Genomic DNA, 53,120 nt, shown 5'->3' on the forward strand with positions numbered 1-53,120 from the left:
ACCCGCGACCTCCGCCGTGACAGGGCGGCGCGCTAACCAACTGCGCCACAGGGCCTTGCTTGTCCTGCTGTGCTTTACAAGTGTAAAGCGTTACTGCGTGTCACTTTTACTGCCGTCGAACCATACCGCATGCTCGACACCGGTCAAACGTACCCCCTACGGGATTCGAACCCGCGCTACCGCCTTGAAAGGGCGGCGTCCTAGGCCGCTAGACGAAGGGGGCCCGCCGGATTTCTCCGAACCAGTACCTCAACGGCGTTCCGTTGGGAGCTTGGATAGCTTAGGACACGGATCGAGAATTTCCCAAATCGCCAGGTCAGACTACGAATCGGGCAGTTCCGAACCGGAATCCGGCCATCCTTCCCTCGCGAACTTCTCCCACCATTCGGGTGAAGCCATCGCTTCGAGGATCACTTCGAGCGATTCCGCGAACCGCTCGCCGAGGTCACCCTCCAGTGCCGTCATGTCGGACATGTACCGCTGGCCGGCGAGAGACGCCGCCAGGACCCGGGTGAACTTCTCGGGGTCGGCGTCGGCGCGCAGCAGACCGTCGCGCTGAGCGCGGATCGCGAACTCGTGCGCGGCGCGCCCCCACACCTGCGAGCCGCCGGACTGCACGTCCGGATAGAACTCGGGTTCGACGATCAGCCGGAACTCGGCCCGCACGATGACGCTGGAATGGAAGAGCTTCGCCAGGTCGATCACGAAACCGTGGAGGGCTTCGAACGGCCCGATGTCCGTGCGACTCGTCCACCTGTCGGTCAGGGCGGTGAATTGCTCCACTCCGGATTGAAGGACGGCACGGGCGAGTTCCTCCTTCGATTGGAAGTGGAAGTACATCGCCCCCTTGGTGGCGTTCGAGCCCTCGAGGATCGTGTTGACCGACGCCGCCGCATAGCCGCGCTTCGCGAACTCGATCGCGGCCGACTCCACCAGCGCAGCGCGAGTGCGTCGCGCACGCTCCTGCTGACGTGCCATGACGGTGAATCCCTCTCCCAGATGTAGTAACCCCGCTTTTCGCCCTTCCGGGACGAGCGTGGAGCCATACATAACAGTATCCCCGTTTTGAAAGAACCGACAGAGCAGTCTGTAGATCATGGAAACTTCTCAGAAACCAACCCGAAGACCTTTATGGAGTTCAAACCGGACCGCTGCCGAAAACACACCAAGTGGTATAATTTGGGTCGGCTCGGGTGCGCTGCAGGGGGTGCGCACCCGAGCCGACGCATTTCACCCCCGCGCGGCGCGCCGTGCCGGGGGCCCTGTTTTCTCGGTCACCGTCTGCGCACTAGACTCTGGCCCCGCGCCCCTATAGCTCAGTTGGTAGAGCTACGGACTTTTAATCCGCAGGTCGTAGGTTCGAGCCCTACTGGGGGCACTCTCCCCTTACCCGGCACATGCCGGGTAAGGGGCACGAGCACTCACCCACGTCTCGGCGCTTCCGATGTCGGAGGCGCCCCGATCAGACGACGAACCGCCTCGACAGCGCTTTGCCGCCGCTGTGCCACCGTGCGCTCCCCCGACTTCCCCTCCGGCTTGCGTCCACCACGCGCGGTGGCCAGCGACAGGGCGATGTCAGTGATCACGAGCAGCAGCTCGCCCGCGTTCCACGACGGATCGACGAACCCCTCCTGCTGCCCTCGCCGGATCTCGGCGATCTTGGGCCGCAGCGCGAGGGTCCGCGCATCGCTGTCGGCGATCTGCTCGCGCATCTCCAGGTCGGCCCACTTCTGCAGCCTCGCGTTCTCGGGGTGCGCCACGTAGTCGTCGAACAACCGGCCCGCGTAGCCCGGCAGATCGTCTCCCCGCAGCGCCGTCTGCTCGGTCGTCTCGGCGATCCACTGCGCGATGACGGCGTCGAACAGCGCTTCCTTGCTGTCGAAGTAGGCGTACAGACGGTCCTTGCTCGCTCGGGCCGTCTCTGCGATGCGGTTGATCCGGGCCCCGGCGACTCCGTGGTGAGCGAACTCCTCCTTGGCCGCGGCGAGGATCCGTTCTCGCGTGGCTTCTCCCGCTGTTCGCATTCCGACATCCTAAATTGCCCGTTGCCGAACCATCTGGTTCGGCGTAGCGTGCGCGGTTGACGAACAGTTTGGTTCGTAAACCTCGCACCCCTCACCCCAAGGAACTCTTCATGGACATCGATCAGGCCCGCAGCACGTTCCACGAGCTCCGGGGGCGCGAGAGCGGCGTCTCCCCCGACGAACTCGACACCGTGTGGGCGGCGCTCGACACCGTCAGGGCCGAAGACATCCTCGGCAGCTGGAAGGGCGACGACTTCGCCACCGGCCACCGCCTCCACGAGAAGCTGTTCGCGAGCCGCTGGCACGGAAAGACGTTCCACTCCCTCGAGGATGCGAAGCCGTTGATCTGCCGTGACGCGGACGGCAACCTCTATTCCGACGTCAAGGCCGGCAACGGCGAAGCCAGCCTGTGGAACATCGAGTTCCGAGGCGAGGTCACCGCGACCATGGTGTACGACGGCGCACCCATCTTCGATCACTTCAAGAAGGTGGACGACTCCACTCTGATGGGCATCATGAACGGCAAGTCCGCACTGGTCCTCGACGACGGCAGGCACTACTACTTCCTGCTCGAAAGAGACTGAGTTCCAATGCAGGTCACAGCAGCGCTCTCACGCGGACCCGATTCCCCGTTCACGCTGGAGACGGTCGAACTCGACGAACCCCGCGCGGACGAGGTACTGGTGCGCATCGTCGCCACCGGCCTGTGCCACACGGACCTCTTCACCAAGGCGGCCCTCCCCCACACCCTCGGCCCCGCCGTCCTCGGGCACGAAGGTGCCGGAATCGTCGTGCACGTCGGGTCACGTGTGAATGGGGTGACGCCCGGTGATCACGTGATTCTCAGCTACCGCCACTGCGGTAACTGCGACCAATGCCGAAGCGCTGGTCCGGCATACTGCGTCGATGCGCACCGGCTGAACAGTTCGGGCAGGCGCGCGGACGGTTCGGCCACCGTCACCCAGAACGGCGAACCCGTGCGCGCCGCCTTCTTCGGCCAGTCCAGCTTCGCAGAGCACGTCCTCGCGACCGTCGACAACGTCATCGTCGTCGACAAGTCCGTCGACCTGACCGCCGCGGCGCCGCTCGGCTGCGGTTTCCAGACGGGTGCCGGCGCGGTACTGAACGTGCTCCGGCCGGTCAGCGAATCGAGTGTGGTCGTCTTCGGCGCGGGCAGCGTCGGGTTCGCCGCCCTGCTCGCGGCCCGATCAGCCGGCGTCGCAACGCTTCTCGCAGTCGATCCGGTCCCCGCACGCCGTGCGCTCGCGGAAGAGTTCGGCGCGGTTGCGATCGATCCCGGATCACAGGACGTGGTCGCCGCGATCCGTGCGGCGACCGGTGGGGGCTCCACCCACACCCTGGACACGACGGGGATCCCCGCCGTCATCGGCCAGGCGTTGTCGTCCCTGCGGGCGCGCGGCAGCGCGGTGGTCGTCGGTCTCGGCGCACCCGAAGTGGCGGTGAACATTCAGGATCTGATGCTGAGCGGCAAGACCCTCCGCGGCTGCGTCGAGGGCGATTCTTCGGTGCAGCAGTTCATTCCGCAGTTGCTGGCGCTGCACGCGGACGGGAAGTTCCCGTATGACCGTCTCGTCACCGAGTATCGATTCGACGACATCAACCGCGCCGTCGCCGATCAGGCCGCGGGCACGGTGATCAAGCCCGTGCTCGTGTGGTGAATTCGCTAGGGCGTGGCAGGTGACGGTCCGGCCGGCGGCCCGTCGCCCACCTGTCCGTCCTTCGCTTTCGTTTCTCTCCGCATCTCGGCGAGATCCTCGCCGCGCTTGCGGTACGTGAAGCTGACTCCGGCGACGCCGAGGAACAGCACCACTCCGATGATGGCGCCGGCGAGCGACGCGCCGCGGAATCCGGGCGCGTCGACGTCCATGATCCGTTCGCCCGCGTGCGCTGCGCTGTTGCCGCCGAGCACCACACTGAGCGTCAACAGGTTGGGCAGCACCACCAGGACACCGAGGATCAGCAACACGATCTGCACCGGCTTGAACCGGCGCCGGCGGAACAGCCGCCACGCTCCGCGGACCAGCAGCAGCGGCAGCAGGGTGCACAGGGTGCCGAACAACAGTCCCCACAGGATGCCGCCGCCGAAGCTGCCGCCCGCCAGTCCACCCACGTTCTGAGCCCACGCCCGCGGCAGGTAGGCCGCGAGGATGAAGTAGGCGATGACCAGTATCACCAGCAGGACTGCGATGCCGATGGCCTTCTTGGCCCACGCCGGCAGGCCCGATTTCGCCGGTGTGGAAGTGGATGCGCTGTCCTCGGTCGTCATGACTGGTCTCCCTGCGTCGGCAACAGTTCTTCGTCCAGCACCTGCTCGGCCAGTCGCTTCGGGGCGACGAGCGTGTACGACGTTCTGATCCACTCACGGAGCTGTTTCCAGCGGGGCTCGTCCGCGTCCGCGACGTCCACTGCGATCCAGCCGTGTCTACCGAGACCGTATCCCGCGGGCTCGGCCCCTGGTTCCGTTGCGATGACCGCTTCGGCCTCGTCGACGCTGAGCTTCACCGTCAACCGGGTGGCCTCCACGTCACTGAACACGAAATTCTTCCCCCGCACCCGGAACGTCGGGTGTCCGTCCCATTGGGCGACGTCCACCCGCACGGCTTCGGGCAACTCGGCGACGATCTGTTCCAGGCGGCTCATGTTGTTGCCCATGTGACGATTGTCGGCAGCGCCCCGACCCACCGCAACCGGCATAACGGACACGCGGGGTTCCGGCGGGCTCGGCGGGGTCCTGGGTGGCCTGCTCGGAAAGGGTGCGGGCGGCGGACTGGGCCCGGGTGGCGATATTCACACCTGGGGTGGATCGAATCCCAGGAGACCGACAGCTCGGACGAACAGGCTCCCACGCAACCGCCGACACGGCTCGAGTTACGGCGGGGAATCTGTGGAGACCGACAAATCTGTGATCGTCCACAACTGCCCGCGCGTCGCTGTGATGATCTCTCCCTGCGATGATTACGCTGGTCACCGCACACGCACGCTCATCAGTACACTGTCATGTAACGGTTCGCCGCGTGGCGGCGACACATCCCGGAAGATCCATTACGGATCGGTAACTTGGACGGTTCCCGGGCCGCCGACGGCGTTTACCAACCTACTTACGGTGCCGTAGGCTGAACAAAGTCAAATTGAGCTACTGGAGGCATTACACATGGCGAGGGATCTGACCCAACTCGAACTGCTGCAGGAGTTGTCGCCGGTTGCAGAAGAGAACGTCAACCGCCACATCTCCATGGCCAAGGAATGGCATCCCCACGACTACGTTCCGTGGGACGAAGGACGCAACTTCGCCGCGATGGGCGGCATCGACTGGGATCCCGAGCAGTCGCAGCTCGACGAGGTCGCCAAGGCCGCGATGATCACGAACCTCCTCACCGAGGACAACCTGCCGTCGTATCACCGCGAGATCGCCGAGAACTTCTCGCAGGACGGCGCGTGGGGAACGTGGGTCGGTCGCTGGACCGCGGAGGAGAACCGTCACGGCATCGTGATGCGCGATTACCTCGTCGTGACCCGCGCCGTCGACCCCGTCCAGCTCGAGCGTTTCCGCATGGAGCACATGACGAACGGCTTCGCCTCCCCCGCCGACGTCGACGCCGGCTTCCTCCACTCCGTCGCGTACGTGACGTTCCAGGAACTCGCCACCCGCGTCAGCCACCGCAACACCGGTAAGGCGTGCAAGGACCCGATCGCCGACAAGATGCTGCAGCGCATCGCCGCCGACGAGAACCTGCACATGATCTTCTACCGCAACATGTGCGGCGCAGCCCTCGACCTCGCGCCCGATCAGGCGCTCGAGGCCATCAACATGATCGTCCAGAACTTCCAGATGCCGGGCGCAGGCATGCCGAACTTCCGGCGCAACGGTGTGCTCATGGCCAAGCACGGCATCTACGACCTGCGTCAGCACCTCGAAGAGGTCGTGATGCCCGTCCTGCGCAAGTGGAACATCTTCGAGCGGACCGATTTCACCGCCCGCGGCGAAGAGGTCCGCGAGAGCCTCGGCAAGTTCCTCGAGAACCTCGAGGGCCAGGCCACCAAGTTCGAGGAGCAGCGCGACCGCATGCTGGCCCGCGAGGCCAAGAAGCGCGAGCAGAAGGCTTCGTGACGTAAACAGTTATCCTGTGCCCGGTACCGGATTCGGTACCGGGCACAGTTTTTGTTCCAGCACTTTCGCAGAGGTCGTCAATGTCATCGCTTCGTATCGGATCGCTCGAGCTGCGCAGTCCGGTGGTTCTGGCCCCCATGGCCGGCATCACCAATGTCGCGTTCCGCACGCTGTGCCGTGAGCTCGAGACGGAACGCGCGGGCAGCACGTCCGGCCTGTACGTCTGTGAGATGGTGACCGCGCGCGCTCTGGTGGAGCGGCAGCCCGCGACCCTGCACATGACGACGTTCGGACCGACCGAGACACCACGGTCGCTGCAGCTGTACACCGTCGACCCCGACACCACGTACGCCGCGGCCAAGATGATCGTGGACGAGAACATGGCCGACCACATCGACATGAACTTCGGCTGCCCGGTTCCCAAGGTGACCCGCAAGGGTGGCGGCGCGGCGCTGCCGTACAAGCGCACCCTGTTCGGCCGGATCGTCGCCGCCGCCGTGAAGGCGACCGAGGGCACCGATGTCCCGGTGACCGTCAAGTTCCGCGTCGGTATCGACGCCGAACACCACACGCATCTCGACGCAGGCCGGATCGCCGCCGGCGAGGGTGCGGCCGCGGTCGCACTGCACGCGCGTACCGCGTCGCAGCGGTACTCCGGCACAGCCGACTGGAACGAGATCGCCCGGCTCAAGGAGCACGTCACCGACGTGCCCGTTCTCGGGAACGGCGACATCTTCGCCGCCGAGGACGCTGCCCGCATGATGGAGCAGACCGGTTGTGACGGCGTCGTCGTCGGCCGCGGATGCCTGGGCCGGCCGTGGCTGTTCGCGGAGCTGAGCGCGGCGCTGAACGGAAAACCGCAGCCCACTCCGCCGAATCTCGGCGAGGTGGCCACGATCATCCGCCGGCACGCGGAACTCCTCGCCGATCATCACGGCGAGGACAAGGGCCTGCGTGAACTGCGCAAGCACGTGTCCTGGTACCTGCGCGGCTTCCCCGCCGGGTCCGAGCTGCGGGTCGCGATGGCCCTCGTGAGCACCCTGACCGAACTCGACGACCTCCTCGTCCAGCTCGATCCGACCATCCCGTTCCCCAAGGACGCCGAGGGACCGCGCGGACGACAGGGGTCACCCGGCACGGTCGCTCTCCCCGAGGGGTGGCTCGACGACCCCGACGACTGCCTGGTGCCCGCCGGCGCCGACCTCATGCATTCTGGTGGTTAGCACCACGAACGCGCGTCACCTCGCTACATGTGTGGAGCCTCGACGTTCGATAAGTACTATGGCTGGAATCCGTCGAGGCCGACGGAGGTCCGAGTCGGCGGAGAGGTCAGGTTGCATCGGTGGGTGATGATCACAGCTCGGACTCACCGACTCCCGAATCCCGTGCCCCCTGGGAGCGTCCTCTCGCGGATCCCAGCTACCGAGAAGCCCAGTCCGGACGGCCGCGGCGACTCCCGCCGCGTCAGCCACCGCCCGAACGGCGGCCTCCCGAGCAGACCGCGCCACCCGAACGGACCGCGCCGCCCGAGCACCGGGCGCAGGTAGAACGCGCCGAACCGTCCCGCCACGACAGCGGCCGGATCGGCCGCCGGGCCGCGGGTGGGCCCACCGAAGCGCTCTCCGTCGCAGACCTGGTGAAGAAGGTCTCCGGGGAGGAACCGAGCGCGCCGGACGATCCGGACAAGACCGAGATCATTCCCCCGATCGACGAGCGGCAGCCGCCGCCTCCCGGGGTTCCGCCGCGGGAGACCCCTCCGGCGCCGTCGCCCCCGGAGCCGCCGCAGAGCACGCCCGAGCCCGAATGGGTCGCGGATTCCGCCGAGACCACCGCGGTACCGCAGGTGGTCGGCAACCCGGGTACCACCCGCCTGGCTCTCAGCAAGACCCGCAAACGCAAGCGTCTCCGTGCAGCAGGACGCGCCGTCGTCGCACTCGTGGCGGTGGTCGCACTCGCCGGAACCGGCATCGTCTGGGGTTACCTCCGCTCCACCGAGGGCAAGTTCGACCAGATCGCGGCACTCGACACGGAGTCGACCGACATCGTCGACGCCGTCGGGCAGACCGGTGACGAGACCTATCTCATCGTCGGCAGCGACACCCGCGCCGGCGCGAGCGGCGAAGTGGGTGCCGGAACCATCGACGATGCCGAGGGATCCCGCGCCGACACGGTGATGCTCGTCAACATCCCCGCCGACCGGAGCCGGGTGGTCGCGGTGTCGTTCCCCCGCGACCTCGACGTCGAGCGGCCCGTCTGTGAGGGCTGGGACAACGCCAGCGGCACCTACACCGAGGAGACGTTTCCCGCCGCCGACGGCGACAAACTCAACGCCACCTACGCACTCGGTGGACCGAAGTGCCTGGTGAAGGTGATCCAGAAGATGTCAGGTCTCAAGATCGGCCACTTCGTCGGCATGGACTTCGCCGGCTTCGAGTCGATGGTCAACGAGATCGGCGGGGTCAAGGTCTGTACCACCCAGCCGCTCGAGGACGGCGTCCTCGGCACCGTGCTGCCGCAGGCCGGCACCCAGATGCTCGACGGCAAGACCGCACTGAACTTCGTCCGCGCCAGACATGTCGAGGCAGAAGGCAACGGCGACTACGGCCGCATCAACCGTCAGCAGAGATTCCTGTCCGCCCTGCTGCGGGGCGCCCTGTCCAGTCAGGTGCTGCTCAATCCCGGCAAGCTGAACGGCTTCATCAACGCATTCACCCGCGACACGTTCGTCGAGAACATCGACACGAAGTCGCTGGTCACGCTCGGGCGTTCACTCCAGAACGTCGACGCGGGCGCGGTCACGTTCCTGACGGTGCCCACCGCGGGCACCACCGAGTGGGGCAACGAGATTCCGCGCACCGACGACATCAAGGCCATCTTCCGCGCCATCATCGACGACGAGGCGCTGCCCGGCGAGAAGCGTGCGGAACCCCTGCCCTCCGCCCCCGAACCGCAGGCAGCGCCGGCGCCGTTGTCGGTCCAGGCCGTCGACCCGTCCAGCGTGACCGTGCAGGTGTCGAACGCATCGGGTGAGTCGGGACTGGCCGCGACCGTGGCCGACTCGCTGGCCGCCGAGGGGTTCCAGATCTACAACGTCGGCAACTACACCGGAACCAGCGGCGAGACCGTCGTCCGGTTCTCGCCGGGCCACGAAGCCGAGGCGGCGACCCTGGCGTCGTCGTTCCCCGGTGCGGTGCTCGAATCGACCACCGGACTCGGGACGGTCGTCGAGGTCGCACTCGGTTCGAACTTCTCCGGGACCGTCCAGACGCCCAGCCCGATCGACACACCGCTCAGTATGTCGGGCGTGCGAGAGGGTCAGCCCGAGGACGTGGAAATCCCCGCGGACCTGGCGGTTGTGAACGCGGGCGACACGTCCTGCGAATGAGCGCCCGCCCGGTCGCTCGTTCACCCCGCGTTCACCGTGTGATCGTGACTTGGTTTCCCGTGCACCGTAGGCTGTGACCTCATGCGCGTGGCTTACAACGAACAGATGACCGAGCTTGCCGACTTGCTCGGTGAGATGGCGGGGCTTGCGGGGGTCGCCATGGAGCGAGCCACCCAGTCGCTGCTCCAGGCAGATCTCTCCCTCGCCGAGCAGGTGATCGGCGAGCACGACAAGATCACCGAGCTCAGCACCATCTGCGAGGAGCGGGCGTTCGCCCTCCTCGCCCTGCAGGCGCCGGTCGCCGGCGACCTCCGCTCGGTCGTCAGCGGAATCCAGATCGTCGCCGACATCGATCGCATGGGTGCGCTGGCTCTCCACGTCGCCAAGATCGCGCGCCGCCGACATCCCAACCACGTGCTTCCCGAAGAGGTCAACGGCTACTTCGCCGAGATGGGGCGCATCGCCGTGTCCATCGGCGCCGCTGCCCGCGAGGTTCTCGAGACGCGCGATCCCGAACGGGCCGCGCGCCTGCGTGAAGAGGACGAGGCGATGGACGACCTCCACCGTCACCTGTTCACCGTCCTCATGGACCGGGAGTGGAAGCACGGCGTGGCCGCGGCGGTCGACGTCACCCTGCTCGGCCGCTTCTACGAGCGTTTCGCCGACCACGCGGTCGAGGTGGGCCGCCGGGTGATCTTCCTCGTCACCGGCAAGCTGCCCGACGAGACCCAGACGCCCGCCGTCGACGCCGACACCCTCACCTCGTACCCCGAACTGTAGAACTCCCCCAACACTTTTCGCGCGAACGGGACGCTCGTACGGTCTGACCGTACGAGCGTCCCGTTCGTTCGGCCGAGGTTCGCCCGAGGTCGCCGTCCGCAGACGCGAGAACGCCCCGACCGCGGTACCGGCCGGGGCGTTCTCGTGTGTGTCGCTCTATCCGAAGCGGCCCGAGATGTAGTCCTCGGTGGCCTTCTGCGTCGGGTTGGAGAAGATCTTCTCGGTGTCGTCGATCTCGACGAGGCGACCCGGCTTGCCGGTGGCCTCGAGGTTGAAGAACGCCGTCTGGTCACTCACGCGCGCCGCCTGCTGCATGTTGTGGGTGACGATCACGATGGTGAAGTCCTTCTTCAGCTCCGTGATCAGGTCCTCGATCGCAAGGGTCGAGATCGGATCGAGCGCCGAGCAGGGTTCGTCCATCAGCAGGACGTCGGGCGAGACCGCGATGGCCCGGGCGATGCACAGACGCTGCTGCTGACCGCCGGAGAGTCCGCCGCCCGGCTTGTCGAGACGGTCCTTGACCTCGGTCCACAGGTTGGCGCCGCGCAGCGACCGCTCGGCCACCTCGTCGAGACGCTTCTTGCTGCGCTCGCCCTGCAGCTTCAGTCCGGCCACCACGTTGTCCTTGATGGACATCGTCGGGAACGGGTTGGGACGCTGGAACACCATGCCGATCGTCTTGCGGACGCCGACCGGGTCGATGCCGGAACCGTAGATGTCCTCACCGTCGAGCAGAATCGAACCCTCCACGCGCGCACCGGGAGTCACCTCGTGCATGCGGTTCAGCGAACGCAGCACCGTCGACTTGCCGCAGCCTGAGGGGCCGATGAAGGCGGTCACGTTCCGCGGGGGGACGGACAGCCCGACATCGGCGACGGCGTGGAATTTGCCGTAGTAGATGTTGACGTCCTTGAGATCCAGACGCTTGGCCATTACCGGCTCCCTACTGATTGGTGTTCGAAATCGAGTGTATGTGTCACTTGCTGCGGACCTGTGAGAAGTGGCCGATGACCTTGGCCAGGATGTTGAGGATGGCGATGAGGAGGATCAACGTCAGCGCCGCACCCCAGATGCGGTTGGTACCGGCATCGGTCGGGTTGTTCATCTCGGCGACCATGACGCCGGGCAGCGTGCCCATCTCGCCACCGAACAGGTTGAAGTTGATGAAGGGTGCGTAACCCACGAGGATCAGCAGCGGCGCAGTCTCACCCATCACCCGGGCCAGCGCCAGCATGACGCCCGTGATGATGCCGGGCAGTGCGGTGGGCAGCACGATCTTGGCGATCGTCTTCCACTTCGGAACGCCCAGCGCGTACGACGCCTCGCGCAAGTCCTGCGGAACGATGCGGAGCATCTCCTCCGTGCTGCGGACGACGACGGGAACCATCAGCAGCACCAGGGCGAGCGCAACGGCGAAGCCGGACTTGGGGAAACCGAACGTCGCGATCCACAAGGCGTAGATGAAGAGGGCGGCCACGATGGACGGGACACCGCTCAGGATGTCGACCATGAAGGTGGTCAGCTTCGCGAGCCGCGACTTCCGGTCGGCGTACTCGACGAGATAGATCGCAACGAACAGTCCGAGCGGAATGGACAGCACCGCGCAGACGATTCCCTGCAGAATCGTGCCGATCAGCGCGTGGTAGATGCCGCCGCCCGCCGCCGAGGAAGTCAGTCCGCTGAGCGAGTGGGTGAACCAGGTGGCCGACGTCAGGGCAGGGATTCCCTTGATGACAGCGGTGACCAGGACCCACACCAGTGGGACCAGCGCCACGAGCACTGCCAGCGTCACGAGGACGGTGGCGGTGAGGTCGGTGATGCGTCGGCGGACACCGACCCCCTGGAAGGTGGGGGCCTTGACCGGCTTGTCGAGTGTCGCGGTCATGGGTCAGTCCTTCTTTCCTGCGATCACGGCGCGGGCAGCGGCGTTCACGACGAAGGTGAGAACGAAGAGCACCAGACCTGCGGCGATGTAGGCGCCGGCCTGAATGTTGTTGTTGAACTCCGCGTAGCCGAGAGCGATCTTCGAGGCGATGGTGGCGCCGCCGTCGAACAGCGACCATCCGAAGGGCTGCGAGGTGGTGCGCAGGATCAGGTAGAGCGCCATGGTCTCGCCGAGGGCGCGACCCAGGCCGAGCATCGATCCGCTGATGTAGCCCGACTTGCCGAACGGAATGATCGTGGTTCGCACCACTTCCCACCGCGTGGCACCCAGCGCGAGTGCTGCCTCGATCTGGGGCGTCGGAGTCTGCACGAACACCTCGCGGGTCACCGCGGTGATGACGGGAAGGATCATGACGGCGAGGACGATACCTGCGGTGAAGATGGTGCCACCGCCGGTGATGGAACCGCTTCCGGTCGCGAACAGTGGGAACCAGCCGAGCTTTTCGTTGAGCCACACGGCAAGCGGCTTGATCGCCGGAGCGAACACCAGCAGACCCCAGAGGCCGTAGACGATCGACGGCACGGCGGCCAGCAGGTCGATCACGTACGCCAGCGGACGTTTGAGCCAGTTCGGCGAGTACTCGGTGAGGAAGATCGCGATGCCGAGGGCGACGGGCATCGCGAGGATCAGAGCGAACAGCGAGACGAGCACGGTCACCTGGAACAGGTCGAGAACACCGAACGCCATGGCGTTGATGTTCTGAGTGACCCACTCACGGCTGGTGAGGAAATTGACCTGGTTCCTGCTCAGTGCGGGAACTGCGCGCCAGATCAGGAAGATGCCGATCGCGGCGATGAGGATCGAGATGAAGATCGCCGAGGTGGTTGCGAGGGACTTGAAGATCCGGTCCCCCGGCCTCGCGACGGACTTGCTGCGCGGTGCACCTGTCGGAGTCGGGGCTTCGGCCTTGGTGGTACTCAACTCGGCCTCCGGGGTGCCGTTCGGACCGCCCACCCCGACTCCGCCAGAAGCGGAGCCGGAGGCGCGAGGTGCTGATTCGATGTGCGCTTCACTCATCTGCGCTCGCAATCTTTCCTGGTCAGAATATCGAGTCATGGGCGGGTCCGAACGACTAACGGTACGATCAGCCGATTGCGGCGACCGACGCGTTCAGCTTCTCCTTCATGGAGTCGGGCAGCGGCACGTAACCCTGCTCGGCCAGGTTGCCCTGACCCTCGTTCGCTGCGCTGGTCAGGAACGACTTGACCGCTGCGGAGGTGTCGGCGTCGTAGCCCTTCGAGCACACGATCTCGTAGGTGGCGAGCACCAACGGGTACGCACCCGCTTCCTTGGTGCCGAAGATCGAGCCGAGGTCGAGGGTCAGATCGCCCACACCCTCACCCTTGAACTGCGCACCCTCGATCGCCTTCGCCGCGGACTCGTCCGACAGCGCGACGGGGCCGGAGCCGGTGTCGATCTGTGCGGCAGACAGCTTGTTCTGGTCGGCGTAGGACTTCTCGACGTAGGTGATCGAGCCCGGAGCGGAGGCCACTGCCTGCGCGACACCGGCCGAACCCTTGGCGCCCTCACCGATTCCGCCGGTGAAGTCGGAGCCTGCACCGGTGGTCCAGGCGCCGTTGGAGGCGGCCGTGAGGTACTGCTGGAAGTTGTCGGTGGTTCCCGACGAATCCGAGCGGATGATCGCGGTGACGTCCTGGTCCGGCAGGGTGGCGCCCGGGTTGAGCGCGGCGATGGCCGGGTCGTTCCACTTCTTGATGGTGCCGTTGAAGATCTTGGCGGTCACCTCGCCGTTCAGCACCAGGTCCTCGACGCCGTCGAGGTTGTAGGCGACAGCGACGGGTCCGAAGACGAGCGGAAGGTTCCAGGCCTCGCCGCCGACGCAACGGGCCTTGGCCTGCTCGGCCTGCTCGGCCTTGATCGCCGAGTCGGAGCCGGCGAAGTCGATCTGGCCCGCGATGAACTGGGTACGTCCGTCGCCGGAACCGCTGGGGTTGTACGCCAGGTTGACGGTCTTGCCCTTTTCCTGGCAGACGGAGATGTAGGTGGAGACGAACTGGTCCATGGCGTTCTTCTGGGCCGAGGAACCGGCCGAGGAGAGGTTGGCCTTGCCCTCGCACGTCGCGTTGGACGCCGCTGCGTCGACGCCGCTCGACGCCGCGTTGTTGTCGCTGCCACACGCGGCCAAGGTCATGGCACCCAGGGCCACTGCACCGAGCAGGGCGCCATTGCGCTTGAGATTCACCTAGTCCTCCGGAAATACCGTCTCGCCCGCGATCGGGCGGCGACATGAGGTGCGTTTCTTTGAAATCTGCACCAGGCAACACGGCGCTGCCCACGGAGAAACCTAGGGGTAGCTAATGTCCAGTTGGACCACGATCGGTGAACGGAAGGTGAACAGACCGAGCATTTGTCCACATTTCCGAGACGAACAACAGGTGCGGAAGTAGAGAAGCGCCTCAGGCGCGCGCGTACGCGACGTCGGTGTGGAACCGCTCGAACCCCAGCCGGTCGTAGGTGTGCAGCGCCGACGCGTTGTCGCCTTCGACGTAGAGCAGCACCGCACCGAGCCCGCGGTCACGCAGGTAGTGCAGTCCGGCGAGCGTCAGCAACCGGCCGAGACCACGCCCCTGGGCGTCGGGGCCGATCGCCACCACGTAGACCTCACCGATGGCCGGCTCGTCGCCCTGCTTCGGGTGCACCTTGGTCCAGTGGAATCCGAGCAGTCTCTGCTCGTCCGAAGCGGCGAACGCCATGAACAGTCCGGACGGATCGAACCAGGCCTCCGAACGACGCTCGGCCATTTCACGTTCGGTCCACGACCCCTGCTCGGGATGCCAGGCAAAGGCGGCAGCGTTGACCCGCAGCACCTCGGGATCGTCCTCGACGCCGCGGTACTCGCGGAGTGAAACATCTTCCGGCACAACGAGTTCTGGGAGTTCCGCACCGGCGAGCGGACGCCGGAGCTGCAGAAGTTCGCGCGCACCGGTCAGCCCGAGGCGCTGCGCCACCGCCTGTGCCGCAGGCAGGTTTCCGTGCGCCCACACCCGGGCGTCCGGACCACCCTCGGACAGGACCTCGGTGACCAACCGGCCACCGATCCCCCGGCCACGGGCCTCGGGGTCGACGGCGAGTTCGGCCATCGCGGGATGATCCCCGTGACCCGGCTGCAGCTGCGCATACCCGACGATCCGATCGGCGTCGGTCTCCACGAGATGACGGACACCGGCGCTACCGGCGCCGGACACGGCGTGCACGCCCTGCTCCGACACCGGCGCGGTTCCGTCCGTTGCCGTCGCGCGTTCGAGCAGTGCGGACACGTCCGCAGCTTGCTTGCCGTCGAGTCGATCAGTCCAGGACTGAACCGAAGCACTCACTGGATCGCCGGCCCTTCCGCGGATTCGAAGTCCGCATCCTCGGCGTCGAGGTCGTCGATGGGCGGCACCGGCGCACCCGACTTGCTGCGGGTGGGACGGACGGCCTTGTAGCCGACGTTGCGAACTGTACCGATCAAGGATTCGTACTCGCTGCCCAGCTTGGCGCGCAGACGACGCACGTGGACGTCGACCGTGCGGGTACCGCCGAAGAAGTCGTATCCCCACACCTCCTGCAGCAACTGCGCGCGGGTGAAGACGCGACCCGCGTGCTGTGCCAGGTACTTGAGGAGTTCGAACTCCTTGTAGGTGAGGTCGAGGGGACGGCCGCGCAGACGGGCCGTGTACGTGCCCTCGTCGATGACCAGTTCACCCAGCGTGATCTTGCCGGAAGCCTCCGGGCTGGCGACGCCACCGGTGCGTCCGACCAGCAGTCGGAGGCGGGCGTCCACCTCGGCCGGTCCGGTGCCCGGTAGCAGGATGTCGTCGAGGCCCCAGTCGGAATTGACCGCCACCAGGCCACCCTCGGTAAGGACTGCCACCACGGGAACCGCGGAACCCGTGCTGCCCAGCAGCCGGCAGAGGCCGCGAGCCGCCGCGAGATCGGTGCGCGCATCCACCAGGGCGATGTCGGCGGAGCTCGCTTCCAGGAGAGAGGACACCTCCGTCGGGGCAGGCCGCACCGAATGCGCCAGCAGGGCTAGGGCAGGCAGCACTGCCTCGGGGTTGGGGTCGGAGGTAAGAAGCAGTAGCTCCACACAGCCTCCCATCTCGTCGCCGTCGTACCCGGCCGGCAGACGGAATCGTTCATCCGCCGGTCCAGGTAGATCGACACTGAAGGTATCGACACTTTTGTCGGTGACAGAGTAGCGCGCCGCCGTCGGCGTTCGTTGCACCGAACCCCCGGCCGACCGGCGCGGAGGTTGCACCGACACTCCCCCGACCGGTGTCCGTCACAATGGGGCCGTGCGGAAACTCATCATCGGAATCGTCTTCCTCGTGGCTCTCGGTCTCGTCGTCGACTTCGGTTCGGCGGCCTACGCGGAGTACCGGGTGTCGCGGGAACTGCGGGCAGGGGCGTCCCTCACAGCGGATCCCGAGGTGACGGTTCACGGCTTTCCGTTCCTCACCCAGGCGTGGGACGGAAAGTACGAGAACATCGAGATCCGCGCCCAGGGAGTACAGAGTGACGTGGTGGGTGAGGTGACTATCGAGTCCACCCTCCTGGGTGTCTCCGCGCCGCTGTCCGACCTCGTCGACGGCTCCGTGAAGGCCCTTCCGGTCGATCACCTCTCCGGCCGCATGCTCATCGACGCCACCGACCTGGGACGCTTCCTCGACATCCCTGACCTGCAGGTTTCGGCCCCGCCGGCCAGCAAGTCGGACGGCACCGGGGGCTCCGGCGGCTCGGGGATGCCGACCGCGGGCGGCGTCGTCCTCACCGGCACCGTCCCCGTCGGGCCCATCGAGACCACCGTCAGCGTCCAGGCCGACCTGGTTCTCGACGGCGGTCAGGTGAAGATCGTCGCCAGCGACTTCTACTTCGGGCCCGAAGGCCACGCCGACTTCACCATCCCCGAACCTCTCGCCCCCGCGATCCTCGGCCTCTTCACCCGGACGATCGACCCCCGGGAACTCCCGTTCGGCGTCCAGCCGACGGAGGTCTACGCGGAAGGCTCGCAGATCGTCATCGAGGGCGTCGGCAACAACGTCACGATCGACCTGAACGAACTGCAGAGCCGATGACCGGAATCACACTGTTACTGATCGCACTGTTCGCCGCCGTCGTGTTCGGGCTCGTCTGGCAACGCCGCCAGGGGACCGTCCGGAGCACCGGCGAGACTTCCGCGGTCGTGACCGACCATCGACGACTGCTCCTCGAGGCGGCGGGCGTCGGGCCGGCATCGCCCGAGCACCCTCGACGGGCCACCGTTCTCCACTTCTCCGCCGACTGGTGCGGACCCTGCGCGGCGGTGCGCAGGGTGGTGGGACAGGTCGTCGCGGACCTCGCCGGCGAGCCGGAACCTCCCGTCGAAGTGGAGGTCGACATCGACGAGTATCCCGCTCTCGCCAAGGAACTCGGCGTTCTGTCGTTGCCGACGACGTTCATTCTCGACGCCGACCTGCAGCAACGCTTCCGAGTGTCCGGAGTACCCGCCGCGACCGACCTGCGGGCCGCGCTGGGACCCCTCACCCGGCCCCCGGGTTCAAATTCCTGAAGAACCGGGTAAACTCGTCGTCGTGCAATCCAGCCACGAGCTCATGCTCACCCGTCGCCGCACAGTAGACCTGTGCCGCCTCGGGGCTTGTTGCTGTACCTGTTGCTGATCACCAGGGCTGTCGCTTTCTGCTGACACCGCGGATTCCGCGCACGTGATCTCACCCCCGATGACGACGTCTTCCGTCGTCGTTCGGCGCCAGGCAAGCATTCAGGACTCACCGCAGGAGCACTTCTCATGTCCACAACACTCGAGCTCGAGCAGGTCGACGTTCGTGGCCCCCGGTTCGCCGCCTGGGTCACCACCGCCGTCCTCGTCGCCGTGCTCGTCGTGTCGACGTTCTCGCTGGTCGCAGCAGGAATTCTGCTGGCGCTTCAAGCGGTCGTCTTCGCGGCAGGCGCAGCCACCGGGCCACGGCGCAGCCCGTACGGCCGGATCTTCGGCACCCTCGTCGCGCCGCGACTCGCCCCGGTCAGTGAACGCGAACCCGTCGCACCGCTTCGCTTCGCGCAGCTCGTCGGCTTCGTCTTCGCCGCCGTCGGCACCGTCGGCTTCTTCGCCGGCTCCGGCGTCGTCGGCGCCGTGGCCACCGCATTCGCCCTGTTCGCGGCGTTTCTCAACGCTGCGTTCGGCATCTGCCTCGGCTGCCAGATCTATCCACTCGTCGCACGCTTCCGCACGGCGGCCTGAAAGTTTCACACCGAGAACCACTGCACGATCCACCCGACACAAGTAAGTACACATCGAAAGGAACACCATGGCTCGCTCCGATGTCCTAGTCTCCGCCGACTGGGCTGAGCAGAACCTCAACGCCCCCAAGACCGTTTTCGTCGAGGTGGATGAGGACACCAGCGCATACGACGGCGGCCACATCGAAGGCGCCATCCGCCTCGACTGGCGGAAGGACCTGCAGGACGGCGTCCGTCGTGACTTCCTGAACCAGCAGCAGTTCTCCGACCTCCTGTCCGCCAAGGGCGTCGCCAACGACGACACCATCGTTCTCTACGGCGGCAACAACAACTGGTTCGCGGCGTACGCGTACTGGTACTTCAAGCTGTACGGCCACCAGGACGTGAAGCTGATCGACGGCGGCCGCAAGAAGTGGGAGCTCGACGGGCGTCCCCTCTCCAAGGAGACCGTCACCCGCGCGGCCACCCAGTACAAGGCCGAGGCCCCCGACCTGTCGATCCGCGCGTTCCGCGACGAGGTCATCGACGCCATCGGCAGCAAGAACCTCGTCGACGTGCGTTCGCCCGACGAGTTCTCCGGCAAGATCCTCGCTCCCGCGCACCTGCCGCAGGAGCAGGCGCAGCAGCGTGGACACGTCCCCACGGCCATCAACATTCCGTGGAGCACCACCGCAAACGAGGACGGCACGTTCAAGTCGGACGACGACCTGGAGAAGCTGTACTCGGAGAAGGGCTACGACGAGTCCAAGCCCACCATCGCGTACTGCCGTATCGGCGAGCGCTCCAGCCACACCTGGTTCGTGCTCAAGGAGATCCTCGGCAAGTCCGATGTCAAGAACTACGACGGCAGCTGGGTCGAATACGGCTCGCTCGTCGGCGCACCCATCGAGTTGGAGGTTCACTGAGCCATGTGTGGAGCACCTGTACAGACCCAGACCCTGCCCGCGGGCGTCGACGTCGAGAAGGAAACGGTCATCACCGGCCGCGTTCTCGCCGCTGACGGCCAGCCGATCGGTGGAGCGTTCGTGCGTCTCCTCGACGGCGGCGGAGAGTTCACCGCCGAGGTCGTCGCCTCGGGCACCGGAGACTTCCGCTTCTTCGCCGCTCCCGGCGAGTGGACCGTGCGTGCACTGTCCAGCTCCGGCAACGGCACCTCGACGGTGAGCCCGTCGAGCGCAGGCGTGCACAACGTCGACGTCACGGTCGGCGAGTAGTCACCAGCTGACGACATCAGAAGGGCCCCGCTCCGGATTCGGAGCGGGGCCCTTCTCGTCGTGCGGACTCTACTTGCCCGGTGCGGCTGGGATGGTCTCGCCGCCCTTCTCCGACTGCGCGAGTGCGGTGATCCAGTCGACGACCTTCTCGCTCTCCCAGTACCAGGGGTCGTTCGGGTTGTTGTTCCAGTAGAACAGGTGCTGGATGAAGCCCAGGAAGATGTACGGCTTGATCACCAGTTCGAAGACGTCCCTGTTGTCCTCGACGAACCCCGGGCCCTCGTCGGCGAGCTTCGCCTTCACGACCTCCGAACCGGGACCCATCGCCCAGTTGAGCGCCTCGACGATCTGCTCCTGGGACACCTGCATGTTGCGGTCCGGGCCGTCTGGGTCGTAAGTCCGGTCGGCCACCTTGCGGAGAACGTCGAGGAAGGACTCGTCGGAGGCGAACCAGTCTTCGTGTGTGACGATGTGCACAATCGACCGCGCCGCCATGTTCGTCACCGCATTCGCGAAGTCGGAGACCGTCTGGCCCGGGTTCAGCAGGGTGAAGTGCATCTGTCCCAGCACCCCGAGTGCCAGTTCGAGAACGGCGATCTCCTGCGGCGCGTCGCACGCGATGTCGTAGGGGCGGCACGCGTAGGTGATCTTGCCGTCGAGAGCGCCGTAGTCGGCCGGCTCGGACGACATGAAACCGCCTCCGGGCGGGCCGGGTTCGCCCATCGAGGGGGTGCCCGCGGGACGGTACGGGTCGCCGATCAGCGCGACGCCGGCGATGTCGTCGGCGGTAACCAGAGCGTTGCCGTCTCGGTGGCCGAGTTCGCGCGACACCCTTTCGACCACCTCGGCGCCGACGCTGTATCCGAGTAGCACGTACTTGGTGTCGTCGCCGCACTTCACCTTGTTCTCGTCGAGAATCTTGTTCGTCGACGCAACACCCGCAGCCATCGAATCCTGGTATGTCGGAACAGGTTGCAGCAGACCCAGACCGTACGTGGACGGGTAGGGAACGTACATCCACCCCACCGTCCCCGGATCGTCCTTGTTGGCCTCGCCGGTCGGCACCGTCACGTTGCCCACCCAGTTCGACCAGAGCTGCCGATTCTCGTCAGCCAGAGGGTTGCGGTCCGCCGTCGAGTCGGTGGCGCCGGATACGGCGACGATCATCACGTCGGGGCAGTCGGCGGCGTAGTTGTTCGGATCGACACGGTCCGTGTCGGCACTCCCCGAATCTGCACTTCCCGAGTCTGCGCTCCCGGTGTCGGGCGCGGCGACGGCAAGGCCGGGAGCACCGAACGCGGTGGCGGTCAGCAGCAGCACCGTCGCCGCGATCGCGGCCCGCACCGGACCGGTGACGGCAGTACTCGATCGAAGCATGGGACCTCCGGGAGGGACGGGAGACGAGACGACCGCATGAGAATGTTCGGAACCGACCGGGTGGTCGCCTTCGAGAAACCGTAGCCGCAGTCACGGTAAGTCGCCTCCCGTTTCGACCGTTCGACGGGTTCGGTTTAGGATGTCCCCGTGGTTATCTTCTTCGAGGTACTTCTTGTCCTTGCCGCCGTGTTGATCACGTGGTTCTCGCTCTACACGATCTACCGCCTGGTCACCGACGAGTCGTGAGTCAGAACCCGGACGCAGGCGCAGATCCGCCTTCCGAGCACCCGACTACGAGCGCGCCCGCTGGGGACACCCCCGCCGTGCGTCGTGGTAGCGGTGACGCAGCCGTCGCGGACGCCATCGAGCGTTCCAAGACGACGGCGTCGCGGAACATCCCGCAGCTTCCGGACCTTCCGCTGCCCGAGGACACCGCAAATCTGCGCCTCGGCCCGGATCTGAACAACGAACTCCTCGCAGTACTGCCCCTCGTGGGTGTGTGGCGCGGTGAAGGGGAAGGCCACGACCCCGACACAGGCGACTACCCCTTCGGGCAGCAGATCATCGTCTCCCACAACGGTGGCAACTACCTCAAGTGGGAATCCCAGACCTGGGTCCTCGACGCCGACGGCGAATACGTGCGCCCCGACCTCCACGAAACCGGCTTCTGGCGGATCAGCGGAGACGGGATCCCCGGCAGCACCAACGAGGAAGTCGTCGAACTCCTCCTCGCCCACAGCTCCGGCATCGTCGAACTGTTCTAGGGTCAGGCCCTCACCCAGTCGTCGTGGGAACTCGCGACCGACGTCGTGATCCGCAGCACCTCCGGTGTTCTCGTCGGCGGCGCCAAGCGTCTCTACGGCATTGTCGAGGGCGGCGACCTCGCCTACGTCGAGGAACGCATCATCGCCGACGGTGAGCTGCGTCCCCACCTCTCCGCGCGTCTGTCCCGCTACGTTGGCTAGCGCCCGTGAGTACTTATTAACCACGCGCGGTTAACAAGTACTCACGGCTCGGGTTATCCACAACCTGAGGTTCATCCACAGGTCAGTTGAGATCGGCCTGTTTCGGACGAATCCTGTCGGTCGGCGTGCGCACCGTCGCGTCCATGACGACTGCGACGATCGACTTCAGGCCCGAATTCCAAACAGTCCTCGACTATCAGCACGGCCTCGTCACGGCCCGCCAACTGCGCGGACTGGGTATCTCGACCCGGCAGATTCAGCACATGGTGGAGTCCGGCCAGTGGTCGGCGGTTCTGCACGGCGTCTACGCCGTCACGAACGGTCCGCTCGACCGGCCGATGAGGCTGTGGGCGGCACTGCTGTTCGGCGGTCCCCGAGCGATTCTCAGCCATCGGACGGCGGCCGAGGAGTGGGGGCTGATGCCCGTCGACCCTGACGGGCCGATTCACGTCACGGCGCCCTACGGATTGTCTGCGGAGCCGCAGGGACCGACGTATCGGAAGGTCGGCCGGCGATCCGACCGTCCCGTTCCCCGCGAGGGGGATCTCCTGCATCCCGGGGTCGTGGTGCACCGATCCCGGGCGCACGCCCACATCCTCGTCCCGACGCTTCCGCCTCGAACGTCCCAGGCCGACACCGTCGTGGATCTCGCTGTCGCGGAGCCGTCGGCGGTGGCGGCCGCACGCGTCCTCGTGTCGGCGGTCACCGGCAGCGACATTCCGGTCCACGAGTTGCTTCGACGGATCGAGCAGCGTCCACCGCGCAGGTACCGCAAGGCTCTGACCGACGCTCTGACGTTCGTGTCCGGCGGAGTCCAGTCGATTCTCGAGCACCGGTACGCGATCGACGTGGAACTCGCGCACGGACTGCCGGCCGCTCGACGACAGTCGCCTGTTCTCGTCGACGGACGAACCCTTTACGAGGACGTCGACTATTCGGAAAGCGGCGTTCCGCTCCTCGTGCGGCTGGACGGACTGCGGTATCACTCGTCGCGGTCGGTGGCCCTGCGAGATCGGCGTCGCGGCAACGCGGCGGAACTCGCCGGCAAGGCGACGCTGGTCTACGGCTGGGAGGAGGTGACGCGGCGCTCGTGCGACGTCGCGGCCGAGGTGAGGACGGTGCTCGAGCGGGGCGGCTGGAGTGGTCCGAACCCGTGCCCCCGCTGCCGTGAGTACTTATTAACGTCGGGCGGTTAAGAAGTACTCACGGGCGCGGAGCGCACAACGGCCCCCGAGCCTTCCGGTGCGTGTGCACCGGGTCCGATCTGGACCAGACCGGGGGGCTCGGGGGCCGGGTAGCTGCCTGGGATTCGCTCGCCGCTCGCGCGGTCAGTGAATTCCGTCAGCGGTAGCGGCTAGCTGGCAGCCACCTCACGTGTCCGTCTGTCATACAATTTCAGACCACCTCCTTCCTCGTGTACTGAAGAAAGTACGCCGCACTCACGGAGTCGGCAACGCATTTTCGCTCTCAGCTTTCTCCACCCGTATCACCAGGTCAGCGCTGGTATCCTCCGGAAGCTGGTGGGTGACCACCACGACGGTGCGCTGCGACGACACCAGTCCGCCGTCGCGTGCGAGCAGTCGCCGGAGCAGGTCGGCGCCCGCGTCGGCGTCGAGGTGCTCGGTCGGTTCGTCGAGCAAGAGCACCCGGTCGGGCGACAGCAGAGCCCTGGCGAGGAGCAGTCGGCGACGCTGTCCACCGGACACTGCCCTGGCACCGCCCGCGAGGGTCGTGTGCACGCCCTCCGGCAGCCCCGACACCCAGCCCCCGAGCCCGACCGACTCCAGGACGGTCAGCGCCTCCGCGACCTGGAGGTCGCCGCGCGCCACCCGCAGATTCTCGAGGACGGACGTGTCGAAGAGGTGTGCGTCCTCCGCGAAGAATCCGACGTTCCGGCGGAGTGCCTCGGATCTGACCCGGTGGAGGTCGAGTCCGTCGACCTGGACCGTCCCCGACACCGGGGGGAGCAACCCGGCCAGGGTCATCAGGGTGGTCGTCTTCCCGGACCCGCTGCCGCCGACGATCGCGACCCGGGCGCCCGGCTGTAGGTCGAGGTCGAGCGGGGCGGTGACCTGCCCACCGGGCCAGCCGCACCGCAGGTCCTTCGCGACGACCTCCGCGGGCCCGTCCAGTTCCCGGTCTCCGGGGTGCGGATCCGCGACGGCGGCGTCGAGCACGGCGAGTATCCGGCGAGACGCGATACGGGCCCGGGTCAGCGCGACCGCCGCGGCGGGCAGCGCGGCCGTGGCCTCGAACGCGGACAGCGGCAGGAGCACGACGATGCCCATCGCCATCGGGCTCATCGTCCCCGACGAATACAGGTCCATGCCGATGAGCAGTGACGCGATCACGCTCACGCCCACCGCGAGTGGTGTGGCGGCGTCCGCGAACGCGCTGGGTGCGGCGGCGCGGTCGGTGGCCGCGACCGCGGCGTGTTCGGAGCGGACCGCCCGCGACACGGTTCGCTCGAGGCGACCCGCGACGCGGAGTTCCGCGGCGTGATCGAGCGCGGTGACGGCGTCCTCACTGAACCGGGCGCGCGCGTCGGCCCCGGACGTCTCGGCGAGGCGGGCGGCCCGCGCGGACAACCAGGGCGCCTCGACCCCCGACACCGAGAGCGCCACGGCGAGCACGAGTGCGGAGGCGGGCGAGATCACCGCGAGGATGCCGACGGCGGCCACGGCCAGGACGACGGACACGGCGATGGGGACGATCGCGCGGACGACGACGTCACCGAGGGTGTCGACGTCGGCCCCGGTGCGGGCGAGCAGTTCGCCGCGGCGCAGGCCGGCAGCGGCCGCGGGGTCGCCGTCGGCCAACCGCTGGTACAGCTGGGTGCGGGCGGACGTGGTCCCGCGCAGCGCGGTGTCGTGGGTGGCGAGCCGCTCGAGGTACCGGAAGACGCCGCGGGAGATGCCCAGCGCGCGCACCGCCACGACGGCCACGCTGAGGTCCAGGACGGGCGGCATCTGCCACGCCCTCGTGATCAACCATGCCGACAACGCCGCCAGCGCGAGCGCACTGCCCAGCGTGGCCACGCCGGCGGCGACGGCGCGCACTACCCGCCCCGGTTGCAGGTCGAGGAGCGGCAATGCCCGGATCAGCGGGTCACGCGACATCGGCGCTCACCTCGATCACCCGGTCGGCGGCCGCGAGCACGGTCGGCCGGTGCCCCACCACCACGACCGTCCGGCCGGCGGCGGCCAGGCTTCGCAGCGAATCGAGCACGGTCCGCTCCGACGCGTCGTCGAGGTGCGCGGTGGGTTCGTCGAGCACCAGGACGGGACGCCGGGTGGCCAGCACGCGGGTCAGCGCGAGCCGCTGCCGCTGACCGAGCGACAGTCCCGTTCCGCCGGACCCGACGCGCGTGTTCCAGCCGTCGGGAAGTTCGGCGAGGACCTCGTCGAAACCCGTCGCGGCACAGGACTGTTCGAGGTCGACGACCTCGCCGATGAGCCGGAGGTTCTCGTCCAGGGTGCCGGGTACGAGGACGGGGTGCTGCGGGAGCCACGCCACCTGCGCCCACCACGCGGACCGGTCGAGCGAACTCACGGCGGTACCCGCCACCCGCACCTCCCCGCGCTCGGGTTCGACGAGGCCGAGGAGTGCTTGCACCGCAGTCGATTTCCCGGAACCGTTGGGTCCGGTCAGGACGGTCACCGCACCGGGTTCGAGGGCGCCGGTCAGGCCGCGCGGTGCCGGGCCGTGCCGGGACGGGACGTCGATGCCGTCGAATTCGATTCGCGCCCCGGCCGCGTCGACCAGAACCGCACCGTCGGCGGCGTCGTCGGGACGATCGGTATCGATGACGGCGAAGGCCCGGCTCGCCGCGGCCATCCCGTCCTCGGCGGCGTGGAACTGAGTTCCGACCATCCGCAGCGGGAGGTACACCTCGGGCGCGAGAATCAGTGCGACGATTCCGGCTTCGAGTTCCATCCCCCCGTACACCAGCCGCAGTCCGATGCTCACGGCGACGAGTGCGACGCACAGCGTGGCCAGCAGTTCCAGCACCATCGACGACAGGAACGCCACCCGCAGTGCCGACATCGTGGTGCGGCGGTGGGCGTCGCCGAGTTCACGCACCCGCCTCGCCGGTCCCTGTTCGCGGCCCAGCGCGCGGAGCGTGGGCAGGCCGGCCAGGAGGTCGAGCAGCTGGGAGGACAGTGTGGTCATCGCGGTCAGCGTCTTGGCGGCCTTGCCCCTGGTGAGCAGACCGATGAGGATCATGAAGATCGGGATGAGCGGAAGTGTGACGAAGATGATCGCCGCCGACGTCAGATCCTGAAACGTGATGACCGCGAGCGTCGCCGGAGTGAGCGTCGCCGCGAGGACCAGCGCCGGTAGATACCCGGTGAGGTACGGCACGAGACCGTCGATTCCGCGGGTGAGCACGGTCGCGAATTCGTCCCGCCGCGGGTCGAGCTCGCGCGGTCGCAGACGGGTGGCGACGCCCAGGACCTCCCCCTTCAGCTCCGCCACGACCCGCGTGGCGGACCGGTGCGCGAACCGGGACTGCAGCCAGGTGCCGAGCACCCGCACGCCCACCGCGGTCGCGAGGACCACCAGTTCGGTGGACCACCGGCCGACATCGGTGGCGTCGTCGACGATGACCCCACCGAGCACGCGGCCGATCATCAGTGCCGACACGATGATCATCGCGACGTTGACGATCGACAGCGCGACCGTGAGGACGAGGTACCCGCGGGCCGCCGCGGAGTAGCGCCAGAGGCGGGGATCGACGGGGCGCCGGGACCCTCGCGCCCCGCCCGGGCGTTCGTCGGCCGGGCGGGGTGCGTCGCCTACCGCTGTGCTCATCTGCGCCCGAGCGGGAGACCGATCGAAGGCGGGATGTGCTTGGTCGAGATCCGTTGGCGGAACACCCAGTACGTCCAGCCCTGGTAGATCAGCACCACCGGGGTGAGGAAGGCGGCGGCCCACGTCATGACCTTCAGCGTGTACGGACTCGACGATGCGTTGTCGATGGTCAGGTTGTACGCGGCGTCCAGTGTGGACGGCATGACGTTGGGGAACAGCGAGCCGAACAGCAGGGCCACCGTGGCGATGACCGCGATCGACGTGAGCAGGAACGCCCAGCCCTCCCGTTCGGCGCGGGTGAACGCGACCACCCCGAGGAGTGCGGCGGCGGCGATCGCGACGAGAATCCACGTCCAGCCCTTGCCGTGCGCCAGCTGTGTCCACAGCACGAACGCGCCTGCCACCGGAACGGCCGGGATCGCCAGCCGGGACGCCAGTTCGACGGCGTCCGTGCGTACTTCGTCGGCCGTCTTCAGGGCGAGGAACACCGCGCCGTGCAGGGCGAACACGAGTGCGGTCGTCAGACCACCCAGCAACGCATAGGGATTGAGCAGATCGAAGAGGCTCGAGGTGACCTGCTTGTCGGCGTCGATGTCGACGCCCCGCACGATGTTCGCGAACGCAACACCCCACAGCACGGCAGGCACCCAGGACCCGAAGACGATGCCCCAGTCGCACCGCCTGCGCCAGGCGTCGTCGTCGATCTTGCCGCGGTACTCGATGGCGCAGATCCGGACGATGAGCGCGACGAGAATGATCAGCAGCGGCAGATAGAAGCCGGAGAACAACGTGGCGTACCACTCCGGGAACGCGGCGAACAACGCGCCGCCACCGGTGATGAGCCACACCTCGTTGCCGTCCCACACGGGGCCGATGGTGTTGAGCACCACCCGCCGCCGTGTGTCCCCGTTCGGGTCCTTGCGCCTGCCCAGCACCGGCATCAGCATGCCGACACCGAAATCGAATCCCTCGAGGACGAAGTACCCGATGAAGAGCACCGCGATCAGGATGAACCACACTTCTTGAAGTCCCATGACCGTCTCCCCTAGTACGCGAACGAGAGTTGCTCGGGCTTGCCCGGTTCTTCGGGCTCGTCGTGGTCGTCACCCGGTGGATGCGCGTCGTGTTCGAGTGGTCCCTCGACCGTGTAGCGGCGGATCAGCGTGAACCACACGACGGCCAGCGCCCCGTAGACCACCGTGAACGTGATGAGCGAGACCCAGACGGTCCACGGGGAGTGATTCGAGACGCCCTGGTCGACAGTCAGTCTGATCATGTCGACACCGGTCGGGTTGGGTGCCACGACCCACGGTTGACGACCCATCTCGGTGAAGACCCAGCCCGCGCTGTTCCCGAGGAAGGGTGTCGGGATGACGGCGATCGACAGCCAGCCGAACCACTTCTTGTCCGGTACGCGGCCGCCGCGGGTCATCCACAGACCGACCACGGCGAGCAGCGCCGACCCGGCGGCCCAGCCGATCATCGCGCGGAACGTCCAGTAGGTGACGAACAGGTTGGGCTTGTAGTTGCCGGGCCCGTACGTCTCCTCGTAGCGGGCCTGGATCTCGGTGACGCCCTCGACGGTGGAGTCGAACGTGCCGTCCGCCAGGAACGAGGTGAGGCCGGGGATCTTGATGAGCTGGGTGATGCTCTCGCAGTTGTTCTGGGTGCCGACGGTGAGGATGGAGAAGTCGGCACCGGTTTCGGTGTGGCACAGCGATTCGGCCGATGCCATCTTCATGGGTTGCTGTTCGAACATCAGCTTGCCCTGGATGTCGCCGGTGATCGCGAGTCCGATGCCCGCGGCGACCATCACCCACAGCGCGAGGATGGTGACCGGGCGGAACATCGTCCTCGCGGTTTCCTCGTGCTTCTTCGCCACTTCGGGTTCGGTGGCTTCCTTCGACTTGCGCATGCTGCGCACCATCCACCAGCCGCCGACGCCGGCCACGAACGTCCCTGCCGTGAGGAACGCTCCGGCCACGACGTGTGGGAAGGCCGCGAGCGCCGTGTTGTTGGTGAGCAGTTCCCAGATGCTGGTGAGTTCCGCGCGTCCGGTCTCGGGGTTGTAGATGGCCCCGACCGGGTGCTGCATGAACGAGTTGGCGGTGATGATGAAGTACGCGGACGCGTTCACACCGATTGCGACGAGCCAGATGGTGGCGAGGTGGACGAGCTTGGGCAGCCGTCCCCAGCCGAAGATCCAGAGGCCCAGGAACGTCGACTCGAGGAAGAAGGCGACCAGCCCCTCGAGGGCGAGGGGTGCGCCGAACACGTCACCGACGAAGCGTGAGTACTCGCTCCAGTTCATCCCGAACTGGAATTCCTGCACGATGCCGGTGGCGACGCCGAGCGCGAAGTTGATCAGGAACAGCTTCCCGAAGAACTTGGTGAGCCGATACCAGTGGTCCTTTCCGGTGACCACCCACATCGTCTGCATGACGGCGATCAGCGGGGCGAGCCCGATCGTCAGCGGAACGAGGATGAAGTGATAGACGGTGGTTATGCCGAACTGCCACCGGGAGACATCCAAGGCATCCATGGCTACTCCGAAACTGGGCCCGTAGGACAGGCTTCAGGGCCGGAGCGTGGGCTTCCGCCCGACCCTTGAAAACAACGTACTGCGGGGTCGTTTCCCCCGCAGGACTTTGCTACTACGAAATGTAGTAGACCTGTCAAGCCTCCGCAGACTCGGTACCCGCCGCCTCGACCGCGAGGCCGACCAGCTCCACGATCTCGTCGGCGAGCGGTGCGTCGGGCAGGGCAAGTCCGTCGATCTTGCGCACCCGCGCGACCATGGTGACACTGGAGATGAGCCAAACACCTTCCGCCGTAATGAGATCCGCCGGCCGCAGCGCCGCGTACTCGCAGCGGAACCCCTTGCCGGACGCCACCTCGTACAGCGCCTGCTGCGTCGTTCCGGGCAGGATTCCGTGCTCCGGCGGCGGCGTGAGGAGGTGTTTGTCGCGGGCGATGACCACCGTGGAACGTGGCCCTTCCAACACATTGCCCTCGCTGCTGACGAAGATCACATCGTCGGCACCGAGTGTCGCCGCATACCGCAGCGCCGCCATGTTCGTGGCATACGACAAGGTCTTCGCCCCGAGCAGCTGCCACGGCGCACTCGCCGACAGATCCACCGAATAGCCCCGGGCCAATGTGAGTACCGACACCCCGTCGCGCCGCGCCTCCAGAATCCGCTCGGACACCGGCCCGACGGTGACGAAAGCAGTCGGGTCGCCACCGGACTCGCGGCCGCGGCTGAGCACGAGTCGCATCGCACCCTCCCGCTCGGACCCCCACTCCTCGACGGCCAGCTCGAGTGCCAGGCGCCACTCGTCCAGGTCCTGAATGGGCAATCCGAGGGCGCGCGCCGACGCGACGAGACGGGTGAGGTGGGCCTCGACCTTCAGTGCGCGACCGCCACGCACCAACAGCGTCTCGAAGACACCGTCGCCGCGCACCACCGCCAGATCGTCCGCGTGCAGCAGCGGGGCATCCGCGTCCCGCACCTCGTGGTCCAGTGTCACCAGCACTCGATCAGACATGACGCCCAGCCTATCGACCCTGCTGACCGCCACCCGTGGTCCATGGTCCCTAGACTGGGTTCGTGGTCGACAAACTGCCCGTCTCACCCAGTCCACTCCTCACGGCCCCGGGCGCGGTTCCTACGCCCGAAGGCTCTCCCGACGCCGGCGTCGCCTGGCATCACGGCGATCCACTCGGCGAACAACGCAGCGCCGAACGTTCCGCGGCGGTCGTCGACCGTTCCCACCGGTTCGTCATCGCGATCAGCGGACCCGAACGACTCACCTGGCTGCACACCATCTCGAGCCAGCACGTCGCCGCGCTCCCCGACGGCGCGAGCGCCGAGAACCTCAGCCTCGACGTCAACGGCCGCGTCGAGCACCACTTCGTCCAGACCGATCTGGACGGCGTCACCTGGATCGACACCGAGGCCGACCGCGGACCCGACCTCCTGTCGTTCCTCACCAAGATGGTGTTCTGGTCCAAGGCCGAGCCCCGCGAGGGCAACGAGCTCGCGGTCCTCAGCGTGCTCGGCCCCGACGCCGTGACGGTCCTCGACGCGGCCGGCGTCGTGGCACCCGCCGAGCCGTACGCCGCCGTCGCGGTGCCCGGGGGCGGATTCGTCCGCCGCATGCCGTGGCCGGCCGCCGAGTCCTTCGACCTGCTGATCCCGCGGGAAGGACTCGCGACGTGGTGGGGCCGGCTCACCGCCGCCGGCGCCGCACCCGCGGGAACGTGGGCGTTCGAGGCACTGCGGGTGGCCGCCGCACGGCCCCGGATCGGACTCGACACCGACGATCGCACCATCCCGCACGAGGTCCGCTGGATCGGCGGTCCCGCCGACCACGGCGCCGTCCACCTCGAGAAGGGCTGCTACCGCGGCCAGGAGACGGTGGCCCGCGTCCACAATCTCGGCAAACCGCCCCGTCACCTCGTCCTGCTGCACCTCGACGGCAGCGCCGAGGGCAGGCCCGAACCGGGCGACCCCGTGACGGCGGGAGGCCGTGCGGTCGGACGGATCGGCACGGTGATCGACCACCACGAGCTCGGACCCATCGCGCTGGCCCTCGTCAAACGGTCCATCCCCACCGACACCGAGTTGGTGGCCGGCTCGTGCGCCGCGTCCATCGACCCCGACTCCGTGCCTGCAGACGACACGGTCCAGGCGGGCCGCGCCGCCGTCGACCGGCTCCGGGGCCGGTGAGCGAGGCGACCGCGACGGCCGGCGAGGTGCTGGCCGTCTGCGTGCTGCACACCGAACGGGACAGCGGCACCCGCCGGGTGACCCGGACGGCGATCGACAAGCGGCCCGTCGACGGCCCCGTGCGCGTCACGACCACCGGACTGGTCGGCGACCGGGTCTGCGACACCGAGTACCACGGTGGCCCGTTCAAGGCCGTCTACGTCTACCAGGAGGACGAGGCGCAGCGCTGGGCGTCGGAGCTCGGCCGCGAACTGCCCCCGGGATGGTTCGGCGAGAACCTCCGCCTCGACGGGATCGCCGCGACCGACGCCGTGATCGGCGAGCGCTGGCGGATCGGCACCACCGAACTGGAGGTGACCAGCCCGCGGACACCGTGCGGGACGTTCGGCGTCTGGGCCGCCGAGCCCCGGTGGGTCAAGCGGTTCTCCGAACGCGGTGACACGGGCGCGTACCTGCGGGTGGTGACGGAGGGGTCGGTCGGCGCCGGCGACACCGTCCAGCGCATCCACGTGCCCGACCACGGCGTCACCGTGCGCGATCTGTTCACCGGCCGCGACCCGGAACGGTTCGTGGCGCTGCTCGAACAGCAGGAGAACCTCTCTCCGACCGTCGCGGACAAGGCCCGCCGACGGATCGCCGGACTGGAAGTGCAGGTCACGTATTGAGCATCGAACTGGTCGAGGTCGTCCGTTCCGGATTCCGTGAGTGCGTCCACCGCGGTTCCGCGGTGATCCTCCGCGCGGACGGCGAGATCGCGCTCACCCTCGGTGAGGTGCACACGCCGATCTACCCGCGGTCGTCGAACAAGCCGTGGCAGGCCGTGACGATGCTGCGGAACGGCTTCGAACCGTCCAGTTCCGAAGAGCTCGCGATCTCGACCGCATCCCACGAGGGCGAGTCGGACCACATCGAACTCGTCGAGCGGCTGCTCGCCCGGTACGGCCTCGACGAGGACCAGCTCCGCTGCCCCGCCGATCTGCCCTCCAACGAACTCGCCCGGGCCGAACTGCTGGCCGCCGGTGAGCTCCCCCGCCCGGTGTACATGAACTGCTCCGGCAAGCACGCGGCGATGCTCGCCACCTGCCTGGCCAACGACTGGCCGTTGCACAGCTACCTCGAGCCGACGCATCCGCTGCAACTCGCGGTCGTCGAGACGCTCGGGTCGATCAGCGGCGACGTCGACGCCGAACTCGGCATCGACGGATGCGGGCTGCCGATCGTCCCGCTGTCGCTGACGCATCTGGCGCGCGCGTTCGCCCGGCTCGTCACCGCCGAACCCGACTCCCCCGAGCTCGCCGTCGCCGACGCCGTCCGCGAGCACCCCTACCTCGTCTCGGGCACCGGCAAGGACGACGCGCGGCTGATGCCGGTCGTGCCCGGGCTGATGACGAAGGCCGGAGCAGACGGTGTCTACGCCGGCGCGCTCCCCGACGGCTCGGCGTTCGCGCTGAAGATCGACGACGGCCACGAACGGGCCCGGTTACCCCTCGCCGCAGCACTTCTCCACCGGATGGGCGCCGAGTGGACCGAGGATCTGGCGGCCCTCGCATCGCAGCCCGTGCTCGGCGGCGGCGTCCGGGTGGGGACGGTCCGGGCAATTCCGGGAGTCTTCTGAAGGCGAAACACCGGCATCGGGGCAGCTCGCGAGCCCGGTGAGACTAAACCGACACCGCTTCGGGGTGTGGATGGAAGCGCGAGGGACTTTTCCACGCTAGAGTGTGGGGCAGGAACTTACACACTCAAACGGGGCCGCCAAATTCCCCAGGCCGCCCCGCGAAAGCGCGAGGGGGTCAGCCATGGGCCGCGGCCGGGCTAAGGCAAAGCAGACCAAGGTTGCACGCGAACTGAAGTACAGCGTACCGACCACGGATTTTGACAGCCTGCAACGAGAGCTCTCAGGTGGGTCGTCCAACTCGCATCGGGACGAGGTCTTCGCTGACCAGCGTGCCGACAGGGAGGGTCACTCCCGGGAGGACGACGACGACTGGCGGCGCTGAGATCTGAAGACAACGAAATGAGGGGGAGCCGATACCGGCTCCCCCTCATTTCCACATCTTCAGCCGGTCGGGGCCACTAGCTCGCCCCGTTCCGACAGACGGCGTCCGACCCTAGAACCTCGGGTGATCGCCGGCGAGAATTGCGCGCTCCGCCGACACGTCGTGCGACTTCTTGATGCTGCCCAGCGTCCAGCAGTCGATGTGGCGCGCCGTCAGGACGGCCAGCGCACGATCGACGTCCTCGGGCGCCACGATCGCGACCATGCCGACGCCCATGTTGAACGTCTGCTCCATCTCGGCCCGCTCCACCCGTCCGCGCTGCGCGATCATCGCGAAGATCGGAGCCGGGCTCCACGTGCCGCGGTCGAGTTCGGCGACCAGACCCTTCGGCATGACCCGAGCGAGGTTGTTGGCCAGCCCACCGCCGGTGACGTGGCAGAACGTGCGCACGTCCGTCTCGGCGGCGAGGGCCAGGCAGTCCTTGGCGTAGATCTTCGTGGGCTCGAGCATCTCCTCGCCCAGGGTGCGGCCGAACTCGTCGACGTGCGCCGTCAGGCTCATGTGGTCGATCTCGAGCAGAACCTTGCGGGCCAGCGAGTAACCGTTGGAATGCAGTCCGGACGAACCCATGGCGATCACGACGTCGCCGGGACGGACCCGGTCGGGCCCCAGCACCTGGTCGGCTTCGACCACACCGACGCCGGTCGCGGACAGGTCGTAGTCGCCGTCCGCCATCACACCGGGGTGCTCCGCCGTCTCGCCACCGAGCAGCGCGCAACCGGCCTGGATGCAGCCTTCGGCGATGCCGCTGACGAGTTCGGCGACACGCTCCGGGACAACCCGCCCGACGGCGATGTAGTCCTGCAGGAACAGCGGCTCGGCACCACAGACGACGAGGTCGTCGACGACCATCGCGACCAGGTCCAGGCCGACGGTGTCGTGCTTGTCGAGTGCCTGAGCGACGGCGAGCTTGGTGCCCACCCCGTCCGTGGACGCCGCGAGCAGCGGCTCCTTGTAGTCACCCTTGAGCGAGAACAGACCCGCGAATCCACCGAGACCACCGAGAACCTCGGGACGGCTGGCGCGCTTGGCCAAGGGAGCGAAGAGTTCCACCGCCCGATCGCCTGCGGCGATGTCCACTCCTGCGGCGGCGTAGGACGCGCCAGGGCGACTTGTCGGATCCTCGGTCATGTGGTTGTTACTCCAGCCTTCTGTTGCTCGTCAAAATCGTGTCGGTCGGGCAATCGAGTGCTGTGATTGCGTCCTTACGGTACCGGAGTACGTTCTCCGGCCGGATCCCGATGTACCGGCCTACGGCCGACTGAGGGCGTTCGCGTTGTCGTTCTCCCGCGTCGCGGGACCGCCTGCCGCGCTCTCGAGCATTCCCTCGAGAACGTTCTTTCCGATCGACGTCTCCGTGGGGAGCGCGATGGGGTACGTGCCGTCGAAGCAGGCCGCGCACAGTCGCGACGCAGGCTGCTCGGTGGCGGCGATCATGCCTTCGGTGGAGATGTAGCCGAGGGTGTCGGCGCCGATGGAACGGCGCACCCCTTCGAGCATCTCGTCGAAGCTGCCGGGCTCGCCGCCGCCGCCCGCACCGTTGGCGATCAGCTCGGCCGGGGAGGCGAAGTCGATGCCGTAGAAGCAGGGCCACTTGACCGGCGGCGACGCGATCCGGACATGGATCTCCAGTGCACCGGCCTCGCGGAGCATCCGGATGAGCGCGCGCTGGGTGTTGCCGCGGACGATCGAATCGTCCACCACCACGAGGCGCTTGCCGCGGATGACTTCCTTGAGCGGGTTGAGCTTGAGGCGGATACCGAGCTGGCGGATCGTCTGCGACGGCTGGATGAAGGTGCGGCCCACGTAGGCGTTCTTCATCAGACCCTGGCCGTACGGAATGCCCGACCCCTGCGCGTAACCGACCGCGGCCGGAGTGCCCGATTCGGGGACAGGGATGACGAGGTCGCCCTCGGCGGGGTGCTCGGTGGCGAGGCGACGACCGATCTCGACGCGGGTGGAATGCACCGAACGTCCGGCGATGACACTGTCCGGACGGGCCAGGTACACGTACTCGAACACGCAGCCCTTGGGCTCGGGGTTCGCGAAGCGGGAGGAGCGGACGCCGTCGGCGTCGATGGCGAGCAGTTCGCCGGGCTCGATGTCGCGGACGAAGGACGCGCCGACGATGTCGAGTGCGGCCGTCTCGCTGGCGACGACCCAGCCGCGGTCCAGGCGTCCGAGGCACAGCGGGCGGATGCCGTGCGGGTCTCGGGCCGCGTAGAGCGTGTGCTCGTCCATGAAAGTGAGGCAGAACGCGCCGCGCAGTGTCGGCAGGAGCTTCATGGCCGCCTGCTCGATGGTGCTGTCGGCGGCGGCGTGCGCGAGGAGGGCGCCGACGACGTCCGAGTCGGACGTGGCGCCGCCGGGGCGCTTGTCGTTGACCAGTCCGGCTTCACGGGCGCGCTGCGCCAGCTCCGCCGTGTTGACCAGGTTGCCGTTGTGCCCGAGGGCGATGCCGCTGCCCGCGGCGGTGGTGCGGAAGATCGGCTGCGCGTTCTCCCACGTGGTCGAGCCCGTGGTGGAGTAGCGACAGTGACCGACGGCGACGTGGCCCGGCATCGCTGCCAGGGTCTGCTCGTCGAACACCTGGCTTACCAACCCGAGATCCTTGAAGACCAGCACCTGCGAACCGTCGGCGACGGCGATGCCCGCCGCTTCCTGCCCACGGTGCTGCAGCGCATAAAGTCCGTAGTAGGTGAGTTTCGCCACATCCTCTCCCGGCGCCCAGACGCCGAAGACTCCGCATTCCTCGCGGGGCTCGTTCTCGTCCTCGTCGGACGGGTTCGAAGAGAGAAGATTAGGACTATGGACCGACAGATCGGCTCTGGTCACCGGGGTGCTCCCTGGGGATGGGCGTGTGAGGGGCAAGGTCAGTCTACGTGCCCTGCGCCGCCGCTTCGCCCACGGTGCCGATCGGACCGGCCCAACTCCCGGACGGACAGCCGAAAATAGATTGGTTTCGGTACCGATCAGCATCCTCGAACCACAGAGCGGGGGCTTGTCCGATGAACGTCCGCAGCACGGCACCGACCGCCGCAGAACGCCTGCTCAGCGCGTTCGAAGGTGCGATGGGCATCCCCATTCCCGTGCACGTCCGATGCTGGGACGGCTCGGAGGCAGGCCCCGACTCCGACGTCACCGTCGTCTTCCGCAACCGCCGGGCCGTCCGGAGGGTGCTGTGGTCGCCGAACGAACTCGGTCTCGTCCGGGCCTACGTGTCCGGTGACCTCGAGATCGAGGGCGACGCCTTCCGGCTGCTGACGCTTCCGGACCTCGTCGACCGGCTGGGCACCCTCAGCGTCCGCGGATCCGACCGCGGCACCGTCCTGAAGTCGCTGGCGACGTTCGTCCGGCTCGGCGGCCTCGGACTCCGGCCGACACCGCCGTCGGTGGAGGTGGCCCGGCGCCGCGGTGCCAAGCACAGCAAGGCGCGCGACGCGTCCTCGGTCTCACATCACTACGACGTCGGCAACGATTTCTACCGCCTGTTCCTCGGTCCGACGATGGTCTACTCGTGCGGCTACTGGGACCAGCGATCCGACGACCGCGATGCGATCGGGACGCTGGAAGAAGCGCAGAACGAGAAGCTGGACCTGGTCTGCCGCAAGCTCGGTCTCCAGTCGGGCATGCGACTGCTGGACGTGGGCTGCGGTTGGGGGTCGCTGGCGATCCACGCCGCCGAAAAGTACGACGTGTCCGTCGTCGGGGTCACCCTCAGCCACGAACAGGCCGAATGGGCACAGGCGAGGGTCTCCGAGGCCGGGCTGTCGGATCTGATCGAGATCCGCGTGCAGGACTACCGCGACGTCGTCGACGGTCCGTTCGACGCGATCTCCAGCATCGGCATGTCCGAACACGTCGGCGACTCCGCGCTGCCGGAGTATGCGCAGCACCTGCTCGACCTCCTCCGTCCCGAAGGCCGGCTGCTCAATCATGCGATCGCCTCGGTCCGGTCGCTGACCGGCACCGGCAACTCGTCGGGGTTGATCGAGAACTACATCTTCCCGGACGGCGAGGTGCTGCCGCTGAGCAGAACGCTCGAGGCCTTCGAGCGCGCCGGACTCGAGGTGCGCGACGTCGAGGCCCTCCGGGAGCACTACGCACTCACCCTGCGGGCGTGGGTGGGCAGACTCCGCGACTCCTGGGACGACGCGCGCCGGCTCGCCGGCGCGGAGCGGGCCCGCACCTGGTTGCTGTACCTCGCGGCCAGCGCCCTGGGGTTCGAGGAGAATGGCCGGCTGACGATCCATCAGGTGCTGGCCGTACGCCCGTCCGACGACGGGTCGAGTGGCCTGCCCCGCACCCGCGCGTTGTGGCTGGGCTGACTACACGCGCAGCAGCGGCAGCCAGTGGGCGATCTCCCCGGCGCGACTCCCCGACACCGACACTCCGCCGTCGGCGGTCGCACTGTCGAACTCCAGCAGTCCCGTCACCATCAGCAGCCACGTCCGGGGGTCGGTCTCCACGACGTTGGGCGGGGTGCCGCGGGTGTGCCGCGGCCCCTCGATGCACTGGACCGCGACGAACGGCGGAACCCGCACCTCCACGCTCGAACCGGGCGCGACCTGCTCGAGCGTCCGCGCGCTGAGCCGGACCGCCGCGGCCAGCTGGCTGCGGGACGGTTTCTCCTCGGAATCGCCGCGCAGCCACGGGCCGACCTCGAGTACGGCGGCTCTCAGTTCGGCGGGATCTACGGCTCGGCGCGGCGGCATACGCTCAATCTACTGTGCGGGCCCGCGCGAGTTCGGCGGCCACCGCCCCACCGACGTTGACCGAAAGGTGCAGCAGTGCAGGGGCTACGACGCTGCCGCTGCGTCGACGCAGCCACTCGAACAGCCACGCGGAGGAGCCGGTGAGCAGCACGCTCGCGGCGACGCCGTCGCCGGCGATCCGGGCCGCGCGCACGTGCCACAGCCCGAACGTGGCGGCGTGCAGGACGTTGGCCGTCGCAGGCGTCCAGGCCCGTCGCAGCATCGCGGACAAGACGCTGCGGAACAGCAGTTCCTCGTGCGCCACGGTCCCTACCGGAATCCGGAACCCCACCCAGCCGGCGAAATCGGTGACGCCGTCGCCGGTCGGCACACGCCTGCGCAGTGCGGGCACACTCAGCGTGATCGCGTATCCGGCGAGCGGGATCACCGACGCCAGGGCGCCGTACCGCAACCCGGACCGGGCCCTCGACGCGGACAGGCCGAGTTCGTCGACGCCATAGCCCGCGGCGCGTGCTGCTCCCACGACCGACAGCCCGAGCGCGCCTCCCGCGACCGCCCGCCCGTACGCGCCGTGCCCCGAACCGGGCAGCACCACGTTGCTCCACAGCACGGCCGCCGCCGCACCGGCAACGGAGGCGACCCTGCTCACTTCTCCGGGCCCTCTGTCCCGGAGAGGGATTCGAGAGTGGACCGGACGCGTTCGGTGTCGACGGGCGTCCACCCCTCGGGCTGGGCGACCGTGATCCAGCCGTCGAGGACGAGAGTCCCGTAATTGTGGCCGTGCCCGTCCGGCACGCCGGCGGCGTTGGTGAGGTCGGCGGAGACCTGCCAGAACGTCACGAACGGAAACCATTTCATCGACGGCGAACGATCCTCGCCCGGTGGTTCCTTCAACCAGTCGGGGCGGGTGAACGCCAGGTCGGGCGACCACCACACGACGGGATCGGACGGGTGCTGCACGTACAGGATGCGCGGTGACAGCCATTCGCCGGTTTCCTCCACCATGTCGGCGGAGTCGTCGGCGAACCGCACCACCAGACCCGCCGAGTACTCGGGGGCGACCTCGGGAGTGCCGGGGTCGCGGCGCTGGATCAGCTGTCCCCACAGCCGGTTCGAGTTGGGCGGCCCGACCCACAACACGCCGTCGACGGTGTGCCGGATATCGCTCAGCGTGTCGAAGGCGCCCTCCCCCGCCTGGGTGCCGAGACTTTCGCCGTAGACCAGGAGTTTGGGGCGCGTCGCCTCGGGTTCCTGCAACCACCGCTCGTGCACACGATCGATCAGTTTCTTCCCCGCCTCCGCGGCCTTCTCACGGTCGGCGAGGAACGAGATCCAACTCGGCAGGAACGAATACTGGCTGGCGACCAGCGCCGTGTCACCGTTGTGGACCAACTCGATCGCCTGCGCCGCAGTCGGATTGACCCAACCGGTGCCGGTGGTGGGGACGACGACGAGGACCTTGCGCGAGAACGCGCCGGTCCGCTCGAGTTCGTCGATGACGACGTCCATGCGCGCGTCCGGGTCCTCGGCGGTCTCCAGTCCGGCGTAAACCCGGATGGGGTCCTTGGCCGGGCTGCCGTTGGCCGCCGTGAGCTCGTCGGCGTCGAGCCCTCGGGACACGAAGTTCCGGCCCTCGTACCCGAGGGTGTCCCAGGGCGCCAGCGACTCGGGGCTCCCCGACTTCTCCGGGTCGAGTGGTTGCTCGACGCCGTCGCGGGTGGTCGAATTCTGCAGGCTGAACGCCGCATTCGTGGCGGCGTAGATGCCGCGCATCAGAACACCGTCGACGAGCAGGAAGAACAGCACCGTCACGATGAGGATGCCGACGGTGGTGGCCGTCGGGATCGCGAGGTGCCACCGCCGGATGAGTCGTGCCGCGATCCACCGCACCAGTTCGCGCAGCAGCCGCCACACCGAGATGATCGCGGCGCCCACGAGCAGACTCAGACCGCCCGTGCGGATGTAGCCGGTGGTGGTGGTGCCCTCCGCCCCCATCAGCGCGGCGATCTCACGCTGCCATGCCGCGGAGTACGCGAGCATCACGAGACTCACGACCACGCACGTCACCGTCACGACGACGCGCAGGCCGGTGGACCACGGTTCCGGCAACGGCCACCACGACCGGTGCCGCAGGAAGTAGCGACGTACCAGCCAGCCGATCGCCGTTCCCACCGTGTAACCGATCGCGGCGTTGATGCCGCCGATCAGCCCCTGGAACAGCCAGTCGCGGGGCAGCAGCGACGGCGTCAGCGACCAGCAGAAGAACAGCGTCGCGAACGCGATGCCGGTGAAGTCGAGCCGAAGGAAACGCCAGGTCCGGTCGAGTCGGGGACCGTGGAGGAGTGCAGGATCAACCAGCCGCGAGAATTCCCGCGGCCCCTGGTCAACCCTCTCCAATGCCCCCGATTCGACCATCCATCACCCGAACAATGCCGGCAGAGTTCCCTCGAACGTCGTGCGCAGCTCGGCCAGCGAGACCGAGAACTGGCCCTGGACCTCGACGGAATCGGACCCCTCATCCACCACACCGATGCGCACCCACGGGAGATTACGGGCCGTGCACATACCGGTAAAGCGAGTTTCCTCGGTGCGCGGGACCGCGACGAGCACGCGGCCCGACGACTCGGAGAACAGGGTGACGAACGGATCGGCGTCGTCGGGAAGCAGGATGCGGCAGCCCGTCTCCCCGGCCAGCGCGGCCTCGACGACGGTCTGCGCGAGACCGCCTTCGGACAGGTCGTGCGCCGCGGACACCAGCCCGTCGCGGGACGCCGCGAGGAGGATGTCGGCCAGCAACTGCTCCCGCTCGAGGTCGACCTTCGGTGGCACGCCGCCGAGGTGGCCGTGCTCGACCTGCGACCAGATGGACCCGTCGAACTCGTCGCGGGTGTCGCCGAGCAGGATCAGCGTTTCGCCCGGTTCCAGTCCGAGACCGGTAGGGATGCGACGGTGCACGTCGTCGATGACGCCGAGCACGGCCACCACCGGGGTGGGCAGGATCGGGGTCGACCCGGTCTGGTTGTAGAAGCTGACGTTGCCGCCGGTGACGGGGATGCCGAGCTTCGCGCAGCCGTCCGCCAGACCGCGGACGGCCTGCTGGAACTGCCACATGACGCCGGGATCCTCGGGGGACCCGAAGTTCAGGCAGTTGCTGACGGCCTTCGGGGTCGCGCCGGTGACGGCGACGTTGCGGAAGGCCTCGGCGAGCGCCAGCTGGGCGCCGGCGTACGGGTCGAGCGCGGTGTAGCGGCCGGACGCGTCGGTGGCGAGCGCGATGCCGCGGCCCGTCTTCTCGTCGACGCGGATCACGCCCGAGTCGGCGTTCTCGGCCAGGACGGTGTTGCCGCGCACGTAGCGGTCGTACTGCTCGGTGATCCACTTGCGGCTGCACAGCGCCGGGGACGCGAGCATCTTCAGCAGGGTCGCCTTCAGTTCGTCGGCCGATTCGGGACGCGTCAGTCCGGCGGTGGTGTTGGCGACGAGGGCGTCCTGGCTCGCGGGACGCTGCACGGGGCGCTCGTACACCGGGCCCTCGTGGGCGACGGTGCGCGGCGGCACGTCGACGACGGTCTCGCCGTGCCAGGAGATGGTGAGCCGCTCGCCGTCGGTGACCTCACCGATGACGGTGGCGAGGACGTCCCACTTCTTGCAGACCTCCATGAACGCGTCGACGTTGTCGGGGGTGACGACCGCGCACATGCGTTCCTGGGACTCGCTGGACAGCACCTCGGCCGCGGTCATGCCGGTGGCGCGCATCGGGACCTGCTCGAGGTTGATGTGCATGCCGCCGTCGCCGGCCGCGGCGAGCTCGGACGTAGCGCAGGACAGGCCGGCGCCGCCGAGGTCCTGGATACCGACCACCAGCTTCGCGGCGTACAGCTCGAGACAGCACTCGATGAGCACCTTCTCGGTGAACGGATCGCCCACCTGCACGGCGGGCAGCTTCTTCCGGCTTTTCGATGCTCCAGCTCCGCCTTCGGCTTCGTGTTCGTCCCCACTCTCGTCACCGTCGAACGTCTCCGACGCGAGGACGGACACGCCGCCGATGCCGTCGAGGCCGGTGCGCGCACCGAACAGGATGATCTTGTTGCCGGCACCGGATGCGAACGCGAGGTGCAGGTCCTCGACGCGCATCGCGCCGGCGCACAGGGCGTTGACCAGGGGGTTACCGGCGTACGACGCGTCGAACACGGTCTCGCCGCCGACGTTGGGGAGGCCGAGCGAGTTGCCGTAGCCGCCGACACCGCGCACCACACCGTCGACGACGCGTCGGGTGTCGGGGGCGTCCGCCGCACCGAAGCGCAGCTGGTCCATGACGGCGATGGGCCGTGCACCCATGGCCATGATGTCGCGGACGATGCCGCCGACGCCGGTGGCCGCACCCTGGTAGGGCTCCACGTAGGAGGGGTGGTTGTGGCTCTCGACCTTGAACGTGACGGCCCAGCCGTCGCCGATGTCGACGACGCCGGCGTTCTCGCCGATGCCCGCGAGCATCGAGGAACGCATCTCGTCGGTCGTGGTCTCACCGAAGTACTTCAGGTGCACCTTGGACGACTTGTAGGAGCAGTGCTCGCTCCACATCACCGAGTACATCGCGAGCTCGGCCTCGGTGGGGCGGCGGCCCAGGATCTCCTTGATGCGGGCGTACTCGTCGTCCTTCAGCCCCAGTTCCTTGAAGGGCTGTGCGACGTCGGGGGTCGCGGTGGCGGCGGTGACGGTGTCGACCGGGTGTGCTGACACTGGAGGTGGGGTCCCTTCCCTACGGGAGTCAAGAGAGGCAAGCCGGGAGTCACGGTCGGCGCAAGCCGGGTGGCGACGAGCCGTACGTCAGTCTATCCGGCGGCTCGTTCCGGTACCGACCTGGCGCTCCTCGCCCCGCTTCCCTCACGCCGTCGGTGTGAGGAAGGCCGCAAGCGCGTCGGAGTAGGCACGCACGTCGCGGGCGCCCATCAGCTCCCGCGACGAATGCATTCCGAGCTGCGCGGCGCCCACGTCGACGGTGCTCAGCCCGGTCCTGGACGCGGTGATCGGGCCGATGGTCGAACCGCACGGCAGATCGGCCCGGTGCACGTACCGTTGCAGCGGAACGCCGGCCTGGTCGCAGGCGAGGGCGAACGCGCCGGCTCCGGCCGAGTCGGTGGCGTAGCGCAGGTTCTGGTTGACCTTGAGCACCGGCCCCCCGTTGACGGCGATGTGGTGTGCGGGCTCGTGCCGCTCCGGGTAGTTGGGGTGCGTGGCGTGCGCCATGTCCCCGGACGCGCAGATCGAACCGGCCATCGTCTGCAGGAATTCTTCGCGACCACCGCCACGGCCGAGGACGATGCGCTCGAGCACGGTGCTCAGCAGATCGGAGAACGCGCCCCGATCGGACATGCTCCCCACCTCCTCGTGGTCGAACAGCGCGAGCACCGGCACCCGGTCACCGGGGTTCTCGGCCGCCGCCAGCAACGCCTGGGTGCCCGCGTAGCAGGTGCCCTGGTTGTCGAGTCGCGGCGCGCTGACGAGGTCCTGTTCGGTTCCGACGAGGGCGCTGGGCGCGAGATCGTGGGTCATCAGTTCCCACCCGAGCACCGCGTCGGCGGGCACCTCCGCCCGGTCGGCCACGAAGTCGATGAACGAGCGGCGTTCGGACCCCACGCCCCACACCCCGTTGAGGTGGCGCTGCGGATCGAGGTGGACGCCCTTGCGGTCCTCGGACAAGTGGATCGCCAGCTGCGGCACGCGCAGGATCGGTTCGTCGACGCGGACGAGTTTCTCCTCGACCGCGTTGCCGGCCCGCACGCTCAGCCGCCCGGAGATGCCCAGGTCGCGGTCGAGCCACGAGTTGAGCCACGCGCCGCCGTACGGTTCGAGACCCACCAGCTGCCACCCTGCCGACGACAGGTCGGGGTGCTGCTTGACACGCAGGTTCGGGCTGTCGGTGTGCCCGCCGACGATGCGGAACGGCGCCGTCCGGCCCAGCCCTTCGGTACTCCACGCGATCAGGGATCCGCCGCGCACCAGGAAGTATCGGCCGGGCTCGCCGGGCCACGAGTCGGTCTCGTGCAACTGGGTGAAACCGTTGCCGGTCAGCAACATCGACACCGTCGCACACACATGGAACGGCGACGGTGATGCATCGACGAAGGTGCAGAGTCCCTGGGCGTCGGCCCACGTAGTGGAAGGCATGGGGTCAATCATGCAGGACCCGCTGTCACGTGTGGGGACCCGAGACGCAGAACTGGTTGCCGTCGGGATCGGCGAGCGTGACCCACCGGAAATCGCCCATCTCGTGCTGCGCGACCTCCGTCGCGCCCTCGGCACTGAGCCTGCCCACCTCGCCGTCGAGGTCGTCGGACGCCAGGTCGAGGTGGATGCGGTTCTTCCCTGGGGTGGGGTCGGCGACCTTCTGGAACGCCAGCTTCTGCGCGGAATCCGGAAGGGCGACGACGTAGAACCAGCCGTCGTTCTCCTGCTCGATCGTGCCCGCCGTCTGCTTCGCCCACCATTTCGCGAGGGGCCCCGGATCCGTGGTGTCGAACGTGATCATGCCGAGTGTGAGTGCCATGCCCGCAGAGTAGACGTGGCCACCGACAGGTTTCGCGGCGTCAGAGGAACTCCTCGATCACCCTCACGGCGGCGTCCACTCCACCCGCAGAACGCAACTCGGCGGCAAGCTCCGCGCTGCGGCGCCGGACCGGCTCGGCGTCGACGTGCGCGAGGGCGTCCCGCAACTCGGCTGCCGACACGTCCGCACTGTCCACTCGCACCGCGACTCCCGCGGCGACGAGCGCGTCGGCGTTCTCGAACTGGTCGGTGGCCTGCGGCGCGGCGATCATCGGCGTTCCCGTGAACATTCCCTCACTGGAGCCGCCCATGCCGGCGTGGGTGAGGAACGCGTCGGCCTGCCCGAGGATGTCGAATTGGGGCACCCACCGGTGGACCTCGACGTTGCCGGGCACGGTCCCGAGTTCGGCGACGTCGACGTGCTGCCCGATCTGCAGGACGACGTGCCAGCCGTCGAGGTCACCGAACGCCTCGATGCAGCGCCGGTAGAAGTCGGCGTGATCGGTGAACGCGGTGCCGAGCGAGACGAGCAGCACCTTCCCCGCGCCTGCCGGGCGCTGCCACCGGCCGTCGGCGAGGCGCCGGGTGGGCAGAGCCGGTCCGACGAACGTGTAGACGTCCTCGTTCACCCGATCGGCGTTGGGCTGCATCGATTTAGCGATCAGCACGACCGCCCGCGCCGGGCGCCCGTAGAACTCGTCCGGGTCCGTCTCGACACCGTTGCCCCGCAGCAACTTCCCCTGCCGCTCGTACAGTGCCGCCCCGCGTGGGTCGGCCCGCATCGTGTCCACGAACGACTTCATGTCGTCCTCGTAGCCCTCCCACGCCACGTACGTCGGCGACAATTGCACGATCGGCACGCCCCATTCCTCGGCGAGGACGCGGGCGGGTCCTCCCGCGATGTCGTACAGGAACAGGTCGGGGCGGTCGTCCTCGTACAGCCCCCGCAATTGGGGCAGCATCGACTCGTACTCGGCCTGGAACAGAGTGAGCTGATCGATGGTGTCGCCGTCCCAGGACTTCTCGGACTCCTCCGTCGCACCTGCGGTGTTCACGCGCGGCAACGTCGAGGTGTACTCCTTGAATTCCGCTCCGGTGCTCTCGACGACGTCCTTCACGGCGGCGTCGTTGGCGTACGTCACGCGGTGACCGCGCGTGACGAGTTCGCGGAGAATCTCCAGGCTCGGGTTGACGTGCCCGGGCGCCGGAATGCTGACCATGGCGATGTGTGATCGGGTCATCTTCATCCTCTCCAATACGGAACGGTCCGTCTCGTTCAAGAGTGACACGGGGCGCGAGTCGAGTCAAGACGATACGTCTCGTCTGGTCTACGATCCGTTCATGCCGTCCGCCGACACTCCCCGCCGTTCCGAACGGTCCCGCGCCGCGATCCTGCAGGCCACGCAGGAACTGATCCGCGAACAGCCCTACGGGAAGATCAGCATCGAAGGCATCGCCGCGCGCGCCAAGGTCGGGAAACAGACCATCTACCGGTGGTGGCGATCCAAGGGCGCACTCGTCGTGGACGCCCTCCACGAACAGAACGCGGCCGGGGCACAGGAGGCCATGGCCCTGCCGGACACCGGCGACCTCGCCGCCGACATGCGGCTGGTCCTGCGGGCCACGGTCGACGAGTTCACCTCACCCGACTTCGAACCGCTGTTCCGGGCGCTGGCCATCGAATCGCTGCAGGATCCCACACTGCAGGAACAGATCGTCGAGCGGATCTACCGGCCGCAATTCGAGTTCGTCGCGGCGCGGTTCCGCTCCGCGCAGGACGCCGGGGAGGTGCGGCCCGACATCGACCTCGCCCTCGCGTTCGAGTTGTTCATGGCGCCGATGTTCTACCGCTGGCAGAGCGGAGCGCATCCCCTCACCCACGACCACGCGGACGCCGTCGTCGACCTGGCGATGCGCGCCCTCGCACCCTGACGACCGGGATCAGCGGGCGCCGCTCACGAACCCGAAATCGCCGTCCGCCAGGTCCTCGACGTGGACGGCACGCCCCGACGCGTCGGCGAGGGGAATCTTCCAGTTCGAATACTGGGTCTCGTCGGTGCCCGGCTGATTCTGGACGCGGTACTCCCCCACCAGATCGGCGAGCGCGACACCCGTCAGCAACGACGGGCTGCGGTTGATCAGCCGGTACAGCGCCTTCACGGTGTCGGGCATCGACGCGTCGTCGACCAGCAGTCCGCGGTCGCGCGCCAATTGCAGTACGGCCTCACGCTGCCGGGTGTCGTGTTCCTTCTCGAGTTCGAGGTCGCGTTCGAGGAGCCCGAGCCGCGAGCGCAATTCGATGTGTTCGCCGGCCAGGTATCCGGCGGTCGGCGGAAGATCGTGCGTGGTAACGGATGTCAGGCACAGGGTCCGGTACCGCTCCGGCGGTGTCGGACGCTCGCCGTCGTGCTCGAACCACAGGATCGACGTCCCCAGGATCCCGCGCTCGGCGAGGTAGTCCTGGACCTCGGGTTCGAAAACCCCGAGGTCCTCACCGATCACCACGGCGCCCGCCCGCTCGGCCTCGAGCGCGAGGATCCCGACGAGAGCCTCGTGGTCGTAGGAGACGTACGTTCCGTCCGCAGGCGACTCCGCGGCGGCGGGGATCCACCACAGCCGGAACAACCCCAGGATGTGATCGACCCGCAACCCACCCGCGTGCTTCAGCACGGTGCGCAGCATGTCGCGGTACGGGGCGTACCCCAGTTCGGCCAGCCGATCCGGTCGCCAGGGCGGCTGATTCCATTGCTGACCCTGCTGATTGAAGTCGTCGGGAGGCGCACCGACGGTAATGCCCTCTGCCAGGGCCGTTCCCAGCGACCACGCGTCCGCACCCCCGCGCTGGACCCCGACCGCCAGATCGTGCACGATCCCGATGTCCATGCCTGCCGCCCTCGCCGCGTCCTGGGCGTCGGAAAGCTGCTCGTCGCATACCCATTGCAGCCACGAGTAGAATTCGATTCGCGGCGCGAGCTTGCGCCGCTGCGCCTGCACCCAGTCGCTGTCGGGCGCACCGGCCTTCGTCGTCCATCGCGGGTCGCCGGGCGGCAGTTTCTCGGTGAGCGCGCACCAGGTCGCGAAGTCCCGCAGTCCGTCGCCCTCGACGCGGCAGAACTCCTCGAACGCGTGCTGCCTGCTCGGGCTGCGCTCGATCCGGAAGACTTGTTCGAGCACCCGGAGTTTGGCCCGGTACGACGGGTTGCGGTCGATCCGGTCGGACCGGTCGTTCGCCCGCTCGAATCGCGCTGCGGCGTCGCGCATCCGCGCATGGCGTCGCGTCGAGAGGTACGCAGTCTCCGGGATGTTCTCGACACGGATGTACATCGGGTTGACGTAGCGGCGGGTGGTCGGCAGGTACGGCGACGCCTCGATCGGTGGCCGGGGCTGCGCGGCGTGCAGCGGATTGACCAGCACGTAGTCGGCGCCGTGAACGGACCCGAAGATCGAGGCGAGATCCGCGAGGTCGCCGAAGTCCCCGACACCCCACGACCGACGCGACCGGATCGAGTACAACTGCGTCAGCACACCCCAGCGTCGGCGGTCGCTCAGCGCGTCGGACGTCGACAATCGTGCCGGCGTCACCACGAGCGTGCACGACGACGACGTGTGCGAGGTGGACGCCCGCACCGCGTGCCACCCGCACGGAACGTCGGAGGGAACGACGAACGTCGCGCGGCCGACCAGGGCGCCGTCGACCTCCCGCGGATCGACCCACACCTGGAGTTGGCGTGCCGGGACCGTCCCGCCGGACTCCGTGTCGATCGTGACGTCCACCGCCTCGCCGTGCGGAACGTGGACCACGAGACGGGTCTCGGACCCTTCCCTGCCGACGACGACGGGCGGCAGCATCCGTCGCCACGGTGCCGCGTCGCATTCGGAGAGGGCGCGCCGCACCTCGTCCTCCGTTGCGGCGGGAACGTCCAGGGCTGCGAGGACGCTGCGGAGTGTGTCGTCACGGACGTCGTGGCGCTGCTGATCCCAACCCCGGTACGACGTCGCCACCCCGTGCCGGGCCGCGAGGTCACGCAACTGCTCGGTGTACGTCACCCCCTCGATCGTGCCAGCTCACCCCGGAATCTGCGCGACTTCCGACCCGTGCCACGGCGGTCGGAGCGCATCGGCGTGATTGACCCTGCGTCGACCGGGGTAACTGTGAGGTAATCAGACGCACGGCGTCCACGGTGAGCCCGCAGGGGAATGCCGTGGACGCACCACGATGCGACCGGCGACCGAGGAGTCTTCGATGCTGCTACGTCTTCCCGGAGTCTATCGCCCGCAACACGATACGCAGTTGCTGGCCGACGTCCTGGCGGCGGAGCCACTCGGCCCCCATTCCCGGGTGCTCGACCTCTGTGCGGGGACCGGCGCGCTGAGCGTGCGCGCCGCCGCCGCGGGTGCGGGCCGGGTGACCGCGGTGGACGTGTCGAGGCGAGCGGCGATCAGCATCAGACTCAATGCCCTTGTCGGAGGGCACCGGATCCGGGTGATCCACGGCGATCTCATCGAGCAGGTTCGCGGGGAACGGTTCGACGTCGTCGTGTCCAACCCGCCATACGTGCCGGCACTGGTCGACTCGGTCCCCGACCGCGGTCCGGCGCGGGCCTGGGACGCGGGCAAGAACGGTCGCGCACTGCTCGATCGGATCTGCTGCCAGGCCCCCGACGTTCTCGTCGCCGGTGGCGTCCTCCTGCTGGCGCAGTCCAGCCTGAGCGGAGTCGAGAAAACTCTGACGATGCTCGAGGAACAGAACATGCGGGTCGACATCGCCGCGACCGCCGAGATCCCCTTCGGACCGGTCCTCGTCGAACGCAGAGGCATGCTCGAGCGGAGAGGGCTCATCGAGGTCGGCCAGACCCGTGAAGAGATCGTGGTGATCCGCGCCGTCAAGTAGATATCGATATTGTGCCACAACGCTTTTCAGTGCCGACGACACTCCGAGGGAGCCGACATGCCGTCATCCACTCGCCTTCCCAGCCCCAACACCGAGGCCTGGGACTGGCAGATCCACGCCCTGTGCCGCGGCGTCGAATCGTCCGTGTTCTTTCATCCCGACGGCGAGCGGGGTAACGCCCGCAGCAACCGTGAACGTCGCGCGAAAGCGATCTGCCGTCGCTGCCCCGTTCTCGTCGAATGCCGCGACCACGCCCTGAGCGTGACCGAACCGTTCGGAATCTGGGGCGGGCTCACCGCGTCCGAACGCCGCGGGATCACCCAGCACGGCGAGGGAACCGTCGCCGTCTGATCCGGCACCGTGCAGGCCTGCGGCCGCACACGGTGCCGGTCGGCTCAGGCGGAGATGACGCTGTCGAGGACGGAGTAAAACATGCCGAGCCCGTCGTCGCTGGGGCCGGTGAGGGCCTCGGTGGCGTGCTCGGGGTGCGGCATGAGGCCCACGACGCGGCCGTTGGCCGAGGAGATGCCTGCGATACCGCGCTGCGAACCGTTCGGGTTGTCGCCGACGTAGCGGAACACGACGCGGCCCTCGCCCTCGAGTTCGTCGAGGACGTTCTCCGACGCCTGGTAGCGGCCCTCGCCGGACTTGAGCGGGACCAGGATCTCGGCACCCGACTCGTAGCGGGACGTCCACGCCGTCGACGTGGCCTCGACCTTCAGCCACTCGTCGCGGCAGATGAAGTGCAGGCCCTCGTTGCGGGTGAGCGCGCCGGGCAGGAGGCCCGCTTCGCACAGAACCTGGAAGCCGTTGCAGATACCGAGGACGGGCATGCCGCCCTGCGCGGCCTGCACGACCTTGCCCATGACGGGCGCGAACCGTGCGATGGCGCCGCACCGCAGGTAGTCGCCGTAGGAGAAGCCACCGGGGACGATGACGGCGTCGACACCCTTGAGGTCGGCGTCGCCGTGCCACAGGCTCACGGCCTCGCCGCCGGCGAGGGTCACCGCGCGGGCGGCGTCGACGTCGTCGAGGGTGCCGGGGAAAGTGATGACTCCGACGCGGGCGCTCATGCTTCGACGCGCCTCACGGTCCAGTCCTCGATCACCGTGTTGGCCAGCAGGGCCTCGGCGATCTTCTCGAGCTGAGCGTCGTCGACACTGCCGTCGACCTCGAGCTCGAACCGCTTGCCCTGACGGACATCGGAAACTCCAGCGAAGCCGAGCCGCGGCAGCGCTCCGACAATGGCCTGCCCCTGGGGGTCGAGAATCTCGGCCTTGGGCATGACTTCGACGACGACACGGGCCACGTGCTGCTCCTTGTAGTAGTGCGCGAGCCCAGAGTGGAACACCGGGCACCCGGAAGTTTACCGGGCTACCTGCCTGCGGTTCGCATCGGACGAGCGGGACGAGCCATGCATGCAGGCGCATACTCGAATTCATGCGACTGACTCACTTCGGCCACAGCTGCGTCCTCGTCGAGTTGAACGGTTCCACCATCCTCTTCGATCCGGGCAACTTCTCCCACGGATTCGAGGGCATCACCGGACTGGACGCGATCCTGGTCACCCACCAGCACCCCGACCACGTCGACCAGCAACGACTGCCCGCCCTCGTCGAGGCGAACCCCGGCGCGGCGCTGTACTCGGACCCGCAGACCGCGGCCCAGCTCGGCGGCGCGTGGACGGGGGTGCACGCCGGCGACGAGTTCGACATCGGCGACGTGCACGTCACCGGCACCGGTGGGAGGCACGCGGTGATCCACCCCGACATCCCGGTGATCGACAACACGGCGTTCCTGCTCGGCGACGCCGGCAACCCCGCCCGGCTGATGCACCCGGGCGACTCACTGTTCGTTCCGGAGCAGAAGGTCGACGTGCTGGCGCTGCCCGCCGCGGCGCCGTGGCTGAAGATCTCCGAGGCCATCGACTACCTGCGCGCCGTCGCACCGCGGGTCGCGGTGCCCATCCACCAGGCGATCATCGCGAACGAGGCCACCGGCATCTTCTACGGCCGCTACTCGGACATGGCGCCCGAGGGCACCGAGTTCCGCACGATGCCGAGCGAGTCGAGCGTCGAGGTGGCCTGACGGCCCCGTGAGTACTTATTAACCGCCCGCGGTTAACAAGTACTCACGGGTCAGGCGGCACCGATCTGCGGGATCCGCGGCTCCCAGCGGTACACCTGCGGCCGCGCGTCGTGGTAGAGCGCGAGGTCGACGGCATCGAGCATCGCCTGCCGAGGTCCCGACGTGCCCAACTGCTTCGCGGTGACGGCGAGGCGCACCACGCCCCCACGCCTGGCGGTCCGTCCGGAGCCGAGGACGAGCGCCCGGCACCACCACGGTTCGGCGCGGAATCCCTCACCGATCCCCAGCACCCGCGACCGCACCGACGTCTCGCGTTCGAGGTCGTGGATGGCGGTCATCGTGGCCAGCAGCCGGAACCCGGCGGACGGCAGTGCCGCGACGGCGCCCTGCGACGCCAGCCAGCGGGGCGGAGCGAACAATCTGGTGCGCAGTCCGGTCTGTTCCATCACCCGGTCCGCCGCGAGCAGCCGCAGCCGCGCCTCGTGTTCGGGAAGCGAGGCGAACTCGGCCCGGCGACGCTTGGTCGCGGCCTGGTCGTATCCGTGGAGGACGACGGCGTCGCCGCGGGATCGGCGCGCGCGAACCCAATCCTGCGTCGCGGGGTCGTTGACCAGTCGATACTTGTCTTTCAGGCGCGGGGCGACGAGCAGCGACAGCGGCACGCCGCGCGCATCCATCTCCTCGGCGAACGCGGCCGCGAAGTCGCGCGTCTCGTCCTTGATTCCTGACACCGACACGATCAGCTGTCCGGTCATGGTCCTCAGCGTGACAGGTGAACGTGAACAGCGAGCAAAGCTCGTGCGCCTTTCCGGTAGTGGGAGCTACCGAAAAGGCGCACGAGCGGCGAAGCCGCCTATTTGGGCAGGACCGCCTCGATGGCCTCGACGACCTCGGGGGCGTCGGGCTCGGTGCGGGGACGGAACCGCTTCACCACGGTGCCGTCGGGTGCGACGAGGAACTTCTCGAAGTTCCACTGGATGTCGCCCGCGGCGCCCTCGGCGTCGGCGGCCTTGGTCAGTTCCTCGTAGAGCGGGTGCCGGTTCTCGCCGTTCACCTCGATCTTCTCCAACAGGGGGAACGTGACGCCGTAGGTGGTGGAGCAGAAGGTCTCGATCTCTTCGGCGGTGCCGGGCTCTTGGCCCATGAACTGGTTGCACGGGACGCCGATCACGGTCAGTCCGCGGTCGGCGTAGTCGGTGGCGAGCTTCTCGAGGCCC

51 protein-coding genes, 2 tRNA genes and 1 pseudogene are annotated in these 53,120 nt (G+C 67.9%); 23 read left to right on the top strand and 31 right to left on the bottom strand.

The features are described from left to right. Positions 1-150: 150 nt before the first annotated feature. A tRNA-Glu gene (locus QM693_RS33325) sits at positions 151-223 on the bottom strand. Between the two features lie 98 nt (positions 224-321). Next, the gene (locus tag QM693_RS33330) at positions 322-978 is read right to left on the bottom strand and encodes a TetR family transcriptional regulator (RefSeq protein WP_280778691.1); all 657 of its coding nucleotides are present in this window, start codon (positions 976-978) and stop codon (positions 322-324) included. Positions 979-1,305: 327 nt separating this feature from the next. Here QM693_RS33330 and QM693_RS33335 point away from each other — a divergent pair. Further along, positions 1,306-1,378: transfer RNA gene (locus QM693_RS33335), tRNA-Lys, on the top strand. A gap of 43 nt (positions 1,379-1,421) precedes the next feature. Here QM693_RS33335 and QM693_RS33340 read toward each other — a convergent pair. Further along, positions 1,422-2,024, bottom strand: a complete 603-nt coding sequence (locus QM693_RS33340) for a TetR/AcrR family transcriptional regulator (RefSeq protein ID WP_283330678.1) — start codon at positions 2,022-2,024, stop codon at positions 1,422-1,424. Between the two features lie 110 nt (positions 2,025-2,134). On the opposite strand from QM693_RS33340, the gene QM693_RS33345 reads away from it, so the two are divergent. Beyond that, positions 2,135-2,608, top strand: a complete 474-nt coding sequence (locus QM693_RS33345) for a DUF4334 domain-containing protein (RefSeq protein ID WP_105412962.1) — start codon at positions 2,135-2,137, stop codon at positions 2,606-2,608. 6 nt (positions 2,609-2,614) lie between these two features. Continuing rightward, complete coding sequence (locus QM693_RS33350; RefSeq protein WP_283354459.1) at positions 2,615-3,703, top strand: NAD(P)-dependent alcohol dehydrogenase; 1,089 nt, start codon at positions 2,615-2,617, stop codon at positions 3,701-3,703. A 5-nt stretch (positions 3,704-3,708) separates the two neighbouring features. Here QM693_RS33350 and QM693_RS33355 read toward each other — a convergent pair whose 3' ends face one another. Together QM693_RS33355 and QM693_RS33360 are read right to left on the bottom strand one after the other, a co-directional pair. Further along, positions 3,709-4,311, bottom strand: coding sequence for a hypothetical protein (locus QM693_RS33355; protein ID WP_283354460.1), 603 nt, complete (start codon positions 4,309-4,311; stop codon positions 3,709-3,711). Beyond that, positions 4,308-4,697 carry an MmcQ/YjbR family DNA-binding protein gene (locus tag QM693_RS33360; RefSeq protein ID WP_283354461.1) on the bottom strand — a complete coding sequence of 130 codons (390 nt, stop codon included), beginning with the start codon at positions 4,695-4,697 and terminating at the stop codon, positions 4,308-4,310. Before QM693_RS33360 ends, QM693_RS33355 begins: the two co-directional genes overlap by 4 nt. Positions 4,698-5,196: 499 nt before the next feature. Here QM693_RS33360 and QM693_RS33365 point away from each other — a divergent pair, with 499 nt between their 5' ends. The 4 genes from QM693_RS33365 to phoU all read left to right on the top strand — a co-directional run bounded on the left by QM693_RS33365 (position 5,197) and on the right by phoU (position 10,318). Next, the gene (locus QM693_RS33365) at positions 5,197-6,153 is read left to right on the top strand and encodes an acyl-ACP desaturase (RefSeq protein WP_007301063.1); all 957 of its coding nucleotides are present in this window, start codon (positions 5,197-5,199) and stop codon (positions 6,151-6,153) included. An 80-nt stretch (positions 6,154-6,233) separates the two neighbouring features. After that, positions 6,234-7,376, top strand: a complete 1,143-nt coding sequence (gene dusB / locus QM693_RS33370; protein WP_009477929.1) for a tRNA dihydrouridine synthase DusB — start codon at positions 6,234-6,236, stop codon at positions 7,374-7,376. Positions 7,377-7,495: 119 nt separating this feature from the next. Beyond that, complete coding sequence (locus QM693_RS33375) at positions 7,496-9,538, top strand: LCP family protein (RefSeq protein WP_283330674.1); 2,043 nt, start codon at positions 7,496-7,498, stop codon at positions 9,536-9,538. A gap of 81 nt (positions 9,539-9,619) precedes the next feature. Beyond that, on the top strand, positions 9,620-10,318 hold the full coding sequence (phoU, locus tag QM693_RS33380) for a phosphate signaling complex protein PhoU (protein WP_105412955.1): 699 nt from the start codon (positions 9,620-9,622) through the stop codon (positions 10,316-10,318). Positions 10,319-10,474: 156 nt separating this feature from the next. Here the strand turns inward: phoU and pstB are convergent, their stop codons facing one another. The 6 genes from pstB to QM693_RS33410 all read right to left on the bottom strand — a co-directional run bounded on the left by pstB (position 10,475) and on the right by QM693_RS33410 (position 16,353). Further along, complete coding sequence (pstB, locus tag QM693_RS33385) at positions 10,475-11,251, bottom strand: phosphate ABC transporter ATP-binding protein PstB (protein WP_007301060.1); 777 nt, start codon at positions 11,249-11,251, stop codon at positions 10,475-10,477. Positions 11,252-11,294: 43 nt separating this feature from the next. Next, entirely contained in the window at positions 11,295-12,203 is a 909-nt protein-coding gene (gene pstA, locus QM693_RS33390) for a phosphate ABC transporter permease PstA (RefSeq protein ID WP_105412954.1), read from the bottom strand. 3 nt (positions 12,204-12,206) lie between these two features. Next, a complete protein-coding gene (gene pstC, locus QM693_RS33395) occupies positions 12,207-13,280 on the bottom strand; it encodes a phosphate ABC transporter permease subunit PstC (RefSeq protein WP_280778702.1) in 1,074 nt (357 codons plus the stop codon). A gap of 67 nt (positions 13,281-13,347) precedes the next feature. Then, positions 13,348-14,466, bottom strand: coding sequence for a phosphate ABC transporter substrate-binding protein PstS (gene pstS / locus QM693_RS33400; RefSeq protein WP_280778703.1), 1,119 nt, complete (start codon positions 14,464-14,466; stop codon positions 13,348-13,350). 214 nt (positions 14,467-14,680) lie between these two features. After that, positions 14,681-15,598 carry a mycothiol synthase gene (gene mshD, locus QM693_RS33405; protein ID WP_283354462.1) on the bottom strand — a complete coding sequence of 306 codons (918 nt, stop codon included), beginning with the start codon at positions 15,596-15,598 and terminating at the stop codon, positions 14,681-14,683. Continuing rightward, the gene (locus QM693_RS33410; protein ID WP_280778705.1) at positions 15,595-16,353 is read right to left on the bottom strand and encodes a winged helix-turn-helix transcriptional regulator; all 759 of its coding nucleotides are present in this window, start codon (positions 16,351-16,353) and stop codon (positions 15,595-15,597) included. The genes mshD and QM693_RS33410 overlap by 4 nt, the downstream gene beginning before the upstream one ends. A gap of 208 nt (positions 16,354-16,561) precedes the next feature. On the opposite strand from QM693_RS33410, the gene QM693_RS33415 reads away from it, so the two are divergent. The 5 genes from QM693_RS33415 to QM693_RS33435 all read left to right on the top strand — a co-directional run bounded on the left by QM693_RS33415 (position 16,562) and on the right by QM693_RS33435 (position 19,717). Then, on the top strand, positions 16,562-17,341 hold the full coding sequence (locus QM693_RS33415) for an LmeA family phospholipid-binding protein (RefSeq protein WP_105412950.1): 780 nt from the start codon (positions 16,562-16,564) through the stop codon (positions 17,339-17,341). Next, positions 17,338-17,814: a thioredoxin family protein gene (locus QM693_RS33420; RefSeq protein ID WP_283354463.1), complete on the top strand. Its 477-nt coding sequence runs from the start codon at positions 17,338-17,340 to the stop codon at positions 17,812-17,814. The genes QM693_RS33415 and QM693_RS33420 overlap by 4 nt, the downstream gene beginning before the upstream one ends. Positions 17,815-18,051: 237 nt before the next feature. After that, entirely contained in the window at positions 18,052-18,504 is a 453-nt protein-coding gene (locus QM693_RS33425; RefSeq protein WP_105412948.1) for a DUF4395 domain-containing protein, read from the top strand. Positions 18,505-18,571: 67 nt separating this feature from the next. After that, positions 18,572-19,408 carry a sulfurtransferase gene (locus tag QM693_RS33430; RefSeq protein WP_280778707.1) on the top strand — a complete coding sequence of 279 codons (837 nt, stop codon included), beginning with the start codon at positions 18,572-18,574 and terminating at the stop codon, positions 19,406-19,408. 3 nt (positions 19,409-19,411) lie between these two features. Then, a complete protein-coding gene (locus QM693_RS33435) occupies positions 19,412-19,717 on the top strand; it encodes a DUF1416 domain-containing protein (RefSeq protein ID WP_005244353.1) in 306 nt (101 codons plus the stop codon). 69 nt (positions 19,718-19,786) lie between these two features. Here the strand turns inward: QM693_RS33435 and QM693_RS33440 are convergent, their stop codons facing one another. Next, positions 19,787-21,094, bottom strand: a complete 1,308-nt coding sequence (locus QM693_RS33440; protein ID WP_280778710.1) for a cutinase family protein — start codon at positions 21,092-21,094, stop codon at positions 19,787-19,789. A gap of 242 nt (positions 21,095-21,336) precedes the next feature. Between QM693_RS33440 and QM693_RS33445 the strand changes: the two are divergent. Both QM693_RS33445 and QM693_RS33450 read left to right on the top strand, forming a co-directional pair. After that, a pseudogene (locus QM693_RS33445) lies at positions 21,337-22,059 on the top strand (heme-binding beta-barrel domain-containing protein). Between the two features lie 86 nt (positions 22,060-22,145). Next, the gene (locus QM693_RS33450) at positions 22,146-23,255 is read left to right on the top strand and encodes a type IV toxin-antitoxin system AbiEi family antitoxin domain-containing protein (RefSeq protein ID WP_283354464.1); all 1,110 of its coding nucleotides are present in this window, start codon (positions 22,146-22,148) and stop codon (positions 23,253-23,255) included. Between the two features lie 243 nt (positions 23,256-23,498). On the opposite strand, the gene cydC is transcribed toward QM693_RS33450, so the two are convergent. From cydC to QM693_RS33475, 5 genes are all read right to left on the bottom strand, one after another. After that, positions 23,499-25,178, bottom strand: a complete 1,680-nt coding sequence (gene cydC / locus QM693_RS33455) for a thiol reductant ABC exporter subunit CydC (protein ID WP_283354465.1) — start codon at positions 25,176-25,178, stop codon at positions 23,499-23,501. Further along, a complete protein-coding gene (gene cydD, locus QM693_RS33460; protein ID WP_283354466.1) occupies positions 25,168-26,874 on the bottom strand; it encodes a thiol reductant ABC exporter subunit CydD in 1,707 nt (568 codons plus the stop codon). Before cydD ends, cydC begins: the two co-directional genes overlap by 11 nt. Further along, positions 26,871-27,908 carry a cytochrome d ubiquinol oxidase subunit II gene (gene cydB / locus QM693_RS33465; RefSeq protein WP_283354467.1) on the bottom strand — a complete coding sequence of 346 codons (1,038 nt, stop codon included), beginning with the start codon at positions 27,906-27,908 and terminating at the stop codon, positions 26,871-26,873. The genes cydD and cydB overlap by 4 nt, the downstream gene beginning before the upstream one ends. An 11-nt stretch (positions 27,909-27,919) precedes the next feature. Next, a complete protein-coding gene (locus QM693_RS33470; protein ID WP_283330665.1) occupies positions 27,920-29,416 on the bottom strand; it encodes a cytochrome ubiquinol oxidase subunit I in 1,497 nt (498 codons plus the stop codon). Positions 29,417-29,549: 133 nt separating this feature from the next. Beyond that, positions 29,550-30,422 carry an aminodeoxychorismate lyase gene (locus tag QM693_RS33475; protein ID WP_009477909.1) on the bottom strand — a complete coding sequence of 291 codons (873 nt, stop codon included), beginning with the start codon at positions 30,420-30,422 and terminating at the stop codon, positions 29,550-29,552. A 62-nt stretch (positions 30,423-30,484) separates the two neighbouring features. Between QM693_RS33475 and ygfZ the strand changes: the two genes are divergently transcribed. From ygfZ to QM693_RS33495, 4 genes are all read left to right on the top strand, one after another. Then, entirely contained in the window at positions 30,485-31,606 is a 1,122-nt protein-coding gene (gene ygfZ / locus QM693_RS33480; protein ID WP_283354468.1) for a CAF17-like 4Fe-4S cluster assembly/insertion protein YgfZ, read from the top strand. Continuing rightward, positions 31,603-32,271, top strand: coding sequence for an MOSC domain-containing protein (locus tag QM693_RS33485; protein ID WP_283354469.1), 669 nt, complete (start codon positions 31,603-31,605; stop codon positions 32,269-32,271). Before ygfZ ends, QM693_RS33485 begins: the two co-directional genes overlap by 4 nt. Next, positions 32,268-33,221 (top strand): asparaginase, encoded by a 954-nt coding sequence (locus tag QM693_RS33490; RefSeq protein ID WP_283354470.1) that lies wholly within the window; start codon positions 32,268-32,270, stop codon positions 33,219-33,221. The genes QM693_RS33485 and QM693_RS33490 overlap by 4 nt, the downstream gene beginning before the upstream one ends. Positions 33,222-33,402: 181 nt before the next feature. Further along, entirely contained in the window at positions 33,403-33,603 is a 201-nt protein-coding gene (locus tag QM693_RS33495; RefSeq protein WP_005244376.1) for a DUF3073 domain-containing protein, read from the top strand. A 111-nt stretch (positions 33,604-33,714) separates the two neighbouring features. On the opposite strand, the gene purM is transcribed toward QM693_RS33495, so the two are convergent. Further along, positions 33,715-34,794 (bottom strand): phosphoribosylformylglycinamidine cyclo-ligase, encoded by a 1,080-nt coding sequence (purM, locus tag QM693_RS33500; RefSeq protein WP_005244377.1) that lies wholly within the window; start codon positions 34,792-34,794, stop codon positions 33,715-33,717. A gap of 120 nt (positions 34,795-34,914) precedes the next feature. Next, complete coding sequence (gene purF, locus QM693_RS33505) at positions 34,915-36,498, bottom strand: amidophosphoribosyltransferase (protein ID WP_009477905.1); 1,584 nt, start codon at positions 36,496-36,498, stop codon at positions 34,915-34,917. 173 nt (positions 36,499-36,671) lie between these two features. On the opposite strand from purF, the gene QM693_RS33510 reads away from it, so the two are divergent. Continuing rightward, complete coding sequence (locus QM693_RS33510) at positions 36,672-37,991, top strand: class I SAM-dependent methyltransferase (protein WP_283354471.1); 1,320 nt, start codon at positions 36,672-36,674, stop codon at positions 37,989-37,991. Here QM693_RS33510 and QM693_RS33515 read toward each other — a convergent pair whose 3' ends face one another. The 7 genes from QM693_RS33515 to QM693_RS33545 all read right to left on the bottom strand — a co-directional run bounded on the left by QM693_RS33515 (position 37,992) and on the right by QM693_RS33545 (position 46,171). After that, positions 37,992-38,378 (bottom strand): sterol carrier family protein, encoded by a 387-nt coding sequence (locus tag QM693_RS33515; RefSeq protein WP_283330660.1) that lies wholly within the window; start codon positions 38,376-38,378, stop codon positions 37,992-37,994. A gap of 4 nt (positions 38,379-38,382) precedes the next feature. After that, positions 38,383-39,027, bottom strand: coding sequence for a CPBP family intramembrane glutamic endopeptidase (locus QM693_RS33520; protein WP_280778722.1), 645 nt, complete (start codon positions 39,025-39,027; stop codon positions 38,383-38,385). Beyond that, positions 39,024-40,793, bottom strand: a complete 1,770-nt coding sequence (locus tag QM693_RS33525) for an alpha/beta hydrolase (RefSeq protein WP_283354472.1) — start codon at positions 40,791-40,793, stop codon at positions 39,024-39,026. Before QM693_RS33525 ends, QM693_RS33520 begins: the two co-directional genes overlap by 4 nt. 3 nt (positions 40,794-40,796) lie before the next feature. Further along, the gene (purL, locus tag QM693_RS33530) at positions 40,797-43,118 is read right to left on the bottom strand and encodes a phosphoribosylformylglycinamidine synthase subunit PurL (protein WP_283354473.1); all 2,322 of its coding nucleotides are present in this window, start codon (positions 43,116-43,118) and stop codon (positions 40,797-40,799) included. A gap of 144 nt (positions 43,119-43,262) precedes the next feature. After that, on the bottom strand, positions 43,263-44,546 hold the full coding sequence (locus tag QM693_RS33535) for a M18 family aminopeptidase (RefSeq protein ID WP_283354474.1): 1,284 nt from the start codon (positions 44,544-44,546) through the stop codon (positions 43,263-43,265). 25 nt (positions 44,547-44,571) lie between these two features. Beyond that, a complete protein-coding gene (locus tag QM693_RS33540) occupies positions 44,572-44,925 on the bottom strand; it encodes a VOC family protein (RefSeq protein WP_283330656.1) in 354 nt (117 codons plus the stop codon). 40 nt (positions 44,926-44,965) lie between these two features. Further along, a complete protein-coding gene (locus QM693_RS33545) occupies positions 44,966-46,171 on the bottom strand; it encodes a macrolide family glycosyltransferase (RefSeq protein WP_502942693.1) in 1,206 nt (401 codons plus the stop codon). Positions 46,172-46,265: 94 nt separating this feature from the next. Here QM693_RS33545 and QM693_RS33550 point away from each other — a divergent pair, with 94 nt between their 5' ends. Next, a complete protein-coding gene (locus QM693_RS33550) occupies positions 46,266-46,856 on the top strand; it encodes a TetR/AcrR family transcriptional regulator (RefSeq protein ID WP_283330654.1) in 591 nt (196 codons plus the stop codon). A gap of 9 nt (positions 46,857-46,865) precedes the next feature. On the opposite strand, the gene malQ is transcribed toward QM693_RS33550, so the two are convergent. Next, the gene (gene malQ, locus QM693_RS33555) at positions 46,866-48,971 is read right to left on the bottom strand and encodes a 4-alpha-glucanotransferase (protein WP_283354475.1); all 2,106 of its coding nucleotides are present in this window, start codon (positions 48,969-48,971) and stop codon (positions 46,866-46,868) included. A 196-nt stretch (positions 48,972-49,167) separates the two neighbouring features. On the opposite strand from malQ, the gene QM693_RS33560 reads away from it, so the two are divergent. Together QM693_RS33560 and QM693_RS33565 are read left to right on the top strand one after the other, a co-directional pair. Next, positions 49,168-49,815, top strand: coding sequence for a HemK2/MTQ2 family protein methyltransferase (locus QM693_RS33560; RefSeq protein ID WP_280778734.1), 648 nt, complete (start codon positions 49,168-49,170; stop codon positions 49,813-49,815). A 57-nt stretch (positions 49,816-49,872) separates the two neighbouring features. Beyond that, on the top strand, positions 49,873-50,166 hold the full coding sequence (locus tag QM693_RS33565; protein ID WP_105412928.1) for a WhiB family transcriptional regulator: 294 nt from the start codon (positions 49,873-49,875) through the stop codon (positions 50,164-50,166). A 44-nt stretch (positions 50,167-50,210) separates the two neighbouring features. On the opposite strand, the gene purQ is transcribed toward QM693_RS33565, so the two are convergent. Further along, the gene (gene purQ, locus QM693_RS33570) at positions 50,211-50,888 is read right to left on the bottom strand and encodes a phosphoribosylformylglycinamidine synthase subunit PurQ (RefSeq protein ID WP_009477892.1); all 678 of its coding nucleotides are present in this window, start codon (positions 50,886-50,888) and stop codon (positions 50,211-50,213) included. After that, the gene (purS, locus tag QM693_RS33575; RefSeq protein ID WP_005244409.1) at positions 50,885-51,124 is read right to left on the bottom strand and encodes a phosphoribosylformylglycinamidine synthase subunit PurS; all 240 of its coding nucleotides are present in this window, start codon (positions 51,122-51,124) and stop codon (positions 50,885-50,887) included. The genes purQ and purS overlap by 4 nt, the downstream gene beginning before the upstream one ends. A gap of 131 nt (positions 51,125-51,255) precedes the next feature. On the opposite strand from purS, the gene QM693_RS33580 reads away from it, so the two are divergent. Beyond that, a complete protein-coding gene (locus tag QM693_RS33580; protein WP_005244410.1) occupies positions 51,256-51,903 on the top strand; it encodes an MBL fold metallo-hydrolase in 648 nt (215 codons plus the stop codon). A 50-nt stretch (positions 51,904-51,953) separates the two neighbouring features. Here the strand turns inward: QM693_RS33580 and QM693_RS33585 are convergent, their stop codons facing one another. Both QM693_RS33585 and QM693_RS33590 read right to left on the bottom strand, forming a co-directional pair. Continuing rightward, positions 51,954-52,658, bottom strand: a complete 705-nt coding sequence (locus QM693_RS33585; RefSeq protein WP_283354476.1) for a DUF2334 domain-containing protein — start codon at positions 52,656-52,658, stop codon at positions 51,954-51,956. A 98-nt stretch (positions 52,659-52,756) separates the two neighbouring features. Further along, a partial coding sequence (locus QM693_RS33590) for a glutathione peroxidase (protein WP_283354477.1) occupies positions 52,757-53,120 on the bottom strand: 364 nt, incomplete at its 5' end.

The organism is Rhodococcus sp. IEGM 1305, assembly GCF_030058635.1.
GTDB classification, from domain to species: Bacteria; Actinomycetota; Actinomycetes; order Mycobacteriales; family Mycobacteriaceae; genus Rhodococcus_F; species Rhodococcus_F opacus_D.

Coding starts and splice junctions, on each gene's coding strand:
- QM693_RS33330 (WP_280778691.1), bottom strand. CDS start 978: ATGGCACGTCAGCAGGAGCGTGCGCGACGCACTCGCGCTGCGCTGGTG.
- QM693_RS33340 (WP_283330678.1), bottom strand. CDS start 2,024: ATGCGAACAGCGGGAGAAGCCACGCGAGAACGGATCCTCGCCGCGGCC.
- QM693_RS33345 (WP_105412962.1), top strand. CDS start 2,135: ATGGACATCGATCAGGCCCGCAGCACGTTCCACGAGCTCCGGGGGCGC.
- QM693_RS33350 (WP_283354459.1), top strand. CDS start 2,615: ATGCAGGTCACAGCAGCGCTCTCACGCGGACCCGATTCCCCGTTCACG.
- QM693_RS33355 (WP_283354460.1), bottom strand. CDS start 4,311: ATGACGACCGAGGACAGCGCATCCACTTCCACACCGGCGAAATCGGGC.
- QM693_RS33360 (WP_283354461.1), bottom strand. CDS start 4,697: ATGGGCAACAACATGAGCCGCCTGGAACAGATCGTCGCCGAGTTGCCC.
- QM693_RS33365 (WP_007301063.1), top strand. CDS start 5,197: ATGGCGAGGGATCTGACCCAACTCGAACTGCTGCAGGAGTTGTCGCCG.
- dusB (WP_009477929.1), top strand. CDS start 6,234: ATGTCATCGCTTCGTATCGGATCGCTCGAGCTGCGCAGTCCGGTGGTT.
- phoU (WP_105412955.1), top strand. CDS start 9,620: ATGCGCGTGGCTTACAACGAACAGATGACCGAGCTTGCCGACTTGCTC.
- pstB (WP_007301060.1), bottom strand. CDS start 11,251: ATGGCCAAGCGTCTGGATCTCAAGGACGTCAACATCTACTACGGCAAA.
- pstA (WP_105412954.1), bottom strand. CDS start 12,203: ATGACCGCGACACTCGACAAGCCGGTCAAGGCCCCCACCTTCCAGGGG.
- pstC (WP_280778702.1), bottom strand. CDS start 13,280: ATGAGTGAAGCGCACATCGAATCAGCACCTCGCGCCTCCGGCTCCGCT.
- QM693_RS33420 (WP_283354463.1), top strand. CDS start 17,338: ATGACCGGAATCACACTGTTACTGATCGCACTGTTCGCCGCCGTCGTG.
- QM693_RS33425 (WP_105412948.1), top strand. CDS start 18,052: ATGTCCACAACACTCGAGCTCGAGCAGGTCGACGTTCGTGGCCCCCGG.
- QM693_RS33430 (WP_280778707.1), top strand. CDS start 18,572: ATGGCTCGCTCCGATGTCCTAGTCTCCGCCGACTGGGCTGAGCAGAAC.
- QM693_RS33435 (WP_005244353.1), top strand. CDS start 19,412: ATGTGTGGAGCACCTGTACAGACCCAGACCCTGCCCGCGGGCGTCGAC.
- QM693_RS33440 (WP_280778710.1), bottom strand. CDS start 21,094: ATGCTTCGATCGAGTACTGCCGTCACCGGTCCGGTGCGGGCCGCGATC.
- cydC (WP_283354465.1), bottom strand. CDS start 25,178: ATGTCGCGTGACCCGCTGATCCGGGCATTGCCGCTCCTCGACCTGCAA.
- cydD (WP_283354466.1), bottom strand. CDS start 26,874: ATGAGCACAGCGGTAGGCGACGCACCCCGCCCGGCCGACGAACGCCCG.
- cydB (WP_283354467.1), bottom strand. CDS start 27,908: ATGGGACTTCAAGAAGTGTGGTTCATCCTGATCGCGGTGCTCTTCATC.
- QM693_RS33470 (WP_283330665.1), bottom strand. CDS start 29,416: ATGGATGCCTTGGATGTCTCCCGGTGGCAGTTCGGCATAACCACCGTC.
- QM693_RS33475 (WP_009477909.1), bottom strand. CDS start 30,422: ATGTCTGATCGAGTGCTGGTGACACTGGACCACGAGGTGCGGGACGCG.
- QM693_RS33495 (WP_005244376.1), top strand. CDS start 33,403: ATGGGCCGCGGCCGGGCTAAGGCAAAGCAGACCAAGGTTGCACGCGAA.
- purM (WP_005244377.1), bottom strand. CDS start 34,794: ATGACCGAGGATCCGACAAGTCGCCCTGGCGCGTCCTACGCCGCCGCA.
- QM693_RS33510 (WP_283354471.1), top strand. CDS start 36,672: ATGAACGTCCGCAGCACGGCACCGACCGCCGCAGAACGCCTGCTCAGC.
- QM693_RS33515 (WP_283330660.1), bottom strand. CDS start 38,378: ATGCCGCCGCGCCGAGCCGTAGATCCCGCCGAACTGAGAGCCGCCGTA.
- QM693_RS33525 (WP_283354472.1), bottom strand. CDS start 40,793: ATGGTCGAATCGGGGGCATTGGAGAGGGTTGACCAGGGGCCGCGGGAA.
- QM693_RS33535 (WP_283354474.1), bottom strand. CDS start 44,546: ATGCCTTCCACTACGTGGGCCGACGCCCAGGGACTCTGCACCTTCGTC.
- QM693_RS33540 (WP_283330656.1), bottom strand. CDS start 44,925: ATGGCACTCACACTCGGCATGATCACGTTCGACACCACGGATCCGGGG.
- QM693_RS33545 (WP_502942693.1), bottom strand. CDS start 46,171: ATGAAGATGACCCGATCACACATCGCCATGGTCAGCATTCCGGCGCCC.
- QM693_RS33550 (WP_283330654.1), top strand. CDS start 46,266: ATGCCGTCCGCCGACACTCCCCGCCGTTCCGAACGGTCCCGCGCCGCG.
- QM693_RS33560 (WP_280778734.1), top strand. CDS start 49,168: ATGCTGCTACGTCTTCCCGGAGTCTATCGCCCGCAACACGATACGCAG.
- QM693_RS33565 (WP_105412928.1), top strand. CDS start 49,873: ATGCCGTCATCCACTCGCCTTCCCAGCCCCAACACCGAGGCCTGGGAC.
- purQ (WP_009477892.1), bottom strand. CDS start 50,888: ATGAGCGCCCGCGTCGGAGTCATCACTTTCCCCGGCACCCTCGACGAC.
- QM693_RS33580 (WP_005244410.1), top strand. CDS start 51,256: ATGCGACTGACTCACTTCGGCCACAGCTGCGTCCTCGTCGAGTTGAAC.
- QM693_RS33585 (WP_283354476.1), bottom strand. CDS start 52,658: ATGACCGGACAGCTGATCGTGTCGGTGTCAGGAATCAAGGACGAGACG.